At 68.8% G+C, this 57671-nt stretch carries 47 protein-coding genes (1 of these 47 running past the window's edge); 25 read left to right on the top strand and 22 right to left on the bottom strand.

Annotation, left to right across the window (positions count from 1 at the left end):
* The first annotated feature begins 250 nt into the window (after positions 1-250).
* The 12 genes from AB4079_RS12995 to AB4079_RS13050 all read left to right on the top strand — a co-directional run bounded on the left by AB4079_RS12995 (position 251) and on the right by AB4079_RS13050 (position 16359).
* Positions 251-910 carry a GOLPH3/VPS74 family protein gene (locus AB4079_RS12995; protein WP_441787724.1) on the top strand — a complete coding sequence of 220 codons (660 nt, stop codon included), beginning with the start codon at positions 251-253 and terminating at the stop codon, positions 908-910.
* A 26-nt stretch (positions 911-936) separates the two neighbouring features.
* The gene (gene pip, locus AB4079_RS13000; RefSeq protein ID WP_441787725.1) at positions 937-1896 is read left to right on the top strand and encodes a prolyl aminopeptidase; all 960 of its coding nucleotides are present in this window, start codon (positions 937-939) and stop codon (positions 1894-1896) included.
* Between the two features lie 110 nt (positions 1897-2006).
* Complete coding sequence (locus tag AB4079_RS13005; RefSeq protein WP_441787726.1) at positions 2007-6590, top strand: DUF4082 domain-containing protein; 4584 nt, start codon at positions 2007-2009, stop codon at positions 6588-6590.
* Positions 6591-6656: 66 nt separating this feature from the next.
* Positions 6657-7721 carry a Gfo/Idh/MocA family protein gene (locus AB4079_RS13010; protein WP_441787727.1) on the top strand — a complete coding sequence of 355 codons (1065 nt, stop codon included), beginning with the start codon at positions 6657-6659 and terminating at the stop codon, positions 7719-7721.
* On the top strand, positions 7718-8713 hold the full coding sequence (locus tag AB4079_RS13015) for an NAD-dependent epimerase/dehydratase family protein (protein ID WP_441787728.1): 996 nt from the start codon (positions 7718-7720) through the stop codon (positions 8711-8713). The genes AB4079_RS13010 and AB4079_RS13015 overlap by 4 nt, the downstream gene beginning before the upstream one ends.
* Before the next feature lie 14 nt (positions 8714-8727).
* A complete protein-coding gene (locus AB4079_RS13020) occupies positions 8728-9861 on the top strand; it encodes a DegT/DnrJ/EryC1/StrS family aminotransferase (protein ID WP_441787729.1) in 1134 nt (377 codons plus the stop codon).
* On the top strand, positions 9858-10487 hold the full coding sequence (locus AB4079_RS13025; protein WP_441787730.1) for a NeuD/PglB/VioB family sugar acetyltransferase: 630 nt from the start codon (positions 9858-9860) through the stop codon (positions 10485-10487). Before AB4079_RS13020 ends, AB4079_RS13025 begins: the two co-directional genes overlap by 4 nt.
* Positions 10484-11587 carry a DegT/DnrJ/EryC1/StrS family aminotransferase gene (locus AB4079_RS13030; protein ID WP_441787731.1) on the top strand — a complete coding sequence of 368 codons (1104 nt, stop codon included), beginning with the start codon at positions 10484-10486 and terminating at the stop codon, positions 11585-11587. The genes AB4079_RS13025 and AB4079_RS13030 overlap by 4 nt, the downstream gene beginning before the upstream one ends.
* A gap of 2 nt (positions 11588-11589) precedes the next feature.
* Positions 11590-12660, top strand: coding sequence for a glycosyltransferase family 2 protein (locus AB4079_RS13035; protein ID WP_441787732.1), 1071 nt, complete (start codon positions 11590-11592; stop codon positions 12658-12660).
* Positions 12657-13934 (top strand): rhamnosyltransferase WsaF family glycosyltransferase, encoded by a 1278-nt coding sequence (locus AB4079_RS13040; protein ID WP_441787733.1) that lies wholly within the window; start codon positions 12657-12659, stop codon positions 13932-13934. Before AB4079_RS13035 ends, AB4079_RS13040 begins: the two co-directional genes overlap by 4 nt.
* Positions 13931-14857, top strand: a complete 927-nt coding sequence (locus AB4079_RS13045) for a glycosyltransferase family 2 protein (RefSeq protein ID WP_441787734.1) — start codon at positions 13931-13933, stop codon at positions 14855-14857. Before AB4079_RS13040 ends, AB4079_RS13045 begins: the two co-directional genes overlap by 4 nt.
* Positions 14854-16359, top strand: a complete 1506-nt coding sequence (locus AB4079_RS13050; protein WP_441787735.1) for an oligosaccharide flippase family protein — start codon at positions 14854-14856, stop codon at positions 16357-16359. Before AB4079_RS13045 ends, AB4079_RS13050 begins: the two co-directional genes overlap by 4 nt.
* Here AB4079_RS13050 and AB4079_RS13055 read toward each other — a convergent pair.
* Both AB4079_RS13055 and AB4079_RS13060 read right to left on the bottom strand, forming a co-directional pair.
* Complete coding sequence (locus AB4079_RS13055) at positions 16342-17679, bottom strand: O-antigen ligase family protein (protein ID WP_441787736.1); 1338 nt, start codon at positions 17677-17679, stop codon at positions 16342-16344. The genes AB4079_RS13050 and AB4079_RS13055 overlap by 18 nt on opposite strands.
* 6 nt (positions 17680-17685) lie before the next feature.
* On the bottom strand, positions 17686-18558 hold the full coding sequence (locus AB4079_RS13060) for a hypothetical protein (protein WP_441787737.1): 873 nt from the start codon (positions 18556-18558) through the stop codon (positions 17686-17688).
* A gap of 88 nt (positions 18559-18646) precedes the next feature.
* Here AB4079_RS13060 and AB4079_RS13065 point away from each other — a divergent pair, with 88 nt between their 5' ends.
* Complete coding sequence (locus tag AB4079_RS13065) at positions 18647-19369, top strand: hypothetical protein (protein WP_441787738.1); 723 nt, start codon at positions 18647-18649, stop codon at positions 19367-19369.
* On the opposite strand, the gene AB4079_RS13070 is transcribed toward AB4079_RS13065, so the two are convergent.
* Complete coding sequence (locus AB4079_RS13070) at positions 19314-20165, bottom strand: glycosyltransferase (RefSeq protein ID WP_441787739.1); 852 nt, start codon at positions 20163-20165, stop codon at positions 19314-19316. The two genes, AB4079_RS13065 and AB4079_RS13070, sit on opposite strands and share 56 nt — an antisense overlap.
* A gap of 76 nt (positions 20166-20241) precedes the next feature.
* Here AB4079_RS13070 and AB4079_RS13075 point away from each other — a divergent pair, with 76 nt between their 5' ends.
* On the top strand, positions 20242-21192 hold the full coding sequence (locus AB4079_RS13075; protein ID WP_441787740.1) for a glycosyltransferase family 2 protein: 951 nt from the start codon (positions 20242-20244) through the stop codon (positions 21190-21192).
* Here AB4079_RS13075 and AB4079_RS13080 read toward each other — a convergent pair.
* Entirely contained in the window at positions 21186-22841 is a 1656-nt protein-coding gene (locus AB4079_RS13080; protein ID WP_441787741.1) for a DUF4082 domain-containing protein, read from the bottom strand. The two genes, AB4079_RS13075 and AB4079_RS13080, sit on opposite strands and share 7 nt — an antisense overlap.
* Before the next feature lie 334 nt (positions 22842-23175).
* On the opposite strand from AB4079_RS13080, the gene wecB reads away from it, so the two are divergent.
* Positions 23176-24333: a non-hydrolyzing UDP-N-acetylglucosamine 2-epimerase gene (gene wecB, locus AB4079_RS13085; protein WP_441787742.1), complete on the top strand. Its 1158-nt coding sequence runs from the start codon at positions 23176-23178 to the stop codon at positions 24331-24333.
* A 7-nt stretch (positions 24334-24340) separates the two neighbouring features.
* Here the strand turns inward: wecB and wecC are convergent, their stop codons facing one another.
* The 9 genes from wecC to AB4079_RS13130 all read right to left on the bottom strand — a co-directional run bounded on the left by wecC (position 24341) and on the right by AB4079_RS13130 (position 34281).
* Positions 24341-25597 carry a UDP-N-acetyl-D-mannosamine dehydrogenase gene (wecC, locus tag AB4079_RS13090; RefSeq protein WP_441787743.1) on the bottom strand — a complete coding sequence of 419 codons (1257 nt, stop codon included), beginning with the start codon at positions 25595-25597 and terminating at the stop codon, positions 24341-24343.
* The gene (locus AB4079_RS13095; RefSeq protein ID WP_441787744.1) at positions 25590-26399 is read right to left on the bottom strand and encodes a WecB/TagA/CpsF family glycosyltransferase; all 810 of its coding nucleotides are present in this window, start codon (positions 26397-26399) and stop codon (positions 25590-25592) included. Before AB4079_RS13095 ends, wecC begins: the two co-directional genes overlap by 8 nt.
* Positions 26396-27646: a hypothetical protein gene (locus AB4079_RS13100; RefSeq protein WP_441787745.1), complete on the bottom strand. Its 1251-nt coding sequence runs from the start codon at positions 27644-27646 to the stop codon at positions 26396-26398. The genes AB4079_RS13095 and AB4079_RS13100 overlap by 4 nt, the downstream gene beginning before the upstream one ends.
* A gap of 199 nt (positions 27647-27845) precedes the next feature.
* Complete coding sequence (gene lhgO, locus AB4079_RS13105; RefSeq protein ID WP_441787746.1) at positions 27846-29048, bottom strand: L-2-hydroxyglutarate oxidase; 1203 nt, start codon at positions 29046-29048, stop codon at positions 27846-27848.
* A 1-nt stretch (position 29049) separates the two neighbouring features.
* The gene (locus tag AB4079_RS13110) at positions 29050-30063 is read right to left on the bottom strand and encodes a hypothetical protein (protein ID WP_441787747.1); all 1014 of its coding nucleotides are present in this window, start codon (positions 30061-30063) and stop codon (positions 29050-29052) included.
* A complete protein-coding gene (locus tag AB4079_RS13115; RefSeq protein WP_441787748.1) occupies positions 30060-31394 on the bottom strand; it encodes an MFS transporter in 1335 nt (444 codons plus the stop codon). Before AB4079_RS13115 ends, AB4079_RS13110 begins: the two co-directional genes overlap by 4 nt.
* A gap of 11 nt (positions 31395-31405) precedes the next feature.
* Entirely contained in the window at positions 31406-32056 is a 651-nt protein-coding gene (locus tag AB4079_RS13120) for a hypothetical protein (RefSeq protein WP_441787749.1), read from the bottom strand.
* Positions 32053-32691: an acyltransferase gene (locus tag AB4079_RS13125; protein WP_441787750.1), complete on the bottom strand. Its 639-nt coding sequence runs from the start codon at positions 32689-32691 to the stop codon at positions 32053-32055. The genes AB4079_RS13120 and AB4079_RS13125 overlap by 4 nt, the downstream gene beginning before the upstream one ends.
* 48 nt (positions 32692-32739) lie before the next feature.
* Positions 32740-34281 (bottom strand): sugar transferase, encoded by a 1542-nt coding sequence (locus tag AB4079_RS13130; protein WP_441787751.1) that lies wholly within the window; start codon positions 34279-34281, stop codon positions 32740-32742.
* A 391-nt stretch (positions 34282-34672) separates the two neighbouring features.
* Here AB4079_RS13130 and AB4079_RS13135 point away from each other — a divergent pair, with 391 nt between their 5' ends.
* The gene (locus AB4079_RS13135) at positions 34673-35392 is read left to right on the top strand and encodes an SOS response-associated peptidase (protein ID WP_441787752.1); all 720 of its coding nucleotides are present in this window, start codon (positions 34673-34675) and stop codon (positions 35390-35392) included.
* Between the two features lie 20 nt (positions 35393-35412).
* Here the strand turns inward: AB4079_RS13135 and AB4079_RS13140 are convergent, their stop codons facing one another.
* The gene (locus tag AB4079_RS13140; protein WP_441787753.1) at positions 35413-36975 is read right to left on the bottom strand and encodes a glycosyltransferase family 39 protein; all 1563 of its coding nucleotides are present in this window, start codon (positions 36973-36975) and stop codon (positions 35413-35415) included.
* A 106-nt stretch (positions 36976-37081) separates the two neighbouring features.
* On the bottom strand, positions 37082-38119 hold the full coding sequence (gene mgrA, locus AB4079_RS13145; RefSeq protein ID WP_441787754.1) for an L-glyceraldehyde 3-phosphate reductase: 1038 nt from the start codon (positions 38117-38119) through the stop codon (positions 37082-37084).
* Positions 38120-38576: 457 nt separating this feature from the next.
* Between mgrA and AB4079_RS13150 the strand changes: the two genes are divergently transcribed.
* The 3 genes from AB4079_RS13150 (at position 38577) to AB4079_RS13160 (ending at position 40720) form a co-directional block, all read left to right on the top strand.
* Positions 38577-38816: a DUF4190 domain-containing protein gene (locus AB4079_RS13150; protein ID WP_441787755.1), complete on the top strand. Its 240-nt coding sequence runs from the start codon at positions 38577-38579 to the stop codon at positions 38814-38816.
* 165 nt (positions 38817-38981) lie between these two features.
* Positions 38982-39893 (top strand): ATP-binding cassette domain-containing protein, encoded by a 912-nt coding sequence (locus AB4079_RS13155; RefSeq protein ID WP_441787756.1) that lies wholly within the window; start codon positions 38982-38984, stop codon positions 39891-39893.
* Positions 39890-40720 (top strand): hypothetical protein, encoded by an 831-nt coding sequence (locus AB4079_RS13160; RefSeq protein ID WP_441787757.1) that lies wholly within the window; start codon positions 39890-39892, stop codon positions 40718-40720. The genes AB4079_RS13155 and AB4079_RS13160 overlap by 4 nt, the downstream gene beginning before the upstream one ends.
* Positions 40721-40754: 34 nt before the next feature.
* Here the strand turns inward: AB4079_RS13160 and AB4079_RS13165 are convergent, their stop codons facing one another.
* On the bottom strand, positions 40755-41249 hold the full coding sequence (locus AB4079_RS13165; RefSeq protein ID WP_441787758.1) for a hypothetical protein: 495 nt from the start codon (positions 41247-41249) through the stop codon (positions 40755-40757).
* Between the two features lie 120 nt (positions 41250-41369).
* Between AB4079_RS13165 and AB4079_RS13170 the strand changes: the two genes are divergently transcribed.
* The 3 genes from AB4079_RS13170 to AB4079_RS13180 all read left to right on the top strand — a co-directional run bounded on the left by AB4079_RS13170 (position 41370) and on the right by AB4079_RS13180 (position 43942).
* The gene (locus AB4079_RS13170) at positions 41370-41789 is read left to right on the top strand and encodes a hypothetical protein (protein ID WP_441787759.1); all 420 of its coding nucleotides are present in this window, start codon (positions 41370-41372) and stop codon (positions 41787-41789) included.
* Positions 41790-41939: 150 nt separating this feature from the next.
* On the top strand, positions 41940-42554 hold the full coding sequence (locus AB4079_RS13175; RefSeq protein ID WP_441787760.1) for a dihydrofolate reductase family protein: 615 nt from the start codon (positions 41940-41942) through the stop codon (positions 42552-42554).
* Between the two features lie 209 nt (positions 42555-42763).
* Complete coding sequence (locus AB4079_RS13180; RefSeq protein ID WP_441787761.1) at positions 42764-43942, top strand: MalY/PatB family protein; 1179 nt, start codon at positions 42764-42766, stop codon at positions 43940-43942.
* 157 nt (positions 43943-44099) lie between these two features.
* Here the strand turns inward: AB4079_RS13180 and AB4079_RS13185 are convergent, their stop codons facing one another.
* The 5 genes from AB4079_RS13185 to AB4079_RS13205 all read right to left on the bottom strand — a co-directional run bounded on the left by AB4079_RS13185 (position 44100) and on the right by AB4079_RS13205 (position 48620).
* A complete protein-coding gene (locus tag AB4079_RS13185; protein ID WP_441787762.1) occupies positions 44100-45410 on the bottom strand; it encodes an O-acetylhomoserine aminocarboxypropyltransferase/cysteine synthase family protein in 1311 nt (436 codons plus the stop codon).
* Positions 45411-45489: 79 nt separating this feature from the next.
* Positions 45490-46230: a GAF and ANTAR domain-containing protein gene (locus AB4079_RS13190; protein ID WP_441787763.1), complete on the bottom strand. Its 741-nt coding sequence runs from the start codon at positions 46228-46230 to the stop codon at positions 45490-45492.
* Positions 46227-46943, bottom strand: a complete 717-nt coding sequence (locus AB4079_RS13195; protein WP_441787764.1) for a GAF and ANTAR domain-containing protein — start codon at positions 46941-46943, stop codon at positions 46227-46229. Before AB4079_RS13195 ends, AB4079_RS13190 begins: the two co-directional genes overlap by 4 nt.
* A 169-nt stretch (positions 46944-47112) precedes the next feature.
* Entirely contained in the window at positions 47113-48060 is a 948-nt protein-coding gene (locus AB4079_RS13200) for a helix-turn-helix domain-containing protein (RefSeq protein WP_441787765.1), read from the bottom strand.
* Positions 48061-48161: 101 nt separating this feature from the next.
* On the bottom strand, positions 48162-48620 hold the full coding sequence (locus AB4079_RS13205) for a MarR family winged helix-turn-helix transcriptional regulator (RefSeq protein WP_441787766.1): 459 nt from the start codon (positions 48618-48620) through the stop codon (positions 48162-48164).
* Positions 48621-48681: 61 nt separating this feature from the next.
* Here AB4079_RS13205 and AB4079_RS13210 point away from each other — a divergent pair, with 61 nt between their 5' ends.
* Both AB4079_RS13210 and helR read left to right on the top strand, forming a co-directional pair.
* On the top strand, positions 48682-49050 hold the full coding sequence (locus AB4079_RS13210) for a VOC family protein (protein ID WP_441787767.1): 369 nt from the start codon (positions 48682-48684) through the stop codon (positions 49048-49050).
* 79 nt (positions 49051-49129) lie between these two features.
* On the top strand, positions 49130-51301 hold the full coding sequence (gene helR / locus AB4079_RS13215; protein ID WP_441787942.1) for an RNA polymerase recycling motor ATPase HelR: 2172 nt from the start codon (positions 49130-49132) through the stop codon (positions 51299-51301).
* 51 nt (positions 51302-51352) lie between these two features.
* Here helR and AB4079_RS13220 read toward each other — a convergent pair whose 3' ends face one another.
* On the bottom strand, positions 51353-52891 hold the full coding sequence (locus AB4079_RS13220; protein ID WP_441787768.1) for a response regulator transcription factor: 1539 nt from the start codon (positions 52889-52891) through the stop codon (positions 51353-51355).
* Between the two features lie 287 nt (positions 52892-53178).
* On the opposite strand from AB4079_RS13220, the gene AB4079_RS13225 reads away from it, so the two are divergent.
* Positions 53179-57671: the 5' portion of a DUF7927 domain-containing protein gene (locus AB4079_RS13225; protein ID WP_441787769.1), read on the top strand. Its footprint extends 535 nt past the window's final position; only the first 4493 of its 5028 coding nucleotides appear in the window; the start codon lies at positions 53179-53181; the stop codon falls past the right edge of the window.

A 57671-nucleotide genomic window follows, 5' to 3' on the forward strand; every position in this document is an offset into this window, starting at 1 on the left:
CACCAACTTCAACACCATCACCGACACCGACCTCGCCGAAACCCAACGCCTGCTCAACATCCGCCCCCGCAAAACCTTGAACTTCGCCACCCCAGCCGAGAAACTCGACGAATACCTACAAGGTGTTGCACTCACCAGCTGAAACCACCTCGGCCATAAGCGACATTTGGGGCAAATCGCTCCCTGACAGCTGCGGGTGCGGTTCGCCGCGCGCGCGTCACGAAACGCCGCGGCCTGCGTCATAAAGGGTATGGCCCACCTCTCATTGACCGTCCCCGAAGGCTTGGCGCTGCTTCTGCTCCGTGATTCGGACGGCCGCCGCGCGGTCCCGTTGCGCACGTTCCAGGCGGTTCTCGCGGCCGGACTCCTGGCCGAGCTGGCGGCACGGGAGGAGATCACGCTCGACGCCGAGGGCCGGGTGCGCGCCCAACCCCTCGCAGGTCCGGCGGGCCCCCTCCTCCTCAAGACCCGAACGCTGATCGCCGCCACGGCTGTCCCGCGGACGGACGAGTGGTGGATAGACCGCTTGGCCTGCGGACCCGTCACGGACGCGGTCATCGCGGGCCTCGTCGAGCGCGGCGTCCTGGGGGAGCGGAACCGGACCTTCTTCGGGTTCGCCGCGTCACCCGTCCACCCGGCACGCAGCTGCGCCGAAGAGGACTCGCTGCGCGACGCCGTCCGGTGGTCGCTCGCCGTCGACCACCATCCGAGCCCGCGTGTGGCCGCGACCGTCGCCCTGCTGGATGTGGTGGGTCGCCTGCGCGACGTCGCCGGCTTCATCCCCGACACCGGCCTGGACCTGCGCTCCGGGCAGTGGCCCGCCGCAGCGCTGCAGGCCTGGCTGCTCGGAGACGACCCGGTGGCGGGGCGCGCGCTGCGAACATCCATCGAGCGCGGCGCCCCGGCCTGACCGCTTCCGACCACTAGCCTCGACCCATGCGCAGCCTGTACCCCGAGCTCGAGCCCTCCGACACCGGGATGCTCGACGTCGGCGACGACCAGCAGCTCTATTGGGAGGTCAGCGGCAACCCGGACGGCAAGCCGGTGGTCTTCCTCCATGGGGGCCCGGGCGGCGCGACCACTCCGGCTCACCGCCGCCTGTTCGACCCGGAGCGCTATCGCATCGTCCTGTTCGATCAGCGGATGTGCGGCCGCAGCCTCCCGCACGCCAGCGAGCCCGAAGCCGACCTGGCGGTGAACACCACGTGGCACCTGGTGGAGGACATCGAGCGCCTCCGCGAGCACCTCGGCGTGGAGCGCTGGCAGGTGTTCGGCGGCTCGTGGGGGAGCACGCTCGCGCTCGCGTACGCCGAGACGCACCCGGAGCAGGTGACCGAGCTGGTGCTGCGCGGGATCTTCACGCTGCGCGCCCAGGAGCTGGACTGGTTCTACGAGGGCGGCGCCGCTGCCCTGTTCCCCGACCTGTGGGAGGGCTTCCTCGAGCCGGTTCCCAGCGACGAGCGGTCGCACCTGATGCGCGCATACCAGCGGCTGCTCGCCGACCCGGACCCTGCAGTGCACCGCCCGGCGGCCGTCGCCTGGTCGCGCTGGGAGTCGTCCACCATCACCCTGCTGCCTCGCCCCGACCTCGTGGAGTCGTTCACCGAGGAGGCCTACGCGGTCGCCTTCGCGCGCATCGAGAACCACTTCTTCGTCAACGGCGGATGGTTCGAGGAGGGGCAGCTGATCCGCGACGCCCCGACCCTGTCCGGCATCCCCACCGTCATCGTTCAGGGGCGCTACGACGTGTGCACTCCGCCGATGACCGCCTGGGATCTGCACCGGGCGCTGCCGGAGGCGGAGCTGCGCATGATCCCGGATGCGGGCCACGCGTTCGACGAGCCGGGCATCCTGGATGCGCTGATCGAGGCCACGGACCGGTTCGCCGGTATCTGAGGCCCATCGCAGGGTCGCAGGGCCCCTTTTCGCCGCTTCTCGGACCAAATCTGAGCGCGTCCCCCTTTGGGGGGTAGCTTGATCGGGAAAAACTGTGGGATTCTCATCTTGTGAGGAAAACTCAGAACCCGAATCTGCGTATCTGGCCACGGACCGCTACGGCACCGGTGCTGGCGGCGGTAGCCGTGCTGACGCTGGTGTGTGCGCTTCTCGGCGCGTTCACGATCTCGCCGGCCAACGCGGCCGGTGGATGCGGTACGCAGGCCAACCCGATCGCGTGCGAGAACGCATTGCCCGGGACGTCGCCGACTGTCTGGGACAACTTCGATGGATCCGGCGACTCGTCCATTCAAGGGTTCGCCACGGACATCAGCGTCAACGTGGGCAGCAGTATCGGATTCAAGGTCGACACTCCCGCCAAGGCGTACACCATCCAGATCTTCCGCACCGGCTACTACCAGGGGCTCGGGGCGCGCAAGATCGCCGACGTGACCCCGTCGGCGACCCTGCCCCAGGTCCAGCCGCAGTGCAAGACGGATGCGGCCACGGAGCTGTACGACTGCGGCAACTGGGGCGTCTCCGCCTCCTGGACCGTGCCGACCGACGCGGTCTCCGGCGTCTACGTCGCGCTGCTCACCCGTAACGATACGCACGGGCAGAGCCAGATCATCTTCGTGGTACGCAACAACGCCAGCCACTCGGCCATCGTCTTCCAGACCTCGGACCCGACCTGGGAGGCCTACAACCCCTATGGCGGCAGCGACTTCTACCAGGGCGGCGACAACGGCCGCGCCTACAAGATCAGCTACAACCGCCCCTTCGCCACCCGCGACGGAACGACCCAGCGCGACTTCTACTTCAGCAGCGAATTCGCGATGGTCCAGTTCATGGAGCGCAACGGGTACGACGTCACCTATCAGGCGGGTGTGGACACAGATCGTTACGGCTCGCTCCTGACCAACCACAAGGTCTTCATGTCGGTCGGTCACGACGAGTATTGGAGCGCCGGGCAGCGGGCCAACGTCATCGCTGCGCGCGACGCCGGGGTGAACCTCCTCTTCGCCTCGGGCAACGAGATGTATTGGCATACCCGCTACGAGCCGTCGACCGCGAACGGCTCCAGCACGAGCTACCGCACGCTTACCTCGTACAAAGAGACGTGGAGCAACGCCAAGATCGACCCCACCGCTGAGTGGACCGGTACGTACCGCGACCCGCGGTTCGCCTCCCAGGCGAACGGCGCGGGGATTCCGGAGAATGGCGTCACGGGCACGATGTACATGTCCACCGTCACCGATCTGCCTGTCACCGTCTCCTCCGCTGAGGGCAAGACACGGCTGTGGCGGAGCACCAACCTGACCAACCTGACGAGCGGAAGCACTGCTGCTCTCGCGCAGCACACGGTCGGATACGAGTCCGACGAGGACCTCGACAACGGCTTCCGGCCGTCAGGCCTGATCCGGCTCTCGACCGTGACGGGGGCCGTGTCGCAGGAGATGCTCGACTTCGGGTCCACGGTGGGCCCGGGTACGACGACCAACCACATCACGATGTACAGGGCCCCGAGCGGTGCGCTGGTGTACTCGGTGGGCAGCATTCAGTGGGCCTGGGGTCTCACCCAGAACCATGACGGCGACGGAGCTCCGGCCGACTCGCGGATGCAGCAGGCGCAGATCAACATGTTCGCTGACATGGGTGTGAAAGCCACCACGCTCATGAGCGGGATGGTGCAGACGAGCGCGTCCGCCGACACGACGGCACCGACGACGACCATCACGTCGCCGGCGGCCGGCGCCTCGATCCCCAACGGGCAGAGCGTCACCGTCACCGGGACCGCCTCGGACATCGGCGGTGTGGTCGCAGGCGTCGAGGTCTCCACTGACGGCAGCACCTGGCACCCCGCGACCGGCACGACGAACTGGACCTACACCTACGTGCAGAACGGCACCGGCACCCAGACCATTCGGGTGCGCGGCATCGATGACAGCGGCAACTACACCTCCGCGCCCAGCTCGCGGTCGGTGACCGTCACCGGGCCGTACTCGATCTTCGGCTCGCAGGTACCTACGACCGCCGACTCCGGTGACGGGGCGGCGTACGAGCTGGGTCTCAAGTTCACGGCGACGCAGAACGGCTACATCTCCGGAGTCCGGTTCTTCAAGAGCGCGGCGAACACCGGCGCACACACGGGTTCGCTCTGGACGACCACCGGCACACGCCTCGCGACGGTGAACTTCTCCGGTGAGTCGGCTTCCGGCTGGCAGACGGCCAGCTTCGTGTCGGTGGTCGCGGTGACCGCGGGAACGAGCTACATCGTCTCGTACACGGATCCGGCCGGACACTACGCGGTCCAGAACTATGCCTTCGCCTACCGCGGGCTGGCCGCCGATCCGATGCGGGTCGACGGCGGTTTCGGCGCCCCGACCGCCGGCTTCTACGGCCAGCCGGGGTCCTTCCCCGACACGACATCGGGCAACGCCAATTACTACGTGGATGCGGTGTTCACCACCGTGGACAACACGCCTCTCCAAGCGACGAGCCAGTGGCCGCTGCCGGGCTCATCGAGCAACGCCACCTCGTCCACGATCGGGGCGGTCTTCTCGAAGGATGTCACCCCGTCCACCATCGCGTTCACGGTCACGAGCGCAGCAGGGACAGCTGTTGACGGAACCGTCTCCTACGCTGCCTCGACCCGGACCGCGACATTCACTCCCAGCGCGGCACTGGCGAGCGCCACCACGTACTCCGTGACGCTGACGGCAAAGGACACCAATGGGATCGCTCTCTCGTCCGGGGGAACCTGGTCCTTCATCACGTCACAGGGATCGCCGGGGGCGTCGTGCCCGTGCGGGTTGTTCGACGACTCCACCGCCCCGACCGTTCAGGAATTCAGCGATAGCCCGGTGAGCCTCGGTCTCTCGTTCTCCAGCACGTCGGCCGGCACGGTTACCGGGATGCGCTTCTACAAGAGCTCGGGCAACACAGGTGCACACGTGGGCACTCTGTGGGCCGCCGACGGCACCAAACTGGCCACCGGCACGTTCCAGAACGAGACGACCGCGGGATGGCAGACCCTGAACTTCACCTCACCGGTGAACATCACCGCGAACACCAAGTATGCGGTGTCGTACCGCACCACCACAGGAAAGTACTCCGTCACGCCTGGCGCCTTCACCAGCGGCATGACGAACGGGTCGCTGGTGGCCGGAGCCAATGCGGGAGTGTTCAACTACGCAGACGCCTTCCCGAACTCGACGTCCTCGAGCAGCTACCTGGTCGACGTGGTCTTCATGAAGGCACCGGATCCCGTGTCGGTTGTTTCGCAGGCACCGGCCAGCGGGGCCATTTCGGTCCCGGCGAACTCGACGATTTCGATCACGGTCTCCGCGCCGGTCGCCCCCGGGTACGCCTTCACGGTGAAGAACGGCTCGACCGCGATCGCGGGGACGGCAGCCTTGTCCGCGGACGGCAAGACGATCACGTTCACCCCCTCGCAGGCTCTGCCTGACGGGGCGACGATAACGGCGACCGTCTCCGGTGTGACCTCCACAGGCGGAGGCTCCCTCCCGACGCAGTCGTGGTCGTTCACCACGGCGGCGGCAGCAGCGACGACCTACAGCTTCTTCGGCAATGCCACACCGGCGACGCCCTCCACGAACGACTCGTCGGCTCTCGAGCTCGGGCTGTCGTTCACCAGCTCGCAGGACGGCACCGTCAGCGCGATCCGCTTCTATAAGGCGGCGGGCAACGTTGGAACGCACACAGGCACGCTCTGGTCGTCTTCCGGCACGGCGCTGGCGACGGTGACCTTCGCCAACGAGACCGCGCTCGGATGGCAGACGGCCCAGCTGAGCACTCCCGTGGCGATCACGGCCGGCCAGACCTACGTCGTGTCGTACTTCGCGCCATACGGTCACTACGCGAGCTCGCCCAACTACTTCGCACAGCCGGCCACGAGCGGTCCGCTCACCGCGGCCGCCGCCACGAACGGCCGGTTCACCTACGGCCCGGCCGGCGGATTCCCGACCGACTCGTACGGAGCAACGAACTACTTCGTCGATGTGGTCTTCACGCCGGCGGCGACCAGCGGCTCGGGAACGGGCGGCTCGGGAACGGGCGGCTCGGGGACCGGCGGCTCGGGAACGGGCGGCTCGGGGACCGGCGGGGGCACCACGACGACGGGCGGCGGATCCGGCGGCACCGGCGGGACGACCACGACACCGCAGCCGGGTGTCTCGATCTTCCCTGATGCCAGCATCCCGGCTAACACCGCCTGGCAGGACGGCAGGCCGGTCCAGCTCGGCGTCCGCTTCACGACATCCGTCGCTGGGACGATCACGGGTATCCGCTTCTACAAAGGAACCGGTGACACCGGCACGCACACCGGATCGCTGTGGTCGGCCACCGGGACGTTGCTCGCGACGGGGACGTTCTCGGGAGAGAGCGGCAGCGGCTGGCAAGATCTCTACTTCTCGACACCGGTGAGCGTCACTCCAGGGACGGAGTACCGCGCCAGCTACTACACCACCTGGTCCGCTTACGCGGTGGACCCAGGGGCGCTGACGAACCCCGTGTCGAACGGACCGCTCACCACCGTCGCCAACGGCGGAGCGTACTCGTACTCGACCGGGTTCCCGGATCAGACGGTCACGCACAACTACTGGGTGGATGTCCACTTCGTCGCAGCTCAGTGACGGGGTCTCGAACGCGGGACCGCTGCCCGAGCGGTCCCGAACCGGAAAGGTGTCTGGGGGCACAAATTGACGAAACAGCTACGTATCGCCGTGGTCGGCGCCGGCTACTGGGGTCCCAACCTGGCCCGTAACTTCAGCAACAGTCCCGACTGGGAGCTGATGGCCATCTGCGACCTCGACAAGTCACGGGCCGAACGGCTCGCGCAACAGGTGGGCGGCGTCCGCGTCGTCACCGATCTGGCCGAGCTTCTGGCGAGCGACGACATCGATGCCATCGCGGTAGCGACGCCGGCCCGAACCCATCACGGAATCGCGCTCGCAGCACTGGCGGCAGGCAAGCACGTGATGGTCGAGAAGCCCCTCGCCGATACCGGAGAGCGGGGTCGCACCATGGTGGATACTGCGGTAGCCGAGGGTCTCGTCCTGATGGCAGACCACACCTACTGCTACACGCCGGCGGTCCTCAAAATCCGGGAGTTGGTGCAGGAGGGCGCGCTCGGCGACATCCTCTTCATCGACTCGGTGAGGATCAACCTGGGGCTCATCCAGCCTGACGTCGACGTCTTCTGGGATCTGGCGCCGCACGACCTCTCCATCATCGACTTCGTCCTCCCCGGCGGGCTCAAGCCCACGACGGTGTCGGCGCACGGCGCCGACCCGCTCGGCGCAGGCAAGTCCTGCGTGGGCTACCTGGTGCTCCCGCTAGCGAATGGGGCGATGGCTCACGTCCATGTCAACTGGCTGAGCCCAACCAAGATCCGCCAGATGGTCATCGGCGGGACCAAGCGAACCCTGGTCTGGGACGACCTGAACCCCCAGCAGCGGTTGAGCGTGTACGACCGAGGTGTGGATCTCGGCCTGCAGGCGCTCGACGGCGTCGAGCGCAATGCGGCCACCGTGTCGTACCGCCTGGGCGACACCTGGTCACCGGCACTTCCCGAGCGGGAGGCGCTCGGCGGGATGGCAGCCGAGTTCGCAGCCAGCATCCGGGAGAAGAGGTCGCCACGCACGGACGGCGCTGCCGGGCTGCGGGTGCTGTCGGTCCTCGAGGCGGCAAGTCGCAGCCTGGAGGGCGGCGGATCGGCCGCCGCCGTCAGCTCCGGCGCCGAACTGGTCGGGGAACTCCGATGACCGCCCTGGCGGGCGCCGATGTCCTGGTCACCGGCGGCGCCGGCACCATCGGCTCCGAGATCGTCGACCAGCTGCTCGAGGCCGGCGTCGCCCACATCGATGTGCTCGACAATCTGGTTCGCGGCAGGCTCGGCAATCTCGCCGAGGCGTTCGGGAGCGGACGTGTCAACCTGGTCGAGGGCGATATCCGCGACCGCGACCTCGTGCACGATGTCACGCGCGGCAAGGACCTCGTCTTCCACGAGGCAGCGATCCGCATCACACAGTGCGCGGAAGAGCCCCGGCTGGCGCTCGAAGTGCTGGTCGACGGAAGCTTCAACATCTACGAAGCCGCTGTGGAGCATCGCGTAGACAAAGTGGTCAGCGCGTCGAGTGCCTCGGTGTACGGGCTGGCGGAGCAGTTTCCCACCACGGAACGCCATCACCACCACAACAACGACACGTTCTACGGCGCCGCCAAGTCCTTCAACGAGGGGATGCTGCGCAGCTTCCGGGCGATGAACGGCCTGGACTACGTGATCCTGCGGTACTTCAACGTCTACGGTCCGCGGATGGACGTTCACGGCCTCTATACCGAGGTGCTGGTGCGCTGGATGGAGCGGATAGCCGATGGGCAGCCCCCGCTGATCTTCGGCGACGGTTTGCAGACCATGGATTTCATCTTCACCCGGGATATCGCGCGGGCCAACCTCCTCGCCGCCGCCGGCGACGCGACCGAGGGCGTCTACAACGTGGCGAGCGGCGAGGAGACGAGCCTTCTCGGTCTGGCCCAAGCCCTCCTGGCCGCGATGGACTCCGACCTGTCGGTGGAGCATGGGCCGGAGCGGGCGGTCAACGGCGTCACCCGACGCCTCGCCGATACCCGCGCAGCCCGCGATGACCTGGGCTTCATCGCCCAGGTGCCGCTGGAGCAGGGCCTGCGGGAGCTGGTCGAATGGTGGCGTCCGCTTCGCGAAGAGGTCGCGGCTGGCCGTGCGGTGGTGTCATCGTGAATCGCGTCAACGTCATGAAGCCCTGGCTCGGCGCCGAGGAGGTGGAGGCGCTCGCCGAGGTGATCGCGTCCGGCTGGGTCGCCCAGGGGCCCAGGGTCGCCCGGTTCGAGGACGAGTTCCGGGTTGCGATGGCTTCGGCCGAGGCCGTCGCCACGTCCAACTGCACGACGGCTCTGCACCTCGCGCTCGTCGTGGCCGGTGTCGGCGCCGGCGACGATGTCGTGGTCCCCTCCTTGTCGTTCATCGCGACCGCCAACGCGCCCACCTATGTCGGGGCGCGCCCGATCTTCGCGGACGTCGACGACCGGACAGGCAACATCACCTCCGACTCAGTGGCCGCCGTCCTCACCGAACGCACCCGCGCGGTGATCGCGGTCGATCAGGGCGGAGTGCCCGTCGACCTTGAGCCGATTCGCGCACTATGCGACCCGCTCGGGATCGTGGTGATCGAGGACGCCGCCTGCGGCGCCGGCTCGACTTACCACGGCCGGCCCGTCGGTGCGGGCGCCGACGTGGCGGCCTGGTCGTTCCACCCGCGCAAGCTGCTGACGACCGGCGAGGGCGGGATGCTGACGACCCGACGGAGCGACTGGGCGGAGCGCGCGCGGCGTCTGCGCGAGCACGCGATGAGCATCTCGGCGAAGGACAGGCAGGCGAGCATCCTCGCTCCGGCCGAGGAGTACGCCGAGATCGGGTTCAACTACCGCATGACCGACCTTCAGGCCGCTGTCGGCATCGTCCAACTCGGACGTCTCCCCGAGATCGTGGCCCAGCGTCGGCGGCTGGCCGACCGCTACGCGGCGGAACTGGCATCCATCGAAGGACTTCGGCCGGTCGCTGACCCCGAGTGGGGCACGAGCAACTTCCAGTCCTACTGGGTGGAGGTCGAACCGTCCTTCCCGGTAGACCGCGAGGGGCTCCTGGAGGCTCTCGCCGGTGCCGACGTCTCCGCGCGGCGCGGGATCATGGCATCGCATCTGCAGCCCGCCTACCGCGGTCGCTACACCGGCGAAGCGCCGTTGCCGGTCACGGAGAGACTCACGCGCGACACGCTCATCCTGCCGCTGTTCCACCAGATGACGGACTCCGAGCAGGAGCGCGTCGTCGAGGCGCTGCGCGGAGCTGCCCGGTTGCGGGGTGCGGCGTGAGAGAGCTCATCCTTCTCGGCGCGAGCGGTCTCGCGCGCGAGGTGATCGGAATGAGCCAGAGCCAGTACCGCGTAGTCGGCATCCTGGACGACGATCCCGGTCTCCAGGGCGTCACCGTCGGCGGGGTCGAGGTCATCGGACGGCTCGGGCACGCCGCGGAGCACGACGCCGCGCTGTTGCTGTGCGTCGGTTCCGGAGCGGCCAGGCGGGCGATCGCTTCCCGGCTCGCGGACCTCGGCGTGGGCGACGAGCGGTTCGCGGTCCTCGCCGACTCGTCCGTCTCGGTACCGCCGTCGGCGACGGTCGGCCCGGGCAGCATCCTGCTCGCGCACACCGCGCTGACCGCGGACATCGTCATCGGGCGGCACGTGGTCGTCATGCCCAACTGCACCATCACGCATGACGACGTGCTGGAGGACTTTGTCACTCTGGCGGCTGGTGTCGCCCTGGGCGGCGGGGTGCGAGTCGGCGAGGCGGCGTATATCGGCATGAATGCCTCCGTCCGGCAGCGCACCTCGATCGGCGCCGCCGCAACGGTGGGGATGGGAGCCGTCGTCCTCGACGAGGTCCCGCGGGGCGAGACGTGGGTCGGTGTGCCGGCCCGGGCGATGGGAGTGCGGAGATGAGAGTTCCACTGGTCGACCTGACGGCGCAGAACGCCGAGATCGGCGACGATATCCGTCGCACGCTCGACGACATCTTCGCGAACGCGGCCTTCATCGGAGGCCCCGCCGTGAGCGCTTTCGAGGAGGAGTACGCCGACCTGGTCGGCGCGGCCTACTGCGTCGGCGTGGGCAACGGCACCGACGCGCTGGAGCTGGCCTTCCGCGCGGTCGGCGTGACGCGGGACGGGGAAGTCCTCGTACCGGTCAACACGTTCATCGCTACGGCGGAAGCGGTGTCGCGGATCGGCGCTCGTCCGGTCTTCGTCGACGTGGACCCGCAGCACCTGCTGATGGACCCGGACGCGGTCGCCGCCGCGCTGACCCCGCGAACGCAGGCGATAGCGCCCGTGCACCTGTTCGGTCAGGTAGCGCCCGTCGGCACGATCCTCTCGATCGCCGGGCGCGCGGGCGTGCCGGTGGTTGAGGACGCGGCCCAGGCGCAAGGGGCGGAGTCGGCGGACGGGCGGGCCGGTTCGCTCGCTGCGGTCTCCGCGACCAGCTTCTACCCAGGAAAGAACCTCGGCGCGGCCGGTGACGCCGGCGCCGTGACGACCGACGACCCGGGGATCGCCCGAACGGTCCGCGTCATCTCCTCGCACGGAAGCGAGCAGAAGTATCTGCACGAGCGAATCGGCCTCAACTCGCGGCTCGACGCCGTCCAGGCGGCGGTTCTTCGGGTGAAGCTGAGACTGCTGCCCGAATGGAATGAGCGCAGGCGCGCAGCAGCCGCCCGTTACACCGAGCTGCTGCGCTCCGTGGCAGGAGTCGTGACTCCGTTCTCGGCTCCCGGAAACGCCGATGTCTGGCACTTGTATGTCATTCAAGTGGAGGAGAGGGACCGCGTACTGGCGGAGCTGCACGACGCCGGTGTCGGAGCGGGCGTGCACTACCCGACGCCGCTGCATCTGACCGAGGCGTATGCGTCCGACGGGCTCGGCGCCGGTGCGTTCCCGGTCGCCGAGGCGGCCGCCGACCGGATCCTGTCGCTCCCGATCTACCCGCACATCACCGCCGAGCAGCAGGAGTACGTGGTCGAGAAGCTGATGGGGGCTCTACGGTGAAAGTGACGCGCCCCCGCGCCGCATCCGGGGCGGCCGAGATCACGGCTGTGGTGCCGTGCTACAACTACGGAAGGTTCCTTCCGGAGGTCGTCGCGAGCATCCTCGGCCAGGAGGGCGTGCGCGCCCGCGTCGTCATCGTGGACGACTGCTCCACCGACGACTCCCTCTCCGTTGCCCGGCGACTGGCGGCCGAGGATGCCCGGGTCGAGGTGATCGCACACGAGGTGAATCGCGGGCACATCGCGACGTACAACGATGGGCTCGCAGCCGTCACCACCGAGTACGTCACGCTCGTGTCGGCCGACGACCTGGCCGCTCCGGGGGCCTACGGGCGGGCTACCGCTCTGATGGATGCGCATCCGAGCGTCGGCATGGTCTACGGTCGCCCGTTCTCGTTCGAGGGCGGCGACCCCACCGGTCCGCGCTGGCGTCGCCTGCCGCAGACCTGGACGGTGTGGCCGGGCCGCGAGTGGATCGGTCTGGCCAGCTGGCGGGGCCGGAACTTCATCCTCTCGCCGGAGGTGGTCATGCGGACGGCCGCGCTGCGCGAGGTCGGTGCCTACAATCCGGAGCGGCCGCATTCCGGCGACCTGGAGTTCTGGCTCCGCACCGCCTCCCGCTGGGATGTCGGTCACGTGAACGGGCGGGTGCAGGCGTACTACCGCGTTCACGGCGCGAACATGCACCAAGCGGTATATGCCGGGATGCCGACCGATCTGCGGCACCGCATGCAGGCTTTCTCGTACCTGGCGAGTCCGGACTTTGCGGAGTCGTCGCCGAAAGGCGCCCGCTACCTCGAGCGGGTACGCCGGGCGATGGTCCGCGAAGCGGTGGCTCTGACCGAGCAGGAGCTCGACCGCGGCAGCATCGAACTCGCACGCGAACTGCTCGCCACCGCCGCGGAACTGAACGGGGGTCCGCTGACGGCGCGCCAGTCGCGAGGGATGGACGCCCGCCTCGCCCGGTCGGGCGAGGAGTCCCGCGTCACTCCGGTTCAGCGGGCACGCCGTCTGGTCGTCACTGGTCTCGTCGCCGCCAAGTGGCGGTTCTGGTCCTACGCAGGAGTGTCATGAACCCGGTCACCCGCGCCTATCGCACGCTCAGCGCTGCCGGCAGCCACCTCGCCCACAATGGCGTCAAGGATGTGGTGCGCCGTGTCGCGAAGCGCTTCTACCAGGCTGTCGACGCCGCCGACCTGGAGTTTCCCCTCCTCCCGGCCGACGTCGCCGACTCAAGCGGTCCTGGGCTCCCGGTGCCCTCCTCGCCACGCCCAGCGGGCGCACCGGCGACGATCGGCTGGATCTGCGTCCCTCCTGCCGCCGGTTCCGGCGGCCACACGACGTTCTTCCGGATGGTGGCCGCGCTGGAGCGCCAGGGCCACACCTGCGTGATCTACCTGTACGACCGGCACAAGGGCGTCCTCGAGAACCACGCCCGCGTGATCCGCGAGGCGTGGCCCGAGGTGAAGGCGAGGATCGCCAGCGTCGACGAAGGGTTCGAGGGGGTCGATGCGGTGGTCGCGAGCAGCTGGCCGACCGCACACGTCCTCGCCACCCGAACGGCCCGCGTCCCGGTTCACCGGTTCTACTTCCTGCAGGACTACGAACCGTACTTCTATCCGCGAGGCTCGCTCTACGCGCTGGCTGAGGACACGTACCGCTTCGACTTCACGCGGATCTCGCTCGGCCCGATGATCGCAGACACCCTTCGAAGCGAGGTCGGAGTCGACAGTCACATCGTGGAGTTCGGATGCGACTCCAGTGTCTACCGTCTCCTGAACACGGGCCCCCGGATGGGCGTGGCATTCTACGAGCGACGCGAGACGCCTCGCCGCGGGTTCGAGCTGGCGCGGCTCGGCCTCGAGGAGTTCCACCGCAGGCACCCCGAACAGCCTGTCCATCTCTACGGCGGCGACGTTTCGGACTGGTCCATTCCGGTGGTGCGGCACGGGCGGCTGACGCCGGTTCAGTTGAACGAGCTCTACAACACCTGCGTGGCCGGCCTCGCCATGTCGTTCACCAACATCTCGCTGGTCTCGGAGGAGATGCTCGCCGCCGGCGCGGTGCCCGTCATGAACGACTCGCCTCTCGCCCGCGCCAACCTGTCCCACCCCGAGGCGGTGTGGGCCAGGCCTACTCCGGCGGGCATCGCCGACGCGCTGTCGGCGGTCGTCGAGTCCACCGACCCGGAACGACCGGCTCGCGCCGCGACCGGCGTGCGGAAGGACTGGCGCGATGCCGAGGGCGGAGTCGCCCGGCTCATACTGGGAGCGGTATACGGTCACTCGGCCGACGCCGCAGCCGAAGCCTCCGCGGCACCCGTCGACGCAGGGGAGGCTCAGCGATGACCATCCGCTCCCTCTGCGTCGTCAAGGACGAGGCCGACGTGCTCACCCAGACGCTGACGAGCGCTTTGCAGTGGTCCGACGAGATCCTGGTGCTCGACAACGGCAGCACCGATGGGACCTGGGAGCTGGTGACCGAACTCGCCGCGCGTGAACCCCGCGTCATCGCGGTGGGCCGGGAGGAGCGGCCGTTCTTCGACGACATCCGCGTCTCGCTCTTCGATGCGCGCAAGGACAGCGCCGTGGAAGGCGACTGGTGGTGCCGGCTCGACGCGGACGAGTTCTATGTCGACGACCCGCGGGCGGTGCTCGCTGCGGTGGCCCCAGGGGACTTCAGCGTCTGGTCGGCGAGCCTCTCGTACTACTTCACAGACCGCGACGCGGCGCGGTACGAATCCAACCCTGCGGCATTCGCCGACGACATCCCGGTCGAGGATCGCTGCAGGTACTACCTCAACCACTGGTCGGAGCCGCGGTTCTTCCGCCACCTGCCCGGACTCTCGTGGCGAGTGGGTGACGGGGGCTTTCCGCGCGCGCTCTGGGACCGCACGGCGTCCCCGCAGCGCATCGTGCTCAAGCATTTCGCCTACCGGTCTCCCCAACAGATCCAGCGCCGACTCGACGCGCGCCGGATCAGTTTTGCGGAGCACCCCGAGTTCTCCCACGAAGCGGTCGTCGACTGGGCAGAGGCCGTCGCGGGGATCCGCCGGACCGGTCGATTCGCCGGGACCCCGGGGGCAGCCATCCCAGCCGATTGGAAGGCCCGGATCGTATCGGCCGACGCCCTGGACTACGACGCCCAGGACGGGCATTTCGTCCTCAACGAGGACCTCATGCCACCTCTTCCGCACCCGAGGACAGCGGCCGCCAGGCTCAACACAAAGCTGCGCGGGCTGGCGCGGAAGGTGAGAGCGAGGGCCACGTGAGCGACGCGATCGAGGAGTCGCTCCAGGCGGGCGGGATCGCCGGCCGGATCAAGCGCGGCTTCGCTTGGAGCACGGTCAGCAACATCGTGTCGCGGTGCGCGAACCTCGTGGTGGGCATCGTCCTCGCGCGGCTGATCGCACCGGAGGCGTTCGGTGTCTTCGCCATCGCGTTGGCGGTCTGGTCCGTGCTCGGGTCTGTGGCAGAGTTCGGGCTCGGCGCCGATCTCGTGCGCCGCACCGACTATGAGCGCCACATCCCGACGGTGGCCACGCTCGGGCTGGCTTTGAGCGCTTCCCTCGGCCTCCTGATGTTCATCCTCGCGCCCCAGATCGCGGCCGCCTTCGGCAGCTCGGCGGCCGAGGGCGTCGTTCGCCTGATGGCCATTCCGCTAGCTCTGATCGGACTCTCCGTCGTTCCGGCGGCGTTGCTGCAACGTCGCCTCGCGCAGGGAACCATCTTCGCGATCGACGGCACCTCGCTTGTCGTCTCGACGGCCGCGACCGTTCTGCTGGTGCTGGTGGGCGCGGGCCCTGCGGCACTGGCCATCGGGCGGATCGCGGGCCAGGCTTGGACCGTCCTGTTCCAGTACGTCGCGGTGCATCGGTTCCCGCGGTTCGGCTGGGATCGCACCGTCGCTCGCGAGGCGGTCGGGTTCGGCGTCTACCTCGCGCTCGCGAACGTGGTGTCCTGGCTCGTCCTCACCGTCGACAACCTCATCGTCGCGCGGATGATGGGGCCGATCAGCCTGGGCCTCTACGCGCTCGCTTTCAACATCGCCTCGTGGCCGATGTCGGTCGCCGGACAGTCGATCCGGGTGATCGCCCTTCCTGCGTTCTCCCGGTTGAGCGACCCGGCCGCCCGGGGCCGTGCAATGGTCCGGACCGGGGGTCTCGTGTGGTCGCTCGGGCTGCTGACCGCCGTCGGTGTGATGTTCCTCGCGGCCCAGATCGTCGGCCTGCTCTACGGGAGCCGTTGGTCCGGAGCAGCGGTCGCTGTCGTGCCGCTCGCCGCAAGCGGAGCGCTGCGCGTCATCTTCGACCTGTGCGCCACATATCTCATCGCCTGTGGGATGACCCGGCGCGTCCTACTCGTCCAGCTCGTCTGGCTGCTCGCTCTGGTTCCGGCCCTGATCGCCGGGGTCGGATTGGACGGGATCGCCGGTGCCGGATGGGCGCACCTCATCGTTGCCGGCGCCGTAGTCCTTCCGGCGTATCTGATCGCCATGCGCGGCGCTGGGGTAGGCGCTCTCGCCTTCCTGCGCGGATGGATCGTGCCCACACTCGCCGGAATCCCACTGGCGGCCGTACTGTGGGCGATCTCGGTATGGGTTCAACTTCCCCTGCTGGCCATACTGGTCGGCGGCGTGGTGGGCTCGTTGGTGTACGCCATCCCGCTGGCCCGGTGGTGGGTGAGTCGGGTTCGCTCCCTGCAGAGCTCATCCGCCTCGGCACCCGCCGCCCCGTACGCCGCGGACCTCAGCCCCCTACCTCCCGCGGTCTGACAACATCGCGGCCGTCGGCATCATGCTGCGGCGCTGAATGTTCGAGAGCGCTCCGATGAGGCCGAGCGCGAGGAACAGGAGGTCGGAGACCTGGGGGAAGGTGAAGGCGTCGAAGGTGGCGAAGCCGCACGCGCCGGCGACCACGAACGCGACGAGCGAAATGGCGATGCTGCGAACTGCCGGGTCGGCACTGGACTTCCGAACCGTGAAGGCCACGACCAGACCGGTGATGACCAGGCCGATGAAGGCAGCAGTACCGATGATGCCGACTTCGATGAGCAGCCCGAGGTATTGATTGTCGAGAATCCGGTATTCGGGCAGGAACGTCAGCAGCCCACGGCCCAAGACAGGCGATCGCTCGATGTACGTCCACGCCAGCGCATAGCTGTCGGTGCGCGACGCGGCACTGGTGTCCGTCCCGATTCCGGTGAAAAGTTTGGTGATCGCTCCCAGCATGCCCGGCACGCTCACGTAGACGACCCCGATCAACCCGACGATCGCGAGGTAGGAAATGCGACGACGTGTCACGGGCCATGTCGGCAGGAGGATGATCAGCGCCGCCGCTGTGGCCACGATCGCGGACCGCGAGACCGAGATCGGGATCGCGAAGGCGATGGCGACCACCGGGAACCAGCGGAGGAACCACCCCCGGTGGGTGTCGGCGAAGGCGAAGTGGAGTGCCAACGGGAGCATCATGGAGAGGACGACGCCGAACTCGATGGGATGGGTCGCCGTTCCGGCCACCCGATTGAACCCGGAACGGTCGTTGACGCTCAGGACCATTGCGTGCGGACTCAGGCCCGGAATCTGTATGGAGTCGATCAGGGCCTGCCCGGTGGCGAACTGCACCAGTCCGAGCACGGCGACCAGTCCACCGGTGAAGACAAGGAATCGGAGGGTCGTCTCCAGCTTGAAGAGGCTGGAGAAGCCGTCGGACGCTAGCAGGACGATGCCCACCCACGACACGATCAGAAGGATCCCGCGGTCCGCGGCACTCAGCTCTGTGATGCCGATCGGGTGGGCCGTTGCAGCGATGTACGAGGCGAAGGCCGCGATCATCAGAAGGAACGTCGCGCGCCGCACCGGCTGACTCGGGCTGAGCGTCGACCGACTCCGGTTCATCTGACCGCCGAGCCACACCACCAGCCCGCACAACCCGAGCAGGAGAGCAGGGGTGCCAACGGAACCCAGAGCTGAGACGGTGAGGTTCGCGGGGATCAGCATGAGCGCGGCGACGTAGACGTTGATCATCCAGGCCGCGCTCACGCCCGCCGAGATTCCCGGGACGGCGGCCTCGCTGAGCTCCGGTGCCCGTGTCATCGGGGGTCAGTGGCCACTGCTGGTCAGCTCGTCAGCATCGACGCGCTCGTCGCCCGGGTCGCGTTCCGTGCCGGCGGTTGCCTTCGGAGACGCGAGACGGACGTCCGAGGCGTCATCGTCGAGGGGCGCGTCGGCGACCTTCACCGTCTGCGTTGCATCAGCGTCGGACTCGGTGGTCGGGGTGTCGGCCGGGTCGTCCGGCGGCGTAGCCGAGCCTTGCCGACGTGCGTACCTCGTCCGCTTGACGGTCGGGCGCTCCGGCCGGGAGGCCTTGCGCTGGCGGTGCCGCCGCACCGCCGCGTCGACTGCGATGGCGGCCAGGAAGCTGATGACGATGCCGACGGCTCCGACGGCGAGCAGCGCGCGGATCAGCGATCCCGGGTTCGCCGTGGCCTCGCTGTTGTCGGTGATCGTCATGATGTGTGCCTGAGTGTCGGCGGGTGCCGCAACCTGATCCTGCAGCGCCTGCAGCCGCGAGCCGGCGAGCTTCTCGACCGACGAGAGCGTCGAGAGGGCCTGCTTCGGGGTGAGCGCGGTCGCCTGGACATCGAGGACCGATCCCGAGACGGCGGCGTCCTGGACCACGGTGTACGTGGTCTTCGACCTGGGCGGCACGATACTGCGCACCGTCTCCGTATCGGTCAGCGAGAGCGAGAGCACTCCCGAGACGACGTCGAGACCGCCCAAGCTCAGGAATGGGTTGCCCGTCGTCTGCGTGACTGTCTTGGCGGGCGGCAGCAGAAGCAGTGATGCCTTGGCCTCATAGACGACAGGGACGAACCGGAAGACAGCCGCCGCGAGCCCTGCGGTGAGTAGCAGGCCCGCCACAACGACGTACCAGCGACGTCCCGCCGCTCGGAGGAGTTCGACGACTCCCATGTGATTCCCCCATCTCCTGAGACAGACCGTACTACCATAGTCTAGACATCCTCATCTTATCGCCCCCCGACTCCGGAAGATCTGAGACTTGACTGCGTGGGACCTCATCGTGATCGCGGTGCAGCGCTGGGCTGTGACGCTGGTCTGCGTCGCGCTCGCTGTCCTGTTGGTCTTCACCGTTGCACACGCTCAGCCGGTCTACTATTCGCGGGTCCGCGTCGTGTTGCTTTCGCCGGAGCTCCCCCAGACGAACGCACTGGGGAGCACGTCCGCCTCGCTGATCGACCTCGCCGGCGTGGTGGCGCGAAAGGTCCAGGGCACGGACCAGCAATCGCTCCCGGTCTCCGCCGACGTCACCCTCTACGATCAGGGCATTCAGTCCGGTTACTCGGTCGTACAGCCAAACCTCGGGGGCCAGTGGGCCTACAACTTCGAGGACCCGGTCCTCGACATCCAGGCAGTCGACACCACCCCGCAGGGCGCCCGGCATCAGCTGGATACGGCACTCGCCGCTGTCCGCACGTCCCTCGACGACGTTCAGGATGGGCAGCACGTGGCCGCCGCTGATCGCGTCCGGTCCAGTCTCACTCCGGCGGTCCCCCAGATAACGGAGCAGAAGGGCAGCATGGTCCGCGCCGTCGGCGTCTCCGTCGCGGCCGCCGTGCTGCTCATCGCCGCGCTGCTTGCAACCATAGGACGTCGTCGGCCGCGCGGCGGGCGCGGATCGTCAACGCGGACCCCCGGGCCCGAACTGCTCACGCGGTCCGGCTCGACTCATCCCGAAGCCACTCGGACGCCGTCGAGCGGGTAGTCCGCTCGCGCAGCCGTGCCGCCAGGGTCATCAGGACGAACACCGGCAGCCGGATGGCCATTCGCGGCTCCCTCCGTGCGATCGCGATGAGGTCCGACGCGGCGGTTGCCGATTCCGAGGTGGCGCCGCCGGCTTGTCTCAGTTCGCGCGTACCGCGGATCACCCGGACGCGCCGGGCGACCAGAGCACGCCACGTGCGTGCCGGCCAGACGGTCACCGTCGCTGTCGTGGTGATCGCCCTCTCGTCGGCGGCGAATGCTTCCGAGTATGCGAGGTCGTCCGACCGGTAGCGGGGCAGCGCCGCCACCCGCTCGAACCCTCCGCGTGAGAGCGCGATGACCCCGCGGCCGAACAACCCCTCGCGCACCTGCGGGAGGCGCTCCCAGATGTCATAGTACCAGCGGGCCGCCCGGGAGACTCCCTCCCGGTCCTGGTGTCGCTCGGGCGCCGTTGCGAGGAGATGGCCCCGCTCGAGCGTGACGGTCAGCGAGCGCAGCGACTCAGTGTCGATCAGAACGTCCGCATCGATGTACACCACGGGGAAGTCGGCGACGATGCGGTTCGCCTCGTCGAGCGCGGCGGCCTTCGACGCGACCGGCAGTTCGAACACCTCGACGTCGGGTCCGTGACGTGCCGCCTCCGCGGCGCTGCCGTCCGTGCAGCCGTTGCACATGACCAGGATGCGGAACTCGCCGGGAGCGGCGTCGCTCAGCAGGGCCGGAAGCAGCCTGCGCAGCCCGGCCTCTTCGTCGTGTGCGGGGATGACCACCGTTGTGGCATAACCGGCCTGTGCCATGATGGAATCCTCCCAGCGAAGGTACGTTCAGGCAACCATGGGGGAGCCCGCGTCCAGGCCGAGGGGATCAGCGCAGATGTCCGTAGACAAACCGCCGCAGGTCGTCGCCATCGTCGTGACGTGGAACAGTGCAGACGTCATCGCGGAATGCCTGAATTCTGTGCGCAGGCTGCAGTTCGACGGCGAGGTGCGGACGATCGTCGTCGACAACGATTCGAGCGATCGGACGACGTCCATCGTGGCCGCCACCGACTCGGCCGCGCAGATCGTTCAGACCGGTCGGAACGCCGGCTATGCGGCTGCCATCAACGCCGGCATCCGGGCTTCGCCGGGCGCGGACGCCTACTTCCTCCTGAACCCCGACTCGCGCGTCGACCACCGGTCTCTCCAACTCCTGCTCGAACGTCTCGACGAAACAGGGGCGGGCATCGTCGTTCCCCGGCTGGTGGACCAGTACGGGTCGCTCCGTTTCTCGCTTCGGCGCGAGCCGACGGCGCGACGCGCTTGGGGCGAAGCCGTCCTGGGCGGGACACGCGCCGGCCTGGTGCCCTCCCTCGGAGAGGTCGAGATGCGCAGGAATGTCTACCAGAGGGCCCGCCGGGCAGACTGGTCGACCGGAGCCGCGATGCTGGTCTCGCGACGCTGTGCGGACGCCGTGGGCGAGTGGGATGAGTCGTATTTCTTGTACTCGGAGGAGACTGACTTCGCACTGCGGGCGCGAGATGCGGGCTTCGCTCTGGAATACGTGCCGGATGCGGTCGTCGTCCACCACGAGGGCGACTCCCACCAGTCGCCCGCGCTGTTCGCGTTGCTCGAATTCAACCGGGTGAAGTTCTACCGATCCCGTCACTCACGTCTCGCGACCGCCGTCTTCTGGGCCGGTGTGGTGGCCGGCGACCTGGTTCGGTTCCTCGATCCCGCTCGGCGCGCTGCTCTTCGACCGCTCTTCGGCGACCGGAGGGCGATGGCAGCACCCGGCGCCGCACGCTCGGAGGCGCGCGACGCCGGAGAGACGGCCGGTCAGTAACTCGTGATCGGCGTCCCCGGAGTGGAGCCGTCTGTCGTGTAGGCGTTGCCCGAGAAGACACCGGCCTTGTCGAGATGCGCGATCGCGCCGAAGTACCCGACATTCGGGCTGAACTTCGTCCAGAACAGGTTGTTGGTGAAGGCCACGCCATTGCCCTCGTAGACGGCGTAGTTGCCGCCGGCGAGCAGGTTGTGGTCGACGACCCCATTGCGGATGGTGCCGTCCGGCATCCCGAGGACCGCCGTCATGCCCGAGGCCCCGGCGTTCGTGATCCACATCTCGATCCGGTTGTCGCGGATGAGGATGTCATGGAACGCGGAGTCCGTCGGCGTCGGCCAGTGGAAGGCGTCGTAGTGCTCTCCGTCGGTCCGGACGACGAAGTCGTGCACCCAGTTGCCGATGCCGGTGAACCCGGAGCCGTACAGAGAGAGCCCGTCACCCGCCACCCAGTACATGTTGTTGTGATTGAACGTCGAGTTGTCGGCGAGCAGCTTCACGCCGTTCACCGGGTCGAGGCCGGGCCAGGACGAGGCGGAGTTACCGCGCAGCTCGTTGTACTCCATGACGATGCCGGTGGACTTGGCCGTCGCGAAGACCAGAGGCGACTGGCTCTCGCCGTCGCCGGTCGGGCCCGCGATGATATTGCCACGGAGCGTCACGTTCGACGCATCGACCACGAGGCCCGGCGGGATGATCTTGTTCTCGATCACCGTGCCCGCGGTCGTGATCGTCATCGGCCCGGTGTAGCGGGTGCTCGGCGCGTAGCCGCCGGCTCCTGGTCCGGTGCTCCCGGGGCCGCCGAACGACGTCGACGGATTGCCGCGCGGAGGCGTCGCCGGTGGAGCGGACGGCGCCGGGGTGGATACGGGCGGGTTGGTGGGAGTCGGTGTCGGCGTTACGGTCGGCTTCGGCGTCACGGTCGGTTTCGGCGTGGCGGGCGGCGTCGGTGTAGCGCTCGGCGTGTGGGATGCTCCCGGCTGCTGCGATGGCGTTCCGTTGGCGTCCGGCTCGAAGAGGACGTCGGCCCAGTACCCGGAGTTCTGCCAGGTCCTGGTCGGATAGGAACTCGACGTGCCGTAGGAGTAGACGCCGCTCACTGCCGGCGTGGAGAGGTACTTGGAGGCGGGACGCGGCGGCTGGAAGCCGATCGTGGTGGAGTACCGCCCCTTCGGCGCAAGGTATGAAGCGACGTAGCGCTGTCCGGCAGCGATCGACACGGGCGACGAGAACAGGGCCGATTGCCACCCGTCGGCCGACTCGCCGGTGAACTTCACGGACGCGAGCCGGTGGCCCGAGCTGTCCCACAGATCGCCGACGTGGGTGCCGGTGTTCTCGGAGGTCTTGTAGTAGCGGATCCCGATCACCTGGCCGTTCACCGATGCTGTGAAGTTGGTTCCGAGCTCGACGCTGCTCTCTTCGCCGTCGACGTGCGCCGACGTGGGGGTGTCCTGCCCAAAGAGAGTCGCCGCCTGGGCGATGCGCTGCTGGACCGCTGCGTCGGTCGCCGCCGCCGCCAGTGCGCTCACCGGGATGGAGGCGCCGGCGACCGTCGCCGCGGCGACCGCGCCGATGATCAGAATTTTTGATCGGAGGGGCTTTTGCGCCCACCGGGAGGTGCCCGGTAGCCGCTTGTGGGCCGGTCGTCTCATGAAATTAACTCCAGTACGTGTGTGAGTGGAGTGCGGAGTTCGGACTTCTTACCCGGTGTCGAGCCCCCAAGACGACCGCAGCGAGGCTCCCGAAAGCCGCACAAGTCAACGGGGAGCATACATGAACTGTGCGACTTTGTGCCCCCAATATGGGGTACATCCCGGCGCGACGTGTCCCCCGGTGCTCCTTTCCCCTATGGCAAGTCGTCGCTGGGCCATTAGTATCGTGGCGGCCGGAAGCACCCGTTCGCCTTCGAGCGGAAGCGCACGAATCGTGACGCAGGATCGCGCCCGAAGGGCCCCTTACTCTGACCGACGTGGATGGGACGCTGAAATGCCCAAGGTGATGGTGGTCGAAGGGACGCGGCCCGAGGCGATCAAACTCGCCCCCGTGATCGACGCCTTGAAGAACGCGGCGAATCTTGAGACGGTCCTCGTGGCGACGGGTCAGCACCGCACCATGCTCGACCAGGTCAATCAGCTTTTCGGAGTGGCCCCGGCATACGACCTCGACATCCTGCGCGACCGGCCCGACCTCGCGGGAATCACCTCGGCGATCGTTACCGGTATGAAGCCGATACTCGATATAGAGCGCCCGGACCTGCTCGTGGTCCAGGGCGACACCACCACGGTCTTCGCGGCCGCGCTCGCCGCCTTCTACGCACGGATCCCGGTCGCCCACGTCGAGGCAGGGCTGCGAACGGGCGACTCGTACAACCCGTATCCCGAAGAGATGAACCGAAAGCTGACGACGGCGCTGACGTCGCTTCACCTGGCGCCGACGCCGACCTCGCGCGCCAACCTGCTCGCGGAAGGGGTGCGTCCCGATGCCATCCACGTGACAGGGAACACGGTCATCGACGCGCTGCTCGACATCACCTCCCGATCGCTGCCGCCCTCCGATCCCCGCCTGTCGGCGCTGGGGCGGGAATCGCGCATCGTCCTGGTCACCAGCCACCGACGCGAGAACTGGGGGCCGCCCATGGAGGCGATCGCGCGAGCGATCGCCCGCCTGGCCGCCGCCTTCCCCGGCTTCATGTTCGTCCTGCCCGCCCACCTGAACCCGACCGTGCGGGAAGCGCTGCTCCCGCCGCTGCTCGGGCTGCGCAACGTGATGGTCACCGAACCGGTCGACTACGTCGATATGGCCTTCCTTCTCGAAGCGGCCGTCCTCGTCATCACGGACAGCGGGGGAGTCCAGGAGGAGGCGCCGAGCCTCGGTAAACCGGTACTGGTTCTGCGAGAGACCACGGAACGGCCGGAGGCGGTCACCGCCGGAACCGTCCGGCTCATCGGCACCGGCGAGGAACGGATCGTCGCGGAGGCGACGACCCTCCTCACCGATCCGCACGCCTACCAGACGATGGCCCGCGCCGTGAATCCTTACGGCGACGGGAGGGCGTCGCAGCGCATCGTGGCGGCGATCGAGCACTTCTTCGGCGCGGGACCCCGCCCGGACGAATTCGTCGCGGGCGGAATCCCGGCCGTCTGACCGCGCGTCAGCGCCACGCGCCACGCGTGTCGAACACCACACGGCCTTCCAGCCGCGTCTTCGGGATGGTCTTGAACTGCTCGTGGTCGACCAGCAGCACCACGATGTCCGCCTCGTCGATCGCGTCGCTCGCGGACTGCAGGCGGATGTTCGGGGCGTCGGCCAGGCGCCGGGGCAGCTCCTTGGTGAAGGGCTCCACCACGCGGATGTCCAGGCCGGGGTCGCGCTGCGCGATCGCGGCCACCACATCCACGGCCGGGCTCTCGCGCATGTCGTCGACGTTGGCCTTGAAGGTCAGCCCCAGGCAGGCGACCGTCGGGTCGCGGAAGCGCGAGGCCCGCTCGATCACCTGGTCGGCCACGTGGTGCGGCTTGGAGTCGTTGACCTCGCGGGCCGTGCGCACCAGCTTCGCCAGGTCCGGCGCTGCACCGACGATGAACCACGGGTCCACCGCGATGCAGTGGCCGCCGACGCCCGGGCCGGGCGAGAGGATGTTCACCCGCGGGTGGCGGTTCGCCAGCCGGATGATCTCCCACACGTCCAGCTTGAGGCGCTCGCCGATGAGCGAGAGCTCGTTCGCGAACGCGATGTTCACGTCGCGGTAGGCGTTCTCCACCAGCTTCGCCATCTCGGCGCTCGCCGCGTCCGTGGTGAGGATCGCGCCCTGCGTGAACACCCGGTACAGCGAGGCGGCGAGGTTCGCGCACTGGCGGGTGACGCCTCCGATGACCCGATCGTTGGTGACGATCTCGATCATGATCCGGCCCGGCAGCACGCGCTCCGGGCAGTGCGCCACCGAGATGTCGGGCAGGCCGTCCGTGTCGTGCGGGAAGTGCAGGTCGGGCCGGCGCTCGGCCAGCCAGCGGCTGACCTGCTCAGTGGTGCCGGGCGGAGAGGTGGATTCCAGTACCACCAGGTCGCCCGTCTTGAGCCGGGGAGCGATGGAGGCCGCCGCCGACTCGATGTACGACAGGTCGGCGGTGTGGTCGTCCTGGAACGGAGTGGGGACCGCGATGATGAAGGCCTCGGCCTCCGGCACCTCGGTGGTCGCCGTCAGCCGCCCCATGCTGACCGCGCCGCTCACGGCGACCGCGAGGTCCGGTTCGACGAAGGGCACGTGGCCCTGCGAGATCGAATCGACCGTCTTCTGATTGATGTCGACGCCGGTGACGTCGATGCCCCTGGTCGCGAGCGCTACAGCGGTGGGCAGTCCGATGTAGCCGAGACCAATGATCGCGACCCGGCCGTTGAACGGCTCATCCATGTCGGAGTTCCTTTGTCGTGTCTGACCCGGCGGCGGTCGCCGTCGAGAGGCGGTACGTGTGCGTCGGACGGAACCGCTCGCGGGCCGTCAAGGCGATGAAGGCGGTGTTCGACGGGAGGTAGCGCTTCCACATCCGCCCGGGCTCCTGCAGCAGGCGGTACGCCCACTCGAAGCCGGCGCGCTGCCAGGCGGCCGGCGCGCGTCGGGTGATGCCGGCCATGACGTCGAAGGAGCCGCCGACCCCGTGCAGGAGCGGCACGCCGAGCGTGTGCCCGAACTGCGCGAGGAAGATCTCCTTCTTCGGGGAGGTGATGCCCAGGAAGAGCATGTCGGCCCCGCTGGCGGCGATCTCTTCGGCGACCTGCGCCGAGTCGTCCTCGCTGAAGTAGCCGTCCCGGCTGCCGGTGATGCGCAGCCCGGGGTAGCGGGCCCGGATGCGGTCGACGAGCGTGTTCAGCACCTCCGGCTTCGCGCCCAGCAGGTAGATCGCGAGGTGGTCGCGGTCGGCCACCTCGAGCAGGTGCTCGAAGAGGTCGATGCCGGCGACGCGCTCCGGGAGCGGGTGGCCCAGCAGGCGGCTGGCCCACACGACGGCCTGGCCGTCCGCCAGCAGCACGTCCGCTTCCAGCAGCGAGTCCCGCAGCAGCTCGTCGTGCCGCATGTTGACGATCTTCGCCGCGTTGACCACCCCGATGAGGAACCGGCGGCGGGCCGAGATCGCCCGCTGGGCCTCATCCACCACCTCCGCCATGGTGAGCGGGTCGACCTCCAGGCCGTACAGCGGCTGTCCGTTGCCGGTCATGATGCGTCCGCCTCGTCGGCTGCGCCGTCGTCATCCGTGGCGGCCTCGATGGCCGCAACGCCTTCGGCACCGCGCCACGCGTAGAGCAGCCAGCCGAGCTCGTAGGGCCGGCACTCGCGGTCCACCCGGTTGGCGGGGAAGATCAGATCGATGCCCGGCAGGTGCCAGCCCGGGTGGATGGCAGTGGTGACCGCCGCCAGTTTGCGCGCCGCCTTCGCGGGCTCCCGGCGTCCGGCCTTACGCCAGATCATGCTGTGCTCCTCGGCGACCAGCTCCTCGTCGACCTCGGGGTGCGTCTGCAGCCAGTCGAGCCCGAGGAAGATCGCGTCGCGGTGGTCGTCGCCGCCGGAGTTCGCCAGGTCGAGCAGGGCCATCGGCGCCATGGCGTGCTGGTGGACGCTGTAGACCGGGTACTTCTCGACGACCGAGCCGTCACGCGCGTCGTAGTGCCACCACCACTGGCCCGCCTCGCCCTGCAGTTCGCAGATGCGCGCGGCGCACAGGTTGGCGGCGTACAGCGCCTCCGGGTCGGTGGTGAAGGCGGCCAGCCGGGCCAGCGCCTGGATCGGGTACACCTGATCCGCGAAGCAGCCGACGTGCGCCCGCAACCGGCCGAGCGTGCTCGCGGGCAGCGCGTGCGGGAAGATCCCTTGAGGACCCTGAGCCGTGAGCAGTCGATCGCGGGCGACGCGGGCGATGTCGCTCGCGTGGGCGACCGTGTGGTCGACGGCGAGGGAGGCGATGGCCGCGGTCAGCATCCACGAAGCGACGACCGTGGGGATCGGGTCGCCGGAGTCGAGGATGCGGGCGAGCCGGTGCAGCAGCCGCTCGTCGGGAGTTCCGGTGACCTCGGCGGCCGCCCAGGCGACGAGTGCCACGGCTCCGGGGTCGCGCGTGCCGGCGGCGCGGACGACCGCGGCTTCGGTGATGTCGCGTGCGGTGCTGCCTCGCAGCACCACCCGCTGGGTCTCCTCGGCGACCGTCGCGAGTCCGAGGGCGACGATCGCCGCGTAGCGCAGGTTGTGGCCCTCGCGGGTGAGGCGGTCCGTCGGGCCGTCCTCGGTGTGGCGCACGGTTTGGCTGAATTCGAGCGTGTCGCTGATGAACGACGCAGGCAGGCCGTCGAGGGCCAGGTCGGTGTACTCGCGCACGCGCAGTGTCGGCGTGGGATGGCTGCGCGGGCGGTTCTCGGGGTTCTGGTGGCGCGTCCGCGTCTTCTTCTCGGAACGCGCTGCTGTGGTGCTCACTGGTGCTCTCCCTGTTGGTCGGGTGACAACGGATGGGACGCAAGGCGCGAGTACCGAGCGCGGAGACCTGCGCGCCTCGAGCAAGTCCACCAGGGTAAGTGAAGAATGCTCATTACAAGGACTACGCTACCGGAACGGGCCCGAGATGAGGCCCCCAAAACGAGGGTGAATAATCCTCAACTATGCGGAATGGGGACATTCAGCGCGTTGCGCGCGCGCCGAAGCCCGCCTGCGCCGCGATGTGCGCAGCGATCTCCAGCGAGCTGGTGGCGGCAGGGGACGGTGCGTTCAGCACGTGCACCTGCCCGGGCGCCGACTGGATGACGAAGTCGTCCGCCAGCGAGCCGTCACGGCGCAGCGCCTGCGCCCGGACCCCGGCGCCCGCGCGCACGATGTCCTCCGGCCCGATCGCCGGGACGAGCACGGCGAGGTCGCGCGCGAAGCGCCGCTTCGAGAAGGAGCGCACGATCTCGTCGTAGCCGGTCCGGACGTTTCGCCGTGCCATGCGGAGGAATCCCGGATAGCTGAGCGCATCCACCGTGTCGTGCAGGTCGAACCGGGACCACGAGTACCCTTCGCGGGCTAGAGCCAGCACCGCGTTCGGGCCGGCATGCACCGTCCCGTCGATCATCCGGGTCAGGTGGACGCCGAGGAACGGCAACTCCGGATCGGGCACCGGGTAGACCAGGCCGCGGACCAGTTCACGGCGCTCCGGGACGAGCTCGTAGTACTCGCCACGGAAGGGCACGATCCGCACCTCCGGCCGAAGCCCGGCCAGAGAGGCGATCCGGTCGGCCTGCAGCCCGGCGCAGTTGATGAGGATGTCGCTCTGCACCTCGCCGCGCGAGTGCGTCACGCGCACTCCGCCGCCGGTGTGCTCGATTCCCTCGACCCGCGCGTCGTTCAGCAGGATTGCGCCGCGGTCGGCGGCCAGGCGCGCGAGCGTCCGGCTCACCGCGGGGTAGTCGACGATCCCGGTCGTCTCGACCCGCAACGCCCGGACGGCGGCGACGGCCGGCTCGTACTCCCGCGCCTCCTCGCCGGAGATGAGGCGAGATGGCACGCCGTTCGCCTGCGCTCGCGCCGCGAGCGCTTCCAGCCGCGATAGCTGGCGTTGATCGGTCGCGACGATCAGCTTGCCCGGCACCGCGTGCGGGATGCCGTGCTCGCGGGCGAACGCGATCATCGAGCGGTTGCCCGCGGTGCACATCCGCGCCTTCAAGGAGCCCGGCGCGTAGTACGGGCCGGCGTGCACGACCCCGGAGTTGTGGCCGGTCTGGTGCGCGGCCCAGCCGGCCTCCTTCTCCAGCAGGGTCACCCGGGCGCCGTGCCGGCTGAGGTGCTCGGCGACGGCCAGTCCGAGGATTCCGCCGCCCACGATGGCGACCGTCTCGTCCGCCATGTCAGCGCACCACCGAAGGCGACCAGGCGTGACGGAGGAAGAGGGTCGGCTTCGCGGAGCCGTCGATCGGGATCGACCAGACGTTGCTGTCCCCGACGACCCGCGCGTCGGCGAGACCGAAGAGCAGCGTGCTGTCGTCCAGCCACAGCGCCTGATCGTCGACGTTGTCCGAGACGGGCAGCATGGTCTCCGTCCCGGTGGCCAGGTCGAACACGGCGAGGGTCCAGTACGGCGTCGGTCCGGTCGAGACGTTCTTCTTGTAGGCGACCTTCGTGCCGTCCGGGGAGAGCGACGGGCACTCCGCGGTCTGGTGCACCGCGGTGAGCGTGCGCCCGGCCAGGTCGCCCTTGACCAGCCAGGTCTTGCCGCCGCTCGCCCCGGTCGCATAGAAGGTGTTGTCGTCCGAGGCGAACGTCACGCCCCAGAAGTTCTTGTCGGCCGCGGTGACCCGCTGGCCGTCCACCAGGAAGGCGAAGTCCTCGAGGTTGCCGTAGTCCGTGCCGGACGTGCTGGAGATCGTCGTCTGCGTGGAGAAGCCCACTGCTGCGTACGACTCCCCGGTGATGAACGACGTCTGCGCCACCAGCTTGGAGTCGGCCGAGATGCGGGTGCGGCTGGGGATGCCGGGCAGCGGCCACGACTTCAGCGTCTCGCCCTTCGCATCCGTCAGCGTCGCCTGGAAGGTGGTGACGACCCCGCGGTCGGTGTGCAAGCACATCTGGTCGTCGGCGGTCGCGTAGACGCGATCGCACGCCTCGCGGGTGACCGTACGCGCACCCGCCGGATCGTTCAGCGGGACGGAGGCGACCATCCCGTAGCCGGCGCCGGATGCGGTGTTGCGGAAGACGATGCGTGCTCCGGTCGCGCGCGTGCTCTGGTCGACGGTCTCGACCTGGCTGGGAGCATTGGAGCGCTTCTGGTAGTCGACGAAGGACAGCACTCCGTACACGGCGGCGCCGCCGAGCAGCACCACTGTCAGCCCGCCGGCGAGCCAGGCGCGGACGCGGGGGGTCATGCGGCCGTCTTCACGGACGGCTTCGCGGCCGTGAACAGGCCCCGCAGCAGGAAAGCGACCAGCGGGATCGCGACCGCCAAGGCGATCGACACGATGAACATGGCCGGCTCGCGGCCGACCGCGAACCACAGCACCCCGAATCCGACCGACGCGATCAGCCGGGAGAGGGCGACGACGGTCTGCGCCGCCGCGATCCCGCTGGCCCTGCTGGCGGGCGGCGTGCTCTCCGCGGCGAGCGCCGCGAGGATCCCATCGGTCGCCGCATAGAAGACACCGAGCAGGACCAGGCACGCGACGGTGACCGCAGCGCCGGCGACCGGGATCGCCGCGCACACGTACGCGGCGAGCAGGGCGATGTGCCCGAGCACGAAGACCCGCGCCCGCCCGAACCGGTCGGACAGCCTGCCGAACGGCACGGCCAGGGCCAGGAAGGCGACGTTGGTGCCGACATAGAGGAGGGGGAACCACTCGGCCGCGAACGAGCTCCGCGCCTGCAGCACGAGGTAGATGAACCCGTCGCCGATCGTGAGCAGGCCGAACAGACCGGACACCAGAAGGACGCGACGCAGCCGGGGGTTGTTCAGCTGACGCCAGCGGAATGGTGTCCGAGTCGTGTGCTCGGTCGCCGCGCGATCGGCGCGCGGGCGCTTGTTCGGCACCAGGAGTCCGAGGACCAGGACGCCGACGAATGCGCAGGCGAGCGAGATCACGAAGACGGTGCCGTAGCCGTTGGGGATGAGGAACAAGACGAAGAAGGCGAGCAGCGGGCCGATGGCCGCACCGATCGTGTCGAGCATCCGGTGCACGCCGAAGGACCGGCCGAGCGTCTCCGGTGTCGAGGATGCGGTGATGAGCGCATCCCGGGGCGCGGTGCGGACGCCCTTGCCGAGCCGGTCGATCGCCACGATGGCGGTGAGGGCTGCGAAGCCGGTGGCGAACAGCAGGCCGATCCTCGCGATGGCGGAGACGCCGTAGCCGAAGAAGGCGATCCACTTCGGCTGGTCGCCACGGTCGGCGGCCCAGCCCCCGGCGATGCGGACGATGGCGCTGATGCCCTGGTAGATGCCGTCGATGAAGCCGTAGGCGACGGTGGAGAGGCCGAGCACCCCGGTGATGTAGAGGGGCAGGATCGCGGCGACCGACTCGGAGGAGATGTCGGTGAACATGCTGGTAATGCCGAGCCCGATGACGACGGAGGAAACCCGGGAGACGTTCCGGCGGGTCGTGCCCGTCGGCGCGTCCTCGCTGGTCGCATCGAGCGTGGCGGTCGCATCCGCCGCGGCAGGCGCGTCCACCGCGGTCTTGCCACGGTCGGAGAAAGAGAGGTACATCGGTGCGCCTTTCAGCTCTTCGCCGTGAAGGCGCCGTAGAGGATGTAGGAATTGCTCCCGCCGGCCGCTCGGCTTGTCAGCGTCACGACGTTGTCACCGCGTTGAAAGGTGAACGCGATCGCACCGCTCGACGCCGGGGCGGGAACGTCGTACATGCCGTATTTTGCGAGGCTGGTGCGGTAGTAGGCGAGCAGGTCGGCGACGGAGAGCGTCGTCGTCGCCGTCAGGCTCGCCTGCAAGCGCTCACCCTGCGTCGCGATCGCGCTTGTTGCGATCTTCGATCCAGGGGCGGGTGGAATCACGGACTCGGGATAGCCGCTGACCAGCTTCCCCTTCGCGCTGGCGGACGCCGGAAGCGGCTTGCTCACCGGGTCCGGGGCAGCCTTCGCGGGTGTCAGCAGCGGAGCGCCGCCCTCTCCGGGGATCACCTCGGTCGTGAAGCGCTTGCTCTGCGGCGGCGCCGTCGTAGCGGGCTCTGGCGACTGAGCGTCCGGGCTGTGTGTCGGCACGGGCGCTGCCGATGCGGTAGGCGACGTCGTGGCGCGATCGGCGGCGGGCGCAGGTTCCGGACCGGGAATCCGGTTCAGAACCGTCGCGCCGACGATGAGCAGGACGGCCGCGGCGACTCCGGTCGCCATCAGCCAGGTGCGCTTCGTGATCATGATGCCGGTGCTCCGTCCGCTCGGGCGCCGATCGGCACGAGCGCCCCATCTTCTTCCCAGTACAGGGCGCCGGTGGCGGGGCAGCGGAGCAGCCCGTCCCCGGCGTCCTCCAGTCGGATGCCCGCTTCGCTCACCCAGCCCAGGCGCCGCGCGGGCACACCCGCGACCAGGGCGAAGTCGGGCACATCCTTCGTGACGACCGAACCGGCGGCGACCAGCGCCCACCGGCCGATCGTGACCGGGGCGATGCACACCGAGCGTGCGCCGATCGACGCTCCGTGCCGCACCGTCACGCCGACGGCCGTCCAATCGTGCGCGTCCTTGAGGGAGCCGTCGGGGTTGATGGCGCGTGGCCAGACGTCGTTGGTGAAGACCACGGCCGGTCCGACGAACACGCCGTCCTCGAGCACGGCCGGCTCGTAGAGCAGCGCGTGGTTCTGCACCTTGCAGTTCTCGCCGAGCACCACGCCAGGACCGACGTAGGCGCCGCGGCCCAGGATGCTTCCCGCACCGACCACGGCATCCTCGCGCACCTGGGCCAGGTGCCAGATGCGGGCGCCGACGCCGATGGTGGCGCGGTCGTCCACGTCGGCCGACGGCGCTATCGTTGCCGTCTTCTCTGCTGTTTCGTTCACTCGCGTCGCCCCCAGGTCGTCGTCTGTGTCATGTCGGGCCGGCGGGCCTCAGTAGGCGCCGGAGGGATGGATGAGCACCCGCAGGGTGCGCCAGAGGATCACGATGTCCCCGGTGAGCGACCAGTTCTCCACGTAGTACAGATCGAGTCGCACGCTCTCGTCCCAGGAGAGGTCGGAGCGGCCGTTCACCTGCCACATTCCGGTGAGACCCGGGCGGATGTAGAGGCGGCGGTGCACGTGCGTCTCGTAGTCGTCGACTTCGCGCCGCAGTGGCGGTCGGGGGCCGACGAGGCTCATGTCGCCGACGAGCACGTTCCACAGCTGCGGCAGCTCGTCGATCGAGAACTTGCGGAGGATGCGGCCGATCCGGGTCACCCGCGGGTCGTCCTTCATCTTGAAGAGGACGCCGGCGCCCTCGTTCTGGGCCGTGAGCCGGGCGAGGCGCAACTCAGCATCCTGCACCATCGACCGGAACTTCAGCATCCGGAACGTGGACCCGTTGCGGCCGACGCGGTCCTGGAAGAACAGAGCCGGGCCGGTGGAGTCGAGCCGAACCGCGAGTCCGACGACCAGCATCAGCGGCAGCAGGAGCAGCAGTGCGGTGCCGGAGGCGGCGATGTCGAAGAGCCGCTTGAGCACGTGCTTGCCGCCCTCGAACTGCGGGATCTCGACGTGGATGAGCGGAAGGCCCTCGACCGGACGGAAGTGGATGCGCGGCCCGGCCACGTCGGTGAGCCGCGAGGCGAGCACGAGGTCGGTGGCCGTGCCCTCCAGAGCCCACCCGAGGTTGCGGGTGTAGGCGCCGCCCTCGCGGGGCTGGCTGGCGAGGATCACCGTGTCGACACGGAGGTCACCGGCGGCCTCGGTCACGCCGTCGAGACCGCAGACCACCGGGACGAGTTTGTCGCCGAGCCGCAGCTTCCCGGCCTGTTCGTCGATCGCCGCGCCCACGACGTTGTAGGCGGCGCCCGACTTCTGCTGGATCTGCCGGACGACGTACTCCACGTCGCCGCGGTCGCCGACGACCAGCGCCCGCGAGAGGTAGTGGTTGTAGCGGCGCTGCTTGAGCAGCCACTGCCGCCACAGCCAGCGGCTGCTCAGCAGGGCGGCCGCGCCGAGCGGGAGCGCCAGCACGAAGTAGCCGCGCGCGACGTCGACCTTGGTGACGAGGAAGGCGATGGCGAGGGTGCCGAAGGTGATCACGCTCGCGCTGACGAGTCGGCGGTACTCGGTGAGCCCGACACCGACGACGCGCGAATCCCGCGTGTGGTACGCGGCGAGGGCGATGAGCCAGGTCGCCGCGATCACGGCGCTGATCTCGGCGTAGGCGATCGGGAAGCCGGCCACACTGGTCACCACGTCGTCGAGTCCGAAGCGCAGGATGAACGCGGCGATGACCGATCCGACGACGATCAGGCTGTCGGTCACGATGAGGCGGGTGCGGTAGCGGCGGGCCCAGGTGTGTTCCGACGAGTGGTAGCGGGGCGCCTGAGGCGAGACGCTGGCGGGGAGGGGTGCCGGCTCGCTGAACGGGCGGTGCCGGAGGCCGTGGCCGAGCGGGCGGGGCCGGATGACGGTCACAGCGTCCACCGCCTGAGTGAGAGGACGGGAGAACCGGCGGCAGCTGGGGGAAAGCCATGGTCTCGAATGGCTTTGCCGCCGCCGGTTCCGACCGTGGGGGTGCTCGCGGCGGAGCGCCGGGCGTTAAGCCCTGCACGCGTCTCGGCGGTCCGTTTCCGGACCGTCGGCTGACGCTGCGCGCACTCGTTCACGAGACCTACCTGTTTCGGGTTGACAGGGTTTCTTCGGGATGTCGCAGACGGGAAACGCTCGGATGAGACCAGGAAACTAAAAGTGATCGTTTCTCATCTATCGACAGAACTGAGATTACATCATTTTCCCCTTCTCCCAATACCCCGAAAGGGGGGTGGGCGCGGTCGCTCCACCCGGTCGTGTCGTACCTCGCGCCTATGCTGTGAGCATGTGCGGCAGGTTCGCGATGGACGACAAGGTCAACGCCGAGATCACCGAGTTCGTGGAGGCCACGGGTCGGCGGCCCGAAGAATGGCGCGCCGACTGGGAGGCCGACTTCAACATCGCTCCGACGGACGACATCCCGGTGCTGATCGACTCCGCCAAGACCCGGGAGCTGCGGTTCGAGCGGGCGCACTGGTCCCTCGTGCCGTCGTGGTCGGACACCCTGAAGCCGAAGTTCCCGACCTTCAACGCGCGAGCGGAGGAGATCGCCGGCAAATCCACCTGGCGGAAGCCGGTCCAGTCCCATCGTGCGATCGTCCTGGCGCGCGGCTACTACGAGTGGCAGGGGCCGAAGGGCAGCAAGACGCCGTACTTCATCCGCTACCCCGAGGGCCGGCTGATGGGCTTCGCCGGGCTCTACTCGTGGTGGCGCGACAAGAGCAAGGCGGAAGACGATCCGGACCGCTGGGTGCTGACGGCCACCATCCTCACCTCCGATGCCGTGCAGACTCTTGCCGACATCCACGACCGCAACCCCGTGATCCTGCCGGAGGACATGTGGCAGCACTGGATCGACCCGTCCATCGTCGGAGACCAGGCGCTGGTCGACGAAGCGGTGCGCGCCGGTGTCGCGGAGGCCGAGACGCTGCGCTTCGACCAGGTGGCGCCCTTCAAGACGAGCGACGACGGGCCGCAACTGATCCAGCCGGTGGATGCGGCCTGACGGTCAGTGCGCCGGCGGTCTCAGCGCGTCAGCTCGATGATGACGCTCCGGTGGTCGGTGATGGTGCGCCCCCGCTCACCGAACCCGATCGCCTGCAGTTCGGGTAGTCCGGATATGTCCTGCTCGCCATCGATCTCGACCTCGACCACCCACACCCGCTCGACGCCGTCGAAGCGCCCGCGTGCAGCGGCCTGAGTCACCGAATACGCGCGGTCGGCCCACGAGTCGTTGCGGTAGTAGGGGGTCCGGAGGGTCACATCCCGCAGCCCGCGGAAACCCTCCGGGTATGTGCGCATGGCCAGACGTGGACGCTGCGAGGGCTTCGCCGACTCGTCGAACACGACCGCGTCGCCGGGCTTGGCGTTGGCGGCCATGGCGGCACTGATCTCCGCCCAGTCGCTGTCGTTCTTCGCAAACGGTCCGCGCTGCAGCACGTAGACCGGCGCGCAGAGCGCGACGAAGACGGCGGTCGCCGCAACGGTCGCGGTCGCGGCGCGTCCCGCATCCCGACCGAGCCGGCGGCCGAGAACGAACAGGCCCTCGGTGATCAGCAGAGCGGCCGCCGGGGCTGCGAAGGTCGAATACCGGCCGGTGTACATCGGATACAGGAGGTTCACCAGCAGCATCAGCCCGGTCGGCAGGAACAGCCAGCTGGCGGCGACGAGTCGGGTGGATGCGGCCCGCGGTCCCGGCAGGACGGGCCGCGAGGCGCGCTGACGCCATCGTTGCCAGGCAGGCCACAGCGCGCAAACGATGAGCCCCCACGCGGGGATGGCAACCCAGGGCATCCCGAACCAGAGGAAGTAGTACCAGATCGCCGGATCGTCCGGCGTTGCGCTCAGGTAGCTGATCTGGTTGCGCTCCAGGAAAGCGAGCACCGCCAGCGGCAACACCGCGACCGCGGCGCCTGCCGCGCACAGCGCCCAGGCGCGCAGAGTGGCCCGGGATGCACGGGTCGCCAGCAGGATGACACCGTGCGCGACGAGCAGGGTCGCGAAGTAGAGAAAGAGGTACGACGCCACCGCCATCCCCACCCCGTATGCAACCCAGGCGGCCCGCCGAGCCGCCGGGGAGAGCCGCCCGCCACCGCCGTCGACCAACCAAAGCAGAAGGAGGGTGAGCCAGGCGGCGGCCGCCGCGGTGAAGGCGTAGGACCGTGCCTCCTCGCCGGCATAGGTCAGCCGGGGCAGCACGGCCGCGACGACACCCGCGATCACCGCGGCGCGCGGGCCGCCGCGGCGCCCCGCGAGCAGGGTGACCGCCGCGACCGCGGCGCCGACCGCCAGCGCGCTCGGCAGCCGGAGCGCGAAGGGGCTCTCGCCCGCCACCCGGATCCAGCCGTGCATGACGAGGTAGTAGAGACCGTGCACCGCGTCCACATGCGTCAGCATGCTCAGCAGACTGCCGACCGGGCGCTTGGCGGAGAGCAGCGTCGCCGCCTCGTCGCCCCACAGGGAGGGGATCCAACTCGCCGCCGCGCACAGCACAGTGGCGATGATCCCGAAAACGAGCGCGATCGTCCAGGGCCGCACCGCTCGAAGCGGGTGGCCCGCCCGGATGTCCGGTTCGACGAGGACGGTCATATCTCAGCTTCTTAAGCGTCGGACGGGAACACCGACCAGACAACCAGGCAACCCTGGGCGGCGCATGACAATACAGGCGTCAGAGCGGCGACGGAGGTGTGAACATTCAGAGCTCCCCGCGCCGTGCGCCGGCCCAGAGGTCGACGCCGGCGTCGACCGCGTGCTCGTCGATCGCGGCGAGCTCCTCCGCGCTGAACTCGAGGTTGGCAAGTGCGCCGACGTTCTGCTCGAGTTGCTCGACCCGGCTGGCGCCGATGACGAGCGAGGTGACGCGCTCATCCCGCAACGCCCAGGCCAACGCCATCTGAGCGAGCGACTGGCCGCGTCGCTGGGCGAGCCCGTTGAGCGCGCGCAGCCGGTCCACGGCGTCGTCGGTGAGCCAGTCGGCGTCGAACGAGTCGCCCGCTCGGGCGCGCGAGCCCTCGGGGATGCCGTTCAGGTATTTGTCGGTCAGCATGCCCTGTGCCAGGGCGGTGAAGCCGATCACCCCGACGCCGAGTTCGGCCACGATGTCGAGCAGCCCCTCCTCTTCGATCCAGCGGTTCAGCATCGAATACGACGGCTGGTGGATCAGGAGGGGCGTGCCGAGGTCGTGCAGGATCTCGGCGGCGCGCCGTGCATCCTCCGGCCCGTAGGACGAGATGCCGACATAGAGCGCCTTTCCAGAACGGACGGCGGTGTCGAGTGCCTGCATGGTCTCCTCGAGCGGCGTGGTCGGGTCGGGCCGGTGCGAGTAGAAGATGTCGACGTAGTCGAGCCCGAGGCGCTTCAGCGACTGGTCGAGGCTCGCCAGGACGTACTTGCGGCTGCCGCCGCCCTGCCCGTAGGGTCCGGGCCACATGTCCCAGCCGGCCTTGCTCGAGACGATCAGTTCGTCGCGGTAGGGGAGGAGGTCTTCTTTCAGAATGCGCCCGAAGTTCACCTCGGCCGAGCCGTACGGCGGCCCGTAGTTGTTGGCCAGGTCGAAGTGGGTGATGCCGAGATCGAACGCGCGGCGGACGATCGCGCGCTGCGTCTCGAACGGGCGGTCGTCACCGAAGTTGTGCCACAGGCCGAGCGAGAGGGCGGGAAGGTCGAGACCACTGCGCCCGGTGCGGCGGTAGAGCATGTCGTCATAGCGGGAGGGGTTCGCAACGTAAGCCATGACTCCACATTCGTCCGTGTCCGCGGTGATGTCCAACCGGGCGGGACGGTGCGAAACGGAAGCGGCGGCGTGCCCGAGGGCGCCAGCCACAGCAGTCCCTTGATGGCGAAGCCGAGGATGGCGAGCACAGCCCAGATCACCAGCAGAATCACGATGAGAGCAATCATGGTTCTATAAGACCGCGTCCGGGCGCAGCCGTCAATGCCAGTGCCCGACCCTTGCAAACATGCGTTTTCTGTGTTTAGCCGCGTCACGATCCGGGTGAAACCACGTCTTCAATATCAGCGACGTCGGTAAGCACGCATTCCGCTGCCCGACCGCAGATACCGTCAGTGGGGCATCCGGCCCGTCGCACAGTGAACGAAACGAGTACACCCTTCATGATGCGATCCATCACCAAGACGCCGGACATCGTCGGCATCGGCAACACCGTCAACGGCGAGAAGGGCGCCTTCTGATGTCGACCTCCACAAGCACCGCACGTTTCAACACGACCGCCGTCGTTGCGTTCGTCCTGTCCTTCTTCATCCCCATCCTCGGTCTGATCCTGGGGGTTCTGGCGCTGCCGAAGGTCGCCGCATCGGGCGAGCGCGGCTCGGGGCTCGCGAAGTGGGCCATCGCTCTCGGCCTCATCGTCACCGTGAGCTGGATCCTGCAGTTCACGGTCTGGCACTGGATCGTCTTCAGCTGGGACTGAGCTCCGCACGCACAACAGGGACGGCCCCGTCGCGCACTGCGAGGGGGTCGTCCGGTGTTTCGGGACACCACGGATTGCGGGAACGCGCGTCATCATTCGGTTCTTCGTGCGTCTGTAGTGACGAGGCACCTTGTGCCGACTTCGCCCGAGAAAGAAGGAATCCGCGTGATCACCCTGGAACGACTGTCGAAACGCTACGGAGAGCGTCTGGCGGTGAACGAGGTCTCTGCCGTGATCGAGCCAGGTCGGGTGACCGGCTTCCTCGGCCCGAACGGGGCGGGCAAGTCCACCACCATGCGCATGATCATGGGATTCGACCGCCCGGACGGCGGGACTGCCCTCGTCGGCGGCAAGCGTTACGCCGAACTCCACGCTCCCCTGCGCAGCGTCGGTGCCCTGCTCGACGCCAAGGCGGCGCACCCGGGCCGGAGTGCCCGGCAGCACCTGCGGGCGCTCGCGGCCACCAACCGCATCCCGCGTCGTCGTGTGGACGAGGTGATCGAGATGGCGGGCCTCGGCTCCGTCGCCGACAAGCGCGTCGGCGGATTCTCGCTCGGAATGGGACAGCGCCTAGGCATCGCCACCGCGATGCTCGGCGACCCTGGGGTGCTCATCCTCGACGAGCCGGTGAACGGACTCGACCCCGACGGCGTGCGCTGGGTTCGCGAGTTCACGCGATCCCTGGCGGCGGAGGGGAGGACCGTGTTCCTGTCGTCCCACCTGATGACCGAGATGGCGCAGACCGCCGACCATGTGATCGTGCTCGGCCGCGGGCGCGTGCTCGCCGATTCGCCGATCGGCGACCTCGTGGCGCGTGCGTCCGGCGACGTCGTCCGGGTGCGCAGCCCGCGGGTGCGGGCGCTGACGGCCATTCTGGTGTCGCCCGATGTCTCCGTCACCGAAGTCAGGCCCGACACGGTCGAGATCAGCGGCGTCGCCCCGGAGATCGTGGGAGAGGCGGCCGCAACCGCAGGTATCCCTCTCTACGAACTGGTGCCCGTGCGCGCTTCGCTCGAAGAGGCCTACCTCGAGCTCACCGCCGACGATATCGAGTACCGGACGGGGGTGGCGCGATGACCGCGACGCTGTCCGACGACACGACGCAGCTCGGGCGCAGTGGAATCAGTTTCGGGGGTGTCCTCGCCTCGGAGTGGCTGAAGCTACGGACCCTGCGCTCCACGTGGTGGGTCGTCGCCGCCGCGATTCCGCTCACGCTCCTGTTGGCCACGGTGATGGCGCTGAATGTGGGGGCAGAGGACATCGCCGCGGCCCACGGTGACGCGGGGCTCCTTCTCGGCGTCACCCCGGCCGGTGTCAGCGTGCTCTTCCAGCAGTTGATCATCGTCGTTCTGGGCACTCTCGCCATCACGTCGGAGTTCGCAACGGGAATGGTCCGCACGTCATTCGCGGCGGTCCCCTCCCGGCTTCCGCTCGTGGTGGGAAAAGCTCTGGTCGTCGGAGCGGCCGGCTTCGGGCTGGGTGTCATCAACGCGTTGATCGCGTGGGCCGCGGCCTTGCCGATCCTGGTCGGTCGCGGGGCGTCGATCACCTTCGGCGACCTGTCGCCGCTCCTGTGGTCAGTGCTGGGGACCGGTGCCGTGATCGCACTCACGGCGGTCTTCGGGCTCGGCCTCGGCTGCCTGATTCGCGTTTCGGCCGGGGCCATCTCGCTCGGAGTCGGCGCACTGTTCGTCCTGACCTTGGTCGGGCAGCTCATCGCGTTCGCTCTGAAGTCGGACGTGGTCAGGAAGGCCCAGGCCTACCTGTTGAGCAACGCGGCCAACGGAACCGTCGGCCTGCCGAACGGCGACCTCACGCAGTGGCAGAGCCTGATCGTGATGATCTGCTGGGCCGCGGTGGCGTTCGTCGTCGGAGCCATCGCGGTGCGCGTCCGCGACGTCTGAGCGCCGTGTCGTGGGTGTCCGCGCTTCCGGGCTGTCAGCAGCCGACGTGACCGCGAAGGGAGACGCCGGTGCCCATCAGTTTCGCATCGGTGACCGCCTTGCTGATGTGGTCGGAAAGCACCCCGGCGAGCATTTCGCCTTCGGTCTCCCCCCGATCCTTCTCGTGCTGTCGCTCATCCGCGCTCAGCTCGTCGAGGGAGACCGGCTCGGCGTCCCAATTGCGGCTCAGGATGAGGGCGCGCGCCCGCTTGATACGGTCCGCGCTGGTGCCGTCGTCGGTCTGCGGGTCCGGCACGACCGACACCTGCACACAGCCGGGTGCCGTCGAACCGTCGCTCAGGATGAAGGTGCGCTGCACGCTCAGGTCGTAGGGCGTGCCGGATGGGATCGGCGTCGGGGAGGCGGTCGCTGCGGAGGTCGCCGCGATGGCGTCGGGCTCGCTGCCCGCGCATCCTGTCAGTGTCGTCCCCAACGCCGCCATCAGCACAGCCGCCATCCCGACCGCGATCACTGCCCCGTTTTTCCGCATCCGCGTGCGCATACGCCCCCCGTCGTCGGCCCCCAGCATAGCGACGACGAAGTGACCCGCTACGGGGGCACTCGAACTGGGGCGCGCAGTCGCCGAGCGCGGAGGCGTACCGTGTGCGGCATGTTCCGGTTCCCTCACGCGACGAGCCGTCGGCGGCCCGACCCCGCCGCCGGCTCGTTGCTGGCCGGCGCCATGGCGGTCGGGATCCGCGACATCTACGGGCACACCGTCACCTACGTGGCCGCAGACCTGGACTACGTCGAGCGCCTGTTCACCGACCTCGGTTCCGAGGACGGCTTCGTCGGCGACGAGTTCACTCTGCAGAGCCTGGGCTGCCTGATCGGCGAAATCCTGGTCCGGACGGATGGTGGCCGCTGGAACGTGGTCGCGCGACGCCGCGCCGCACCGGACGACGCGGGACTCGAGGTCGTGCTGCCGAACGGCCGTGTCGTGGACCCGATCCGCGCTGCGTACGACCGCGCGGGCCAGGGTGCCGACTCGTCGGTCATCCGGTTCCGCGAGGTCGCCCTCGCCTCCTGAGGCCGGACCCAGCGCTCGGCCCTTTTCGGTCGACGCCGGACCGGTAGCGCGCCGCTCTGCGCAACCGGGTCTTGACGTGCGCTCGCATCCGGTCGTACCGTGTATTCAACCAAACGGTTTAATAAGCGATATGCGACAAAGGAGCACATCATGACCCAGGTCATCGCCGACATCTCGGTCTCCCTCGACGGCTTCGTCACCGGCCCGAATGTCGGGCTTGGCAACGGAATGGGCGACGGTGGAATGGCCCTGCACGCCTGGGCGTTCTCCGACGACCCGGACGAGCGGAGGTTGCTCCAGGAGGGCACCGCGCGGTCGGGCGCGGTGGTGCTCGGTCGCCGCCTGTTCGACATCATCGACGGCCCGGACGGGTGGAGCGACGAGGTCGGCTACGGCGCCGAGGAGGTGGGCAAGCCGTCCTTCGTGGTGGTGACCAGCGCGGCGCCGGAGTCGTTCCGCCTGACCGGGCTGGACTGGACGTTCGTCACGACGGGGCTCTCGGATGCCGTGGCTGCCGCTCGGGAGCGGGCGGAGGCTGCATCCGCGGCGAGCGGGCGTGAGCTCGACGCTGTTCTGATGGGCGGCGGCGCACTGGTCCGCTCGGCGGTCGCGGCCGGCCTCGTCGACTCGCTCACCCTGCACCTGGCGCCGGTGCTGCTCGGGTCGGGCACTCCCCTGTTCGTCGGCGCTCCACCGCGCACCCTGCACCAGCGCTCGGTGGTGGTCACCCCCGCGGCGACGCACCTCACCTACGACATCCACTGACCGGGCGCGAGACGGAACGAGAGGGTGAGATCCATGCCAGACCGTTCCGCCGTCGACCGCATCGTCGCGGCGAACCGGTACTTCGTGCTCGACCGCGGATGCGGAAGGGCGCCCATGGGCGACACCGGCGTTCTTCGCTCCGTTGCCTTTCACTACGCTTTTTGACGGCCGGGGTCGCATCCGCTCCCGCACTACGCCACAGTGTCCAGATGAGCTTCGGACCGGCACGTTCCCTGGAGCAGCTGTTCGCGACCAGGTCGAGCATCAAGTGGCGCCGCTACCCCGCGGACGTGCTGCCGGTCTTCGTCGCCGAGATGGACTTCGATGTCGAGCCGACCATCCTGGACCGCGTCGCCGAGACTCTGCGTCACTCGGACACCGGCTACCTCGACTCGGCCGGTCCGCTCGCCCCGGCGTTCGCCGCCTTCGCCGCCCGCGAGTGGGGTTGGGACGTCGACCCGGCGACCGTGCACCTCGCGACCGACGTCACCGTCGGTGTGGTGGAGGCGCTGCGGCTGGCGCTGCCCGAGGTCGGTGGACGCGTCGTCCTGACGCCGCCGGTCTACCCGCCGTTCTTCGAGATGGTGGACGAGGCGGATGCGGTGGCCGTCACGGTCCCGCTGCTGGAGGAAGAGGACTGGTCGCTCGACCTGGCCGGAATCGAGGCGGCGTTCGCCGCGGGAGCCGACGCGCTGCTGCTGTGCAACCCGCAGAACCCGACCGGCCGATGTCACAGCCGCGACACCCTGGAGGCGCTCGCTGTGCTCGCCGCGCGGTTCGGCGTGTTCGTGGTCAGCGACGAGGTGCACGCGCCGCTCACCCATCCCGGAGCCGTCTTCACACCGTTCGCCCCGATCGCGCGGGCCGCGGGTGCGCGATCGGTGACCGTCACGTCGGCCAGCAAGGCCTGGAACCTCGCGGGCCTCAAGTGTGCGGTCGTCGTCGCCGCCGACGACTGGTCCGCCCGGCTTCTCACCGCCCTGCCGGAGGAGCTCGCCGCACGGACGAGCATTCTCGGTCTGCACGCCAACGTCGCTGCGCTCTCCTGCGTGGCCTGGCGCGACGAACTCGTCGAGCTGCTGGTCTCCAACTACCGGCTGCTGGAGGCGGAGCTGGCGGCCCACGTGCCCTCCGTCCGCGCCGTCCGGCCGGAAGCCGGTTACCTGGTCTGGCTCGACTTCCGCGACGCCGGCCTGGGCGACGACCCGGCCCGTGTTCTCATCGACGAGGGACGCGTCGCCCTCAACTCGGGGCTGCCGTTCGGCGATCCCGGCCGGGGGTTCGCCCGCATCAACCTCGCCTGCAACCCGTCGACGGTCGTCGAGGCGGTGCGGCGCATAGCGGCGACCGTCGCATCGGACCGCTCGGAAGCGGTGCTCGCCGGCTGATCTCCGGAACCGGTACCGATTCCCGTCCAGGTTCGGTCGGAGCACTGGGCCGAAATCTCCGACGGGCCGCGGCCGGAAGGAGATTCCGGCGGCCGATCGCCGGGAACTCCGACAGAAGGGGCAGATCTCCGACGCAGGCGGCTGACCGGCCGTGTCGTCAGTCGGAAGGCGTGCCCGCCGCGGCCAGCGCGCGGGACAGGTCGTCCATGATGTCGCGCGCACTCTCCAAGCCGATGGACAGGCGGATGAGGCCCGGCCCGATCCCCGCCTCCGCCTGCTCCTCCGGGGTCAACTTGGCATGGATGGTGCTGGCGAGATGGATCGCGAGGGTGCGGACGTCGCCGATGTGGGTCATCGGCGAGATCAGCTCCAACGCGTCGATGAAGCGGCGTGCGGCGTCACGCCCACCGGCCAGTTCCAGGGAGACGATGGAGCCGGCCCCCAGCGGAAGGTAGCGTTCCGCCCGCGCGTGGAACGGGTTCGACGGGAGGCCGGGGTAGTGCACGACAGCAACCTCCGGCCTGCCCTCCAGCCATTCGGCGACAGTCCGCGCACTGGCGACGTGCCGATCCATCCGCACCGACAGCGTCTCGATGCCGTGAAGCAGCAGGAACGTGCTGGTCGGGGGAATGGTCGGGCCGTATTCGAGCACGATCACGCTCCGCACGTAGGCCAGGAACGCTCCAGCCCCGAAGCGGGAGACGTAGGACGGGACGCCGGGTCGGGGCTCCGCGGTCAGTTGCGGGAACCGCTCCGGCTGCGCTGCCCAGTCGAATGTCCCTGCATCGACGATGGCGCCGCCGATGACGGAGGCGTGGCCGGACAGCCACTTCGACGTCGAGTGGATCACGATGTCCGCGCCGTCCTCGATCGGGCGCCACAGGTACGGGGTGGGGACGGTGTTGTCCACGACGAGCGGCACGCCGGCCGCATGGGCCAGCCGCGCGATGCGCTCGATGTCCACCACCTGGCCGAGCGGGTTGGGCAGCGTCTCCGTGTAGACGGCTTTGGTGGTCGGCCGGAAGCGGGACGCCCACTCGGCATCGTCCGCGTCATCGGGGACGTACTCGAACTCGATTCCCTGCCGCTGGAGCACGCCGCGGAACATTTCGCGGGTGCCCTCGTAGAGCGAACGTGTCGCCAGAATGTGGTCACCGCTGCCCGCGAGAGCGCTGATCGCGGTGGCGATGGCCGCCTGCCCGCTCGCGACGACGATCCCGTCCACACCGCCTTCGAGGTCGGCGATCCGGCGACCCGCGACCGCATTGGTCGGGTTCTCGTTTCGCGAGTACGCGCGGTGGGCGCTCCGGCCCGCGAACCGCTCCTCTCCATCGTCGAAACTGTCGAAGACGTACGCCGCCGTCTGGTAGATCGGTGTCACCCGCGAGCGGGTGTCGGAGTCGACGACGGCTCCGGCGTGGATCTGGCGGGTCTCGAAATCGAGCGGGCGGGTGCGTTCGTCCGGCATGGGGTCACTGTAGTGACAGCGCCGGGACCATGCCAGACGTGTTGCGCCGTGCGTCGCCGACGTCGGGGGAGCGCGGTGGCTATCCCGCCGCGTCGCCGGGTGTGCGCGGCAGCACCACTGTGCGCTCGACGATCGCGCTGGCGACCGCCGTGATGCCCAGCTGGTTGCGCCGGGCGTAGTCGCGGATCACCGTGAAGGCCTCGTTGATGCTGACTTTGTGCAGCTGCGCGATCACGCCTTTGGCCTGCTCGATGACGATGCGGCTGTTGAGCGCCGTCTGCAGCTGCTCCCGGATCGTCTCGCTCTCGTGCAGCGTCCTCTGGTGCAGGATGCCGATGGTCGCGACGTCGGCGAACGCTTGGGCGGCGACCAGGTCGTCCTCGGGCAGCTCACCGCGCGCCTCCCGGAGCAGGTTCAGCGTGCCGATCGTGGTCTCACGCAGCCGGAGCGGGATGGCGACGATCGACCCGAAGCCCTGGTCGAGGGCCTTGTCACGGAACTGCTCCCAGCGTGGGGGAGACAGTGTGATGTCGGGGAGGGAGACGATCTGACCGGTGGTGAAGCATTCGATGCACGGCCCCGAGTAGGCGCTGAGCTGGAAAACCTCCACCAGACGACTCGCTTCGCTGGTGGACGCCATCAGGTCCAGGTCCCCGGTCTCGTCCGCCAGGAGAACACCGGAGGCGGTGACCTCGAGCAGGTCGCTGCAGGTGTCCACCAGTCGTTGCATGAGGTCGACCACGTCGTAGCCGGCGACGAGCGTGTCGGCGAAGCCCGCGAAGGCGCGGAGGAGTTCGAGCTCCCGCACCCGCGCGGTCATCGGGTGCCTCCGGCTTCCATGCTGTCGTCGGTGAAGTCCAGCATGCCGGAGACCACATCCCGTGAGACGTCCATCATCGAGCGGCCGGTCGCGAAGGCGTGGCCCTGGATGACGAGCCGCGCGTCGTCGGCGCTGAGGTCGAGCTGCGCGAGCACCATACCGGTGGCCTGATGGATGAGGCGCCTCGAGAAGGGGCTCTCCGGCTCCTCCGGGTCCTCCAGGCTGGACCGGATCAGCGCACGCCGCAGCACCTGACGTCCGACGAGGTCGGCGAGAGACGCGGCCTGGCGGGTCTGGATGCGGTCGAGCGTCATCGCGCCGCGCGAGTACATGTCGATGGCCCCGATCTGGAGTGAACCGACCAGCATCGGGAACGCGAACAGCGCCCCCACCCCGTCGGCGATGGCGGCCTCGGTGAAGGCCGGCCAGGTTCCTCTCGGCCGGCGAAGGTCCGGTTCGAGGACGGGCCGGGCGCTGCTGAGCGCGTCCCAGCAGGGGCCGACGCCGAGGTCGAACTGCAGCTCGTCGAGCCGGGCCGCAATGGTGTCGCTGGCGGAGACCGTTTCGGACCCGAGGAGGTCGCCGAGCGTGGAGATCGCGGTGCCTGAGACCGGAAAAAGGTCGACGAAGGTATCGGTGAGGTCTCTGTCGGGAGGGACCTCGCCGCGGAGGTCACGCATCGCCTGCGTGAAGCGCTCGTCTTCGTTGGCCATCGCTTCAATTATTGCGTCATCGTCGACGGTCGGAGGGGGCAGGCTCGGCGAAATCGGTGGTGTCGACTCGGTCTCGCGCATCGAGCTCTCCAACCCTGGGGCCGTTCGCGTTGCCCGATATGGATGATCGGCGCGTTTCGCGTGGTTTGCAATGGGGTACGGAGAACGACTATCGCTGCAGCGTGACTCTCGGATTCTCGCCGAACTGCGCGCGGTAGGCCTCCGCGAAGCGGGGGACGTGCGGGAAGCCCCACCTGCGGGCGATGTCGGCGACGGTGTGGCCGTTGGTCGGGTCGGCGAGCAGTAGGTCATTCCTCGCGGCCTCCAGGCGCAGCAGACGGAGGTGCCGCATCGGAGAGTGTCCGACGATGCGTGCGAAGGCGTCCTGGATGCCACGCGGCGAGAGCCGCGCAGCCGCGGCGATGTCGGCGATGGTGACCGGCTCGGCAACGTGCTCCTCCATGTACGCGATGGCTCGCCGAACGGAGGCGGGCAGAGCGGCGGCCCCGTCCCGGGGCGCTGCGACCTCGAGGGTCGAATTGGGGAACACGGTCAGCAGGGTCGCGACCAGATGGCGCGCGGTCTCATCCCAGATCAGGTCGTTGTGCAGCAGGTCGGGATGTGCGGCGACCTCTTCGCGAGCGTGGCGCTCCACCGCGCGCCAGAGCGCCTCGTGCACCGGGCTGATGGCGCGGGTCTCCGTGAAGCGGACGCCGGTCGCGGAGACGCCGAAGTGGTTTCGCGCGTAGGCGTCGATGGTGGCGCGTTCGAGGCGCACGGTTCGTGCGCTGTGGGAGCCGGTCCAGGATGCATCCAGGCGGCGGGGCGGGATCAGCATCAGCCGGCTCGAGTCGAGTGTTTCGCGGCCGGCGGTGACGGTCACGGATCCGGCGTAGACGTCGCCGACGGTGAAGAAGCTGTTGGCTTCGCTTCGTCCGCGGCCGTCCGCCGTCCAGTCGAAGGAGGACAGAGTCACGGTGGGGTCGCCGCTCTCGAGCGTCGACACCCCGAAACGGTGTTCGTCGTCCGTTCGGATGTCCACGTTCCGGTAGACCGGAGCGAGAGCCTCGATGGCTTCTTCCGGACGGCTCGCGGCCCACGACAGGCTGTACTGCATCGTTGCGCACCCCTCGACGACTCGAATCGGTGTCGCCGGGGTCTGGGGTGACCCTTCGAATGGTAGGGCCGCTGGTGTCGGCCGTAAAGGTGTGCGCTGCGTCAGGCGTCGTCGTGGTCTTCGCGCAGGGATCGGATCATGCTCTTCAGGATGCCGGAGGCGGCCGACTGCTCCGCCGGGGTCAGCCCGGCCAGCATCCGGAGCTCCACGGACCGGACGGCCGCCGTCGCCTGTTCGAGGCTTCTCCGGCCCTGTGGGGTGAGCCGCGCGGGGAGGACCTTGCCGACGGGCGCCTCGGCGGGCCTGGTCACGGAGCCGTCGCGTTCGAGCGCCTGTAAGAGCACATTCATCGTCTGCCTGGTCACGAACGCGCCACGCGCGAGTTCGGAGTTCGACAAGCCGGGTCGCTGGGCGAGCAGTTCCAGGCAGGAGTAGTGCGTCACGCTCATCCCGAGCGGCCGGAGCACGTCCTCCATGGCAGCGCGCAGCGCGCTCGAGGCTTCTTTGAGCAGGTACCCCAGGGACGTTTCCAGGTCGACGCCGACACCGTCTTGACTCATGTCAGCATTCTGACATAGGCTGTGCGTGTCAGAAAACTGACACACAACGAAGGAGCTCCACATGCCCGCGATCGGCCCCGACTTCATCTCGCTCCAAGCGCGAGACCTCGACGCGTCCCAGGCCTTCTACGAGCGGTACCTCGGGCTCGTCCGCTCGCCCGCCGGACCCCCGCACGCCGTCGTCTTCGAGACGAAACCGATCGCCTTCGCCCTGCGCGACATCGTCCCCGGCACCGATCTCGCAGTGGCCGCTCAGCCGGGCATCGGCGCCGCGATCTGGCTCCGTGCGACAGATGTGCAAGCCATCCACGACGCTCTCGTCGCCGACGGCCACACCATCGTCGCGGCCCCCGTCGACGGCCCCTTCGGCCGGACCTTCTCGTTCGCCGACCCCGACGGCTACCAGATCACCCTCCACGACCGGGCCTGATCGGCATCCCCCTGCATTTCCAGGATAACGCGGGGTGGGTGGCTTGCCACAAGGGCCCGGTCAGGGCGGAGAATCGTCGATCGTGACTCTTTCGACCAGCGCCTTCGCCCTGCCCGACCGACTCGCCGCCAAGCGCGACACGAACCTGATTGCGGGGGATGAATCCCACTTCGCGGCCATCGCCGAAAGCCTGGAGGAGCAGATCTCCCAGCTGACCGATCGTCTTGCGGCGGAGCGCCTGCAGCCGGGCGGCCAGGGGCAGGAGGCGATGGACCGCGACATCGAGATCCACCGACTGTCCGCGCGCCTCCGGACCCTTCGCCGCTTCACGCTCGACCTGTGTCTCGGCCGGATCGTGGCGGAGGGGAGCGACGAGCCGATCTACATCGGACGGCTCAGTCTGTCGGATCGGTCGGGAAAGCGGCTCCTGATCGACTGGCGCGCACCAGCGGCCGAGCCGTTCTTCGCGGCGACGCACGCCAACCCGATGGGCCTGGTGAGCCGGCGCCGGTACCGCTGGAACGGCCGCCGCGTGAGCGACTACTGGGACGAGGTCTTCACCGAGGACGGCCTGGACGGCAACGTTGCGCTCGACGACCAGTCCGCCTTCATCGCCAGCCTCGGCACCAGCAGGTCGCCGCGGATGCGCGACGTGCTCAGCACCATCCAGTCGGATCAGGATGCGATCGTCCGGGCGCCGTCCCGGGGTGCGCTGGTCGTCGACGGCGGACCCGGTACGGGAAAGACGGTCGTGGCTCTGCACCGTGCCGCGTACCTGCTGTACTCCGACCCGCGTATCGCCCGCGGCGACGGGGTGCTGTTCGTCGGGCCCAGCGACGGGTATCTGGCCTACGTCGAGGATGTGCTCCCGAGCCTGGGGGAGGACAGTGTGCAGATCTGCACCCTTCGCGATCTCGTTGCGGAAGGTTCGGCTGCCTCCGTGGAGTCGGATCCCCGGGTCGCTGCGCTCAAGGCCTCCGGTGCACTGATCTCGGCGGTCGATGCGGCGATCCGGTTCTACGAGGTCCCTCCGTCTTCGGGCATGACGGTGCAGACGCCGTGGGCAGACCTCCGCCTCGGCGCCGCGGAGTGGGCGGAGGCGTTCGACTCGGCCGATCGCGGCACGCCGCACAACGAGGCACGAGCGCAGGTCTGGGAGGCGCTGCTCGACATCCTGGTCGACCGCTTCGACGCTGAGGAGGTGCCGCCGCACCTGGTGCGCAGGGCGCTGCTGCAGAACGAGCAGTTGACCGGAACGTTCGCGCGCGCGTGGCCGCTCCTGGACCCGGTCGGCGTGGTGAGCGACCTCTGGTCGGTGCCCGCCTATCTGCAGGTCTGCGCTCCGTGGCTCGACGATGAGCAGGTGGCGCTGCTACAGCGCGACGATCCGCGGGCCTGGACGGTGTCCGACCTGCCGTACCTGGACGCTGCGCGGCAGCGGGCCGGCGACCCCGAGGCACCCGGTCGTGCTCGCCGCCGCTCCACGGAGCTCGCGGCCCAGCAGGAGCAGATGGCGCGCGTCGTCGACGACCTGATCGCCGCCGACGACTCGGAGATGCTGGTGATGTCGATGCTGCGCCGCGCGGACGCCCAGAACAGCCTGATCGACGAGTCCGCCCTCCCCGGCGCCACACCCGACCAGCTCGCCGGGCCGTTCGCGCACGTCATCGTCGACGAGGCGCAGGAACTCACCGACGCGGAGTGGGACATGCTGCTGCGACGCTGTCCGTCGCGCAGTTTCACCATCGTCGGCGACCGCGCGCAGGCCAGGCACGGCTTCGCAGGGACCTGGCAGGAGCGGCTCGACCGTGTCGGGCTCACGGACGTCGACGTCGTCTCCCTGACGATCAACTACCGAACGCCGACGGAGATCATGGCCGAGGCGGAACCGGTGATCCGTGCCGCGCTGCCCGATGCGAACGTCCCGACCTCGGTCCGCAGCAGCGGAGTGCCGGTCGTCCACGGCGCGGTCGCCGAGCTGGAGGGCGTCCTGGACACCTGGCGCGCCGACCATGCGGAGGGGGAGGGAATCGCCTGCGTCATCGGTGTGGATCCGGATGCGGCCGGCCGCCTGTCCGAACCCGGCTCGCGCATCCGGTACCTGACGCCCGAACTGTCCAAGGGGCTCGAGTTCGATCTCGTGGTCGTCATCGAGCCGGAGCGGTTCGGCACGGGCATCGAGGGCGCGGTCGACCGGTACGTGGCGATGACACGCGCCACTCAGCAGCTGGTGCTGCTGAGCGGCGCGTGACGGGAAGGGCAGTGGGTGCCGTCGCGTCAGGCCGCCGAGCGCCGGCGGCGGTCAGCTCCCGCGATTCGCCGTGGCGACCGCCGCGGCGCGGGAGTTGACGCCCAGCTTCCGGTAGAGCGTCCGGGTGGTGCTCTTGATCGTGTTGGGACTGACGAACAGCTCGGCAGCGATGGTCGACATCGGCATGCCGGTCCGGAGGAGGTCCAGGATCTCGCGTTCCCGTTTGGTGAGCTTCGGGAGTCCGGTGTGTTCGACGATGGTGTGCCCGCTCCCGTGCAGGGGCTCGCCCGCCACCTTCGAAAGTTCGGCCAGTGTCTTCGACGGCAGGAAGCTGTAGGTCGAGAACAGGCGCTCCGCTCCGACGATGGCGTTGGCTTGACGGAAAGCATCCGCCGCGGTGGACGTCTGGTCGAAGGCCAGGTGGGAGGCCGCGGCGATGAGTTGCGCCGGCGCCTCGACGCGCGGGGCCACGGTCTGGGCGACAGCCGCTTCACTGTGCTCCAATGCGTCGCTGTAGCGCCCGGACTGGTAGGCGGACAGGGCGGCGAGGAGGTGGTCCAGAGCGGAGGGAGCCGCGGGCAACGGTCGCTGAATGCGAAGCCTCGGACGCAGCCGGGCGAGCCGGGCTTCGGCAGCTTTGATGTATCGCCCGTTCGCCCCCCGGAGGTCGTGCGCCTCCGGGTGACGCTCGAGCTCGTTCTCGAGGTGGGCGTGCACCGAGGCGGCGCCGGGCTTCGTGTGTTCCAGCATGGCCGACAGCCAGAGGGCCGCAGCCCAGTGCTCACCGAGCGGCAGGCCGAAGGCGCGCGCCAGGTGGGCCGCAGCATCCGGGTGGCCCTGATCGTGGCGGAGAAGCGTCGAGGCGAGGAAGACCACCACGTCGTAGCGTCCGTTGGTGGCCGGCTCGGCGTGGGCGCGGGCGAGCCACAGCTCGGCCAGACGTAGCCGTCCGCGTTCGGCGTGGTACCACGCGACGTGTCCCGCGGTCCGGCGGGCGACCACCGGCTGTTTCGTCAGCCGGGCGAGCTGATAGGCCTCCTCGTACTCGGCGAGAGCGCCGGGGGTATCCGTCGCGTCCAGCGTGCGTCCCCACTGAAAGCGCAGGTGCGGGATCGACGCGACGAACGGCGCCCGCTCGGCCGGGCTGAGGGCGCGCAATGCCTTTCTCGCCTCCTGGGCCGAGCGACGGGCCTCATCCAGCCGGCCGGCGGTGCGGGCACCGGCTGCCTGACCGGTCAGCAGGATCAGGGTGTTGAGGGTCGACCCGTTGCCCTCGCTCGGCGGCGGGGCGAGCCTGCCGTCGTGGAAGAAGCGGCGCGGATCGCCGTCGATGCTGACCTGCTGGAGGTAGTTCGCCGCGACGAGGAGACCGGGCGTCTCGACGAAGGCTTCCCCGGGCAACGCCTTGAGCGCGGCCAGGAGCTGCTCGGGTGCTGCGCCGGCGAACGCATCCCAGTGCTGCTCGATCACTGATGCGGCCGCCTGCCACCCGTCACGTGTCGCGACCTCCGTCACCAGGGCCGGCAGGTCGTGCGGCCTCCGCTTGGGGTCGACCCTCGTGTCCTCGTTTGTGTCCTCACTGGAACTCATCGCGCATTCACCCGGTCAGCCTCTCAGCCTTTTCGAAAACCCGGCGATCGTCGGTCCCCGCCCGCTCGGTGGAGGCCCGCGCGGCCCGCGTTCGCGGCCGGCCGCCCCTGCGGATTCGGCGGGGAGGCACTTAAACGCTACCCCCCAATCGGGGGTCGAACGGGGTGGTTTTCGAGGGGTTCGGGGTGAAATTTGCGTCGCTGCAAAGACACGGGCGTGTCACCGCCGCTTAGCTGAGTCCTGATGGGGGGGCGTGTGTCCCCACTGGAAACTAAGGGGAGGTCTCCGTGGGGACACACGACGACACCGGGACACGAGTCGGCCTGTTGCCGCGGCTGCGATCGCGCCGGCTGCGAGTGGCGGCATCGCTCGGCGCGTTGGCTCTGATGCTGTCGACGGTGAGCGCGACAGCCCTCGTGTTGACGACGCCGACCGCCGCGCAGGCCGCGCCTGGCACTCCCGGGACTCCGCAGGCACCTTCGGTGGCCTTCCAAGAAGACTTCGAGAACGGGCCGGGGACTACGCCCCAGGCGCTGACGGCGTACACCGGCGTCGGTGGCCAAAAGTACACCTCCGATCCGCTCTGGCTGGCCAACTGCAACGGTCAGATCGTCAACGCCACCATCCCCTCGACGACTCTCGGCAACTGTCAGACGGAGAACGACGCCGCCCATTTGCGCCAGTTGGCGTATGCACTGGGGGCGAACGCGGGCTCGGCAACCCCAGCGACGAATGACGTCGTGGCGGCATATACGGAGAACAACCCCGGCGCGAACGCTACCGAATTCCAGACCGTCAGCAACATCCCCCTCGCGACCTCATCGGGTCGATTCCTCACCTTCAGCGTCGACACGGCCGCCCAGAACTGCGCAGCATCCGCGCCGCTCTACCAGTTCGCGTTCCTGAACCAGACGGGCGCAGCCAGCAACGTCGGCGGCGTCGTCAACGCCTGCACCTCGACGAAGACAGTGCCTGTACCAGCCAACGGCTCGTTGCCCGCCGGCGATATCAAGGTCGGCACATACACGTCGAACGGTTCTCTGTTGTTCAACGGCTCCACCCTTGGCATCCGGATGCAGAACGCGAACGGCTCCGGCGTCGGCAACGACGCCGCGTTCGACAACATAAAGATCCTCGATGTCACCCCGCAGCTGGACAAGGCGTTCACGCCCGCTGCAGTCCAGACCGGCGGCACCTCGACCTTGACCTTCACGGTGACCAACACCAGCGAGCTCGCCTCCAAAGCCGGCTGGGGCTTCACTGACGACCTCCCGGCCGGGCTGACCCTGGCCAACGCGACGGTCGGCGGTACCTGTAACGCAACCACCACCGCGACCGCGGGGGGCACGTCCGTTGCGGTGACCAACGGCACCCTGACCGCGGGCCAGCAGTCCTGCACCATCACCGTCCAGGTCACCTCCCCGGTCGCCGGCAGCTTCACCAACGGCCCGGGCAACGTCACTCCGGTCGGCCTGAACCCGCCCGGAAGCAGCACGGTCACCTTCTCGAACCTCGCGATCCCGAATGTGACCTGCACGACCGACCCGGTCATCTTCAACACCGGGTACAATTCCACCTCCGGCGGCCAGACAGCCGACGGCTCGACGGATGAGCGGTGGACTGTCGCCGGCGGGTTCGACGGGTTGAACCATGTCACCACCACGACTGGCCCGACAGGGCCGTCGCCTGCCGCCCTGCCGCCCGCAGGCACCACGTACGCTCCGGCATACGCGGGCAAGGTCAACACCCTGTGGGCAAACAGCCAGTCGGGAAAGTCCCAGTGGATCTCTGCCGACTATGTCCCGCCGGCAAGCGGCACCAACCAGTCCACGGGATATGGCGACTGGTACTACCGGTACCAGTTCAACCTGGATCCTGTAGTAGATCCTGCGTCGTTCCAGCTCGATATGTCTTGGCTGGCGGATAACAGCGTCGCCGGAGTCTGGGTGAACGACATTGCGCAGAGCGGTGCAAACCTGCCGCAGACCCCGAACACGCCGTACATCGGTGGTGGCTTCCTGGCCGGCGGCGCGGCGACCACGTCGTTGGCGGGCAACTGGCAGACCGGACTGAACACCATCCTCGTGCAGGTCAAGAGCTTCTACGCGGCTGAGGGCTTCAACGCCGAGGTGCGTTCCACGGCGCTCTGCCCTGCGCCCGCGTACACCGTGACCAAGGCGGCGTCCGCAGCCACCGTGCAGCCTGGCGGGGACCTCACCTACACGGTGCAGGTGAAGAACACGGGCAACGTGCCCTACACGGCGGCCAACCCGGCACAGATCAGCGACAATCTTTCCGACGTCCTGGACGACGCGGCGTACAACGGCGACGCGGCGGTGTCGTTCTCCGCCGGGTCGACCTCGGCCGCGCCGTCAGTGACCGGTTCCACGCTCTCCTGGTCTGGCCCGCTGGCGGTCGGGGAGACCGCGACCATCACCTACTCGGTGAAGGTGGACTCCCCGGACACTGGTGACCACTCCCTCGGCAACACGGTCACTCCGGGAACAGGGGGAAGCTGCGACCCGGCCGGTTCGTGCGCGACGACCACCCCGGTGCAGTCCTTCAGTGTGACCAAGAAGGCCGACACGTCCACTGTCGTCCCCGGCGACACGATCACCTACACGATCGCCGTGAAGAACACCGGAAAGGTCGACTACACGGCGGCGGCCCCGGCCTCCTTCACTGACGACCTGTCGGCGGTGCTGGATGATGCGGTCTACAACAACGACGCCACAAGTGGGGCCACCTACTCCGCACCGACGCTGTCTTGGTCGGGCGCCCTCGCCGCCGGTGACACGGTCACGATCAGGTACTCGGTGACCGTGAATACCCCTGACACGGGCGACACGCACCTGGACAATAGCGTGGTCACCCCTCCCGGCGGTGGTGGTAACTGCGAGGTCGGCTCGGCCGACCCGGAGTGCACTGTCCTGATCCCGGAGGGCTCGTACACGGTCTCGAAGACGGCTTCGACCACGACGACCCGCGCGGGCGACACCGTCATCTACCAGGTGACCGTGCGCAACACCGGGTCTCGTGACTACACGGCGCAGTTTCCGGCAGCGTTCTCCGACAACCTCTCGCGGGTTCTGGATGACGCCACGATCACCTCGGGTCCGGACAACGGGGCCACGGTCACCGGGAACACGCTGAACTGGTCCGGTCCGCTCGCGATCGGCGCATCCGTCACCATCAGCTACACGGTCACGGTGAACAACCCCGACACCGGCGACAACGTGCTCACCAACACGGTTCGCCCGACAGGGCCGGGCGGTGGCTGCGACACCCCAGCGGACTGCACGACCACGACCGACGTGCGCGCCTTCACGACATCGAAGACGTCCTCGCCTGCCGGTGCTGTGAAGCCGGGCGACACGGTCACCTACACGGTCACGGTGAAGAGCACCGGGACGGCGGACTTCACCGCCGCGAACCCGGCATCCTTCACCGACGACCTGTCGGCGGTGCTGGATGACGCGACTGTCACCGGGGCACCGGACAACGGGGCGACCATCACCGGGACCACGCTGTCCTGGTCCGGTGCGCTTGCTGCCGGAGCCACGAAGACGATCACCTACACGGTGACCGTGAAGGACCCGGACACCGCCGATCATGTGCTGACCAATGCTGTGGTCCCCGGTGGCGGCGGTAGCTGCGTGCCCAACGAGTGCGGCACGACCAACGTGGTCAAGTCGTACAGCCTGCAGAAGACGTCCTCTGCTGCCGGAGAGGTCCACCCGGGCGACACGGTCACCTACACCGTGGTCGTGACGAACACCGGCCAGGCGGACTACACCGCTGCTGACCCGGCGACGGTGACCGATGACCTGACCAACGTCCTCGACGACGCCACCTACGTTGCCGGTTCGGCGACGAACGGGGCGACGGTGAACGGCCTGACGCTGAACTGGTCTGGTCCGCTCGCGGTCGGCGGAACCCAGACGATCACCTACCAGGTGCTCGTCGGGCCGGCGGGCACAGGTGACGGCACGTTGACCAACGTCGTGACCGGCGGCGACTGCGCCACCCCGGCCGACTGCACCACCACGAACCAGGTGCGGGCGTTCACGGTTACCAAGACCGCCGATGCGACCGAGGTCGTCCCGGGCGCCACGGTGACCTACACGATCACCGTGAAGAACACGGGTGTCGTGGATTACACGGCGGCCGCGCCGGCGTCCTTCACCGACGACCTGACCGACGTGCTGGATGACGCGACCTACAACAACGACGCGACCGGTGGTGCGACCTACGCAGACCCGACGCTGTCGTGGTCGGGCGCATTGGCGGCGGGCGCAACCACGGTGGTCACCTACTCGGTGACCGTGAAGGACCCGGACACCGGGGACCAGCACCTGAACAACACGGTCGTCACCCCGCCTGAGGGAGGCTGCCCGGCCGGCACCGATAACGCTCAGTGCAGCTCGATCGTGCCCTCTGGGTCGTACACGGTCGCCAAGACCGCGTCGACGCAGACGGTCAGCCCCGGTGGCACCATCACCTACACGGTGACGGTGACGAACACCGGCCAGGTCTCCTACACGGCCGCCGCCCCGGCGTCCTTCCGCGACGACCTGACCAACGTGCTCGATGACGCCACCTACAACGGCGACGCCAGCAACGGTGCGACCGTCAGCGGCAACACGCTGACCTGGTCCGGACCGCTCGCGGTCGGCCAGACCGTCAAGGTCACCTACTCGGTGAAGGTCAACAAGCCGGACACCGGCAACCACGCGCTGGTCAACGCGGTCGTCCCCACCGGCCCAGGCGGAAAGTGCGA

It is taken from the genome of Leifsonia sp. 2MCAF36 (genome assembly GCF_052115525.1).
Taxonomy (GTDB): Bacteria; Actinomycetota; Actinomycetes; order Actinomycetales; family Microbacteriaceae; genus Leifsonia.

What these genes read in the sequence shown, in the direction of transcription:
- AB4079_RS13095 (WP_441787744.1), bottom strand. Translation starts at nt 26,399, where the DNA reads ATGACCGGCAACGGACAGCCGCTGTACGGCCTGGAGGTCGACCCGCTC.
- mgrA (WP_441787754.1), bottom strand. Translation starts at nt 38,119, where the DNA reads ATGGCTTACGTTGCGAACCCCTCCCGCTATGACGACATGCTCTACCGC.
- AB4079_RS13070 (WP_441787739.1), bottom strand. Translation starts at nt 20,165, where the DNA reads ATGGCACAGGCCGGTTATGCCACAACGGTGGTCATCCCCGCACACGAC.
- AB4079_RS13015 (WP_441787728.1), top strand. Translation starts at nt 7,718, where the DNA reads ATGACCGCCCTGGCGGGCGCCGATGTCCTGGTCACCGGCGGCGCCGGC.
- AB4079_RS13210 (WP_441787767.1), top strand. Translation starts at nt 48,682, where the DNA reads ATGCCCGCGATCGGCCCCGACTTCATCTCGCTCCAAGCGCGAGACCTC.
- AB4079_RS12995 (WP_441787724.1), top strand. Translation starts at nt 251, where the DNA reads ATGGCCCACCTCTCATTGACCGTCCCCGAAGGCTTGGCGCTGCTTCTG.
- wecC (WP_441787743.1), bottom strand. Translation starts at nt 25,597, where the DNA reads ATGGATGAGCCGTTCAACGGCCGGGTCGCGATCATTGGTCTCGGCTAC.
- pip (WP_441787725.1), top strand. Translation starts at nt 937, where the DNA reads ATGCGCAGCCTGTACCCCGAGCTCGAGCCCTCCGACACCGGGATGCTC.
- AB4079_RS13185 (WP_441787762.1), bottom strand. Translation starts at nt 45,410, where the DNA reads ATGCCGGACGAACGCACCCGCCCGCTCGATTTCGAGACCCGCCAGATC.
- AB4079_RS13115 (WP_441787748.1), bottom strand. Translation starts at nt 31,394, where the DNA reads ATGTACCTCTCTTTCTCCGACCGTGGCAAGACCGCGGTGGACGCGCCT.
- AB4079_RS13195 (WP_441787764.1), bottom strand. Translation starts at nt 46,943, where the DNA reads ATGGCCAACGAAGACGAGCGCTTCACGCAGGCGATGCGTGACCTCCGC.
- AB4079_RS13190 (WP_441787763.1), bottom strand. Translation starts at nt 46,230, where the DNA reads ATGACCGCGCGGGTGCGGGAGCTCGAACTCCTCCGCGCCTTCGCGGGC.
- AB4079_RS13060 (WP_441787737.1), bottom strand. Translation starts at nt 18,558, where the DNA reads ATGGGAGTCGTCGAACTCCTCCGAGCGGCGGGACGTCGCTGGTACGTC.
- AB4079_RS13120 (WP_441787749.1), bottom strand. Translation starts at nt 32,056, where the DNA reads ATGATCACGAAGCGCACCTGGCTGATGGCGACCGGAGTCGCCGCGGCC.
- AB4079_RS13030 (WP_441787731.1), top strand. Translation starts at nt 10,484, where the DNA reads ATGAGAGTTCCACTGGTCGACCTGACGGCGCAGAACGCCGAGATCGGC.
- AB4079_RS13110 (WP_441787747.1), bottom strand. Translation starts at nt 30,063, where the DNA reads ATGACCCCCCGCGTCCGCGCCTGGCTCGCCGGCGGGCTGACAGTGGTG.
- AB4079_RS13150 (WP_441787755.1), top strand. Translation starts at nt 38,577, where the DNA reads ATGTCGACCTCCACAAGCACCGCACGTTTCAACACGACCGCCGTCGTT.
- AB4079_RS13220 (WP_441787768.1), bottom strand. Translation starts at nt 52,891, where the DNA reads ATGAGTTCCAGTGAGGACACAAACGAGGACACGAGGGTCGACCCCAAG.
- wecB (WP_441787742.1), top strand. Translation starts at nt 23,176, where the DNA reads ATGCCCAAGGTGATGGTGGTCGAAGGGACGCGGCCCGAGGCGATCAAA.
- AB4079_RS13180 (WP_441787761.1), top strand. Translation starts at nt 42,764, where the DNA reads ATGAGCTTCGGACCGGCACGTTCCCTGGAGCAGCTGTTCGCGACCAGG.
- AB4079_RS13135 (WP_441787752.1), top strand. Translation starts at nt 34,673, where the DNA reads ATGTGCGGCAGGTTCGCGATGGACGACAAGGTCAACGCCGAGATCACC.
- AB4079_RS13080 (WP_441787741.1), bottom strand. Translation starts at nt 22,841, where the DNA reads ATGAGACGACCGGCCCACAAGCGGCTACCGGGCACCTCCCGGTGGGCG.
- AB4079_RS13205 (WP_441787766.1), bottom strand. Translation starts at nt 48,620, where the DNA reads ATGAGTCAAGACGGTGTCGGCGTCGACCTGGAAACGTCCCTGGGGTAC.
- AB4079_RS13200 (WP_441787765.1), bottom strand. Translation starts at nt 48,060, where the DNA reads ATGCAGTACAGCCTGTCGTGGGCCGCGAGCCGTCCGGAAGAAGCCATC.
- AB4079_RS13075 (WP_441787740.1), top strand. Translation starts at nt 20,242, where the DNA reads ATGTCCGTAGACAAACCGCCGCAGGTCGTCGCCATCGTCGTGACGTGG.
- lhgO (WP_441787746.1), bottom strand. Translation starts at nt 29,048, where the DNA reads ATGGCGGACGAGACGGTCGCCATCGTGGGCGGCGGAATCCTCGGACTG.
- AB4079_RS13055 (WP_441787736.1), bottom strand. Translation starts at nt 17,679, where the DNA reads ATGACACGGGCACCGGAGCTCAGCGAGGCCGCCGTCCCGGGAATCTCG.
- AB4079_RS13160 (WP_441787757.1), top strand. Translation starts at nt 39,890, where the DNA reads ATGACCGCGACGCTGTCCGACGACACGACGCAGCTCGGGCGCAGTGGA.
- AB4079_RS13045 (WP_441787734.1), top strand. Translation starts at nt 13,931, where the DNA reads ATGACCATCCGCTCCCTCTGCGTCGTCAAGGACGAGGCCGACGTGCTC.
- AB4079_RS13040 (WP_441787733.1), top strand. Translation starts at nt 12,657, where the DNA reads ATGAACCCGGTCACCCGCGCCTATCGCACGCTCAGCGCTGCCGGCAGC.
- AB4079_RS13170 (WP_441787759.1), top strand. Translation starts at nt 41,370, where the DNA reads ATGTTCCGGTTCCCTCACGCGACGAGCCGTCGGCGGCCCGACCCCGCC.
- AB4079_RS13175 (WP_441787760.1), top strand. Translation starts at nt 41,940, where the DNA reads ATGACCCAGGTCATCGCCGACATCTCGGTCTCCCTCGACGGCTTCGTC.
- AB4079_RS13165 (WP_441787758.1), bottom strand. Translation starts at nt 41,249, where the DNA reads ATGCGGAAAAACGGGGCAGTGATCGCGGTCGGGATGGCGGCTGTGCTG.
- AB4079_RS13140 (WP_441787753.1), bottom strand. Translation starts at nt 36,975, where the DNA reads ATGACCGTCCTCGTCGAACCGGACATCCGGGCGGGCCACCCGCTTCGA.
- AB4079_RS13020 (WP_441787729.1), top strand. Translation starts at nt 8,728, where the DNA reads ATGAAGCCCTGGCTCGGCGCCGAGGAGGTGGAGGCGCTCGCCGAGGTG.